This is a genomic window from Paracoccus endophyticus (assembly GCF_003286075.1).
GTDB classification, from domain to species: domain Bacteria; phylum Pseudomonadota; class Alphaproteobacteria; order Rhodobacterales; family Rhodobacteraceae; genus Paracoccus; species Paracoccus endophyticus.
On record NZ_QLUV01000004.1, the window covers coordinates 1 to 55,798 of the forward strand.

At 70.6% G+C, this 55,798-nt stretch carries 52 protein-coding genes, 1 tRNA gene and 1 pseudogene (1 of these 54 cut by a window edge); 27 read left to right on the forward strand and 27 right to left on the reverse strand.

Annotated elements, in window-relative coordinates:
* Positions 1-276 precede the first annotated feature (276 nt).
* Positions 277-747 (forward strand): transcription elongation factor GreA, encoded by a 471-nt coding sequence (gene greA / locus DPQ23_RS06315; protein WP_112873863.1) that lies wholly within the window; start codon positions 277-279, stop codon positions 745-747.
* Positions 740-1,645, forward strand: a complete 906-nt coding sequence (locus tag DPQ23_RS06320; protein ID WP_112873864.1) for a hypothetical protein — start codon at positions 740-742, stop codon at positions 1,643-1,645. The genes greA and DPQ23_RS06320 overlap by 8 nt, the downstream gene beginning before the upstream one ends.
* A 6-nt stretch (positions 1,646-1,651) precedes the next feature.
* Here the strand turns inward: DPQ23_RS06320 and DPQ23_RS16055 are convergent, their stop codons facing one another.
* The 8 genes from DPQ23_RS16055 to DPQ23_RS06360 form a co-directional block, all read right to left on the reverse strand.
* Complete coding sequence (locus tag DPQ23_RS16055; RefSeq protein ID WP_112873865.1) at positions 1,652-2,221, reverse strand: GNAT family N-acetyltransferase; 570 nt, start codon at positions 2,219-2,221, stop codon at positions 1,652-1,654.
* 158 nt (positions 2,222-2,379) lie between these two features.
* Positions 2,380-4,101, reverse strand: coding sequence for a DNA recombination protein RmuC (locus tag DPQ23_RS06330; protein WP_240602531.1), 1,722 nt, complete (start codon positions 4,099-4,101; stop codon positions 2,380-2,382).
* A gap of 137 nt (positions 4,102-4,238) precedes the next feature.
* Entirely contained in the window at positions 4,239-5,213 is a 975-nt protein-coding gene (locus tag DPQ23_RS06335) for a prenyltransferase/squalene oxidase repeat-containing protein (RefSeq protein ID WP_112873866.1), read from the reverse strand.
* Positions 5,192-6,331 (reverse strand): hypothetical protein, encoded by a 1,140-nt coding sequence (locus DPQ23_RS06340; RefSeq protein WP_112873867.1) that lies wholly within the window; start codon positions 6,329-6,331, stop codon positions 5,192-5,194. Before DPQ23_RS06340 ends, DPQ23_RS06335 begins: the two co-directional genes overlap by 22 nt.
* Entirely contained in the window at positions 6,328-7,023 is a 696-nt protein-coding gene (locus DPQ23_RS06345) for a hypothetical protein (RefSeq protein ID WP_112873868.1), read from the reverse strand. The genes DPQ23_RS06340 and DPQ23_RS06345 overlap by 4 nt, the downstream gene beginning before the upstream one ends.
* A gap of 2 nt (positions 7,024-7,025) precedes the next feature.
* The gene (locus DPQ23_RS06350) at positions 7,026-7,931 is read right to left on the reverse strand and encodes a hypothetical protein (RefSeq protein WP_112873869.1); all 906 of its coding nucleotides are present in this window, start codon (positions 7,929-7,931) and stop codon (positions 7,026-7,028) included.
* Between the two features lie 10 nt (positions 7,932-7,941).
* The gene (locus DPQ23_RS06355) at positions 7,942-8,769 is read right to left on the reverse strand and encodes a hypothetical protein (RefSeq protein WP_112873870.1); all 828 of its coding nucleotides are present in this window, start codon (positions 8,767-8,769) and stop codon (positions 7,942-7,944) included.
* An 88-nt stretch (positions 8,770-8,857) separates the two neighbouring features.
* Positions 8,858-11,098 (reverse strand): hypothetical protein, encoded by a 2,241-nt coding sequence (locus tag DPQ23_RS06360; protein ID WP_112873871.1) that lies wholly within the window; start codon positions 11,096-11,098, stop codon positions 8,858-8,860.
* A gap of 577 nt (positions 11,099-11,675) precedes the next feature.
* Here DPQ23_RS06360 and DPQ23_RS06365 point away from each other — a divergent pair.
* The 10 genes from DPQ23_RS06365 to DPQ23_RS06410 all read left to right on the forward strand — a co-directional run bounded on the left by DPQ23_RS06365 (position 11,676) and on the right by DPQ23_RS06410 (position 21,313).
* The gene (locus DPQ23_RS06365; protein WP_240602533.1) at positions 11,676-12,521 is read left to right on the forward strand and encodes a PaaX family transcriptional regulator C-terminal domain-containing protein; all 846 of its coding nucleotides are present in this window, start codon (positions 11,676-11,678) and stop codon (positions 12,519-12,521) included.
* 155 nt (positions 12,522-12,676) lie between these two features.
* Positions 12,677-13,882: a 3-oxoadipyl-CoA thiolase gene (gene pcaF, locus DPQ23_RS06370; RefSeq protein ID WP_112873873.1), complete on the forward strand. Its 1,206-nt coding sequence runs from the start codon at positions 12,677-12,679 to the stop codon at positions 13,880-13,882.
* A gap of 14 nt (positions 13,883-13,896) precedes the next feature.
* Positions 13,897-14,895, forward strand: coding sequence for a 1,2-phenylacetyl-CoA epoxidase subunit PaaA (gene paaA / locus DPQ23_RS06375; protein ID WP_112873874.1), 999 nt, complete (start codon positions 13,897-13,899; stop codon positions 14,893-14,895).
* Between the two features lie 100 nt (positions 14,896-14,995).
* Entirely contained in the window at positions 14,996-15,280 is a 285-nt protein-coding gene (paaB, locus tag DPQ23_RS06380; protein WP_112873875.1) for a 1,2-phenylacetyl-CoA epoxidase subunit PaaB, read from the forward strand.
* Between the two features lie 149 nt (positions 15,281-15,429).
* Positions 15,430-16,143 (forward strand): 1,2-phenylacetyl-CoA epoxidase subunit PaaC, encoded by a 714-nt coding sequence (paaC, locus tag DPQ23_RS06385; RefSeq protein ID WP_420818571.1) that lies wholly within the window; start codon positions 15,430-15,432, stop codon positions 16,141-16,143.
* Between the two features lie 5 nt (positions 16,144-16,148).
* Positions 16,149-16,673 carry a 1,2-phenylacetyl-CoA epoxidase subunit PaaD gene (gene paaD / locus DPQ23_RS06390; protein WP_112873877.1) on the forward strand — a complete coding sequence of 175 codons (525 nt, stop codon included), beginning with the start codon at positions 16,149-16,151 and terminating at the stop codon, positions 16,671-16,673.
* Positions 16,674-16,704: 31 nt separating this feature from the next.
* Entirely contained in the window at positions 16,705-17,781 is a 1,077-nt protein-coding gene (gene paaE / locus DPQ23_RS06395; RefSeq protein WP_112873878.1) for a 1,2-phenylacetyl-CoA epoxidase subunit PaaE, read from the forward strand.
* A gap of 23 nt (positions 17,782-17,804) precedes the next feature.
* Positions 17,805-18,557 (forward strand): Phenylacetic acid catabolic protein, encoded by a 753-nt coding sequence (locus tag DPQ23_RS06400; protein ID WP_112873879.1) that lies wholly within the window; start codon positions 17,805-17,807, stop codon positions 18,555-18,557.
* Positions 18,558-18,617: 60 nt separating this feature from the next.
* On the forward strand, positions 18,618-20,687 hold the full coding sequence (gene paaZ, locus DPQ23_RS06405; protein ID WP_112873880.1) for a phenylacetic acid degradation bifunctional protein PaaZ: 2,070 nt from the start codon (positions 18,618-18,620) through the stop codon (positions 20,685-20,687).
* A gap of 5 nt (positions 20,688-20,692) precedes the next feature.
* The gene (locus DPQ23_RS06410; protein ID WP_112873881.1) at positions 20,693-21,313 is read left to right on the forward strand and encodes an acyltransferase; all 621 of its coding nucleotides are present in this window, start codon (positions 20,693-20,695) and stop codon (positions 21,311-21,313) included.
* Here DPQ23_RS06410 and DPQ23_RS06415 read toward each other — a convergent pair.
* The 4 genes from DPQ23_RS06415 to paaG form a co-directional block, all read right to left on the reverse strand.
* The gene (locus DPQ23_RS06415; RefSeq protein WP_112874105.1) at positions 21,297-21,896 is read right to left on the reverse strand and encodes a TetR/AcrR family transcriptional regulator; all 600 of its coding nucleotides are present in this window, start codon (positions 21,894-21,896) and stop codon (positions 21,297-21,299) included. The two genes, DPQ23_RS06410 and DPQ23_RS06415, sit on opposite strands and share 17 nt — an antisense overlap.
* A 100-nt stretch (positions 21,897-21,996) precedes the next feature.
* Entirely contained in the window at positions 21,997-23,307 is a 1,311-nt protein-coding gene (paaK, locus tag DPQ23_RS06420) for a phenylacetate--CoA ligase PaaK (protein WP_112873882.1), read from the reverse strand.
* Positions 23,308-23,333: 26 nt separating this feature from the next.
* A complete protein-coding gene (gene paaI, locus DPQ23_RS06425) occupies positions 23,334-23,765 on the reverse strand; it encodes a hydroxyphenylacetyl-CoA thioesterase PaaI (protein ID WP_205961421.1) in 432 nt (143 codons plus the stop codon).
* Positions 23,766-23,779: 14 nt separating this feature from the next.
* Positions 23,780-24,574 (reverse strand): 2-(1,2-epoxy-1,2-dihydrophenyl)acetyl-CoA isomerase PaaG, encoded by a 795-nt coding sequence (gene paaG / locus DPQ23_RS06430; RefSeq protein ID WP_112873884.1) that lies wholly within the window; start codon positions 24,572-24,574, stop codon positions 23,780-23,782.
* A 119-nt stretch (positions 24,575-24,693) separates the two neighbouring features.
* Here paaG and paaN point away from each other — a divergent pair, with 119 nt between their 5' ends.
* The 7 genes from paaN to DPQ23_RS06465 all read left to right on the forward strand — a co-directional run bounded on the left by paaN (position 24,694) and on the right by DPQ23_RS06465 (position 32,884).
* Positions 24,694-26,343, forward strand: a complete 1,650-nt coding sequence (gene paaN / locus DPQ23_RS06435; RefSeq protein WP_112873885.1) for a phenylacetic acid degradation protein PaaN — start codon at positions 24,694-24,696, stop codon at positions 26,341-26,343.
* A 32-nt stretch (positions 26,344-26,375) separates the two neighbouring features.
* A complete protein-coding gene (locus DPQ23_RS06440; RefSeq protein ID WP_112874106.1) occupies positions 26,376-27,521 on the forward strand; it encodes an ABC transporter substrate-binding protein in 1,146 nt (381 codons plus the stop codon).
* A gap of 76 nt (positions 27,522-27,597) precedes the next feature.
* On the forward strand, positions 27,598-28,470 hold the full coding sequence (locus DPQ23_RS06445) for a branched-chain amino acid ABC transporter permease (RefSeq protein WP_112873886.1): 873 nt from the start codon (positions 27,598-27,600) through the stop codon (positions 28,468-28,470).
* 2 nt (positions 28,471-28,472) lie between these two features.
* On the forward strand, positions 28,473-29,429 hold the full coding sequence (locus DPQ23_RS06450; RefSeq protein WP_112873887.1) for a branched-chain amino acid ABC transporter permease: 957 nt from the start codon (positions 28,473-28,475) through the stop codon (positions 29,427-29,429).
* Positions 29,426-30,199 carry an ABC transporter ATP-binding protein gene (locus tag DPQ23_RS06455; protein ID WP_112873888.1) on the forward strand — a complete coding sequence of 258 codons (774 nt, stop codon included), beginning with the start codon at positions 29,426-29,428 and terminating at the stop codon, positions 30,197-30,199. The genes DPQ23_RS06450 and DPQ23_RS06455 overlap by 4 nt, the downstream gene beginning before the upstream one ends.
* Positions 30,186-30,887 (forward strand): ABC transporter ATP-binding protein, encoded by a 702-nt coding sequence (locus tag DPQ23_RS06460; protein ID WP_112873889.1) that lies wholly within the window; start codon positions 30,186-30,188, stop codon positions 30,885-30,887. Before DPQ23_RS06455 ends, DPQ23_RS06460 begins: the two co-directional genes overlap by 14 nt.
* A 2-nt stretch (positions 30,888-30,889) precedes the next feature.
* Entirely contained in the window at positions 30,890-32,884 is a 1,995-nt protein-coding gene (locus tag DPQ23_RS06465) for a 3-hydroxyacyl-CoA dehydrogenase NAD-binding domain-containing protein (RefSeq protein WP_112873890.1), read from the forward strand.
* Between the two features lie 49 nt (positions 32,885-32,933).
* Here the strand turns inward: DPQ23_RS06465 and DPQ23_RS06470 are convergent, their stop codons facing one another.
* Positions 32,934-33,989 (reverse strand): flagellar motor switch protein FliG, encoded by a 1,056-nt coding sequence (locus DPQ23_RS06470; protein ID WP_240602535.1) that lies wholly within the window; start codon positions 33,987-33,989, stop codon positions 32,934-32,936.
* Positions 33,990-34,046: 57 nt separating this feature from the next.
* Positions 34,047-35,354 (reverse strand): adenylosuccinate lyase, encoded by a 1,308-nt coding sequence (gene purB / locus DPQ23_RS06475; RefSeq protein WP_112873891.1) that lies wholly within the window; start codon positions 35,352-35,354, stop codon positions 34,047-34,049.
* A 129-nt stretch (positions 35,355-35,483) separates the two neighbouring features.
* On the opposite strand from purB, the gene DPQ23_RS06480 reads away from it, so the two are divergent.
* Positions 35,484-36,275, forward strand: a complete 792-nt coding sequence (locus DPQ23_RS06480; RefSeq protein ID WP_112873892.1) for a heme-dependent oxidative N-demethylase family protein — start codon at positions 35,484-35,486, stop codon at positions 36,273-36,275.
* A 75-nt stretch (positions 36,276-36,350) separates the two neighbouring features.
* On the opposite strand, the gene glnA is transcribed toward DPQ23_RS06480, so the two are convergent.
* Complete coding sequence (gene glnA / locus DPQ23_RS06485; RefSeq protein WP_112873893.1) at positions 36,351-37,757, reverse strand: type I glutamate--ammonia ligase; 1,407 nt, start codon at positions 37,755-37,757, stop codon at positions 36,351-36,353.
* 45 nt (positions 37,758-37,802) lie between these two features.
* Positions 37,803-38,141 (reverse strand): P-II family nitrogen regulator, encoded by a 339-nt coding sequence (locus tag DPQ23_RS06490; protein ID WP_112873894.1) that lies wholly within the window; start codon positions 38,139-38,141, stop codon positions 37,803-37,805.
* Between the two features lie 156 nt (positions 38,142-38,297).
* Here DPQ23_RS06490 and DPQ23_RS06495 point away from each other — a divergent pair, with 156 nt between their 5' ends.
* From DPQ23_RS06495 to tig, 3 genes are all read left to right on the forward strand, one after another.
* A complete protein-coding gene (locus DPQ23_RS06495) occupies positions 38,298-40,019 on the forward strand; it encodes an NAD(P)H-hydrate epimerase (protein ID WP_112873895.1) in 1,722 nt (573 codons plus the stop codon).
* 83 nt (positions 40,020-40,102) lie between these two features.
* Positions 40,103-40,187, forward strand: a tRNA-Leu gene (locus DPQ23_RS06500).
* A 23-nt stretch (positions 40,188-40,210) separates the two neighbouring features.
* Positions 40,211-41,545: a trigger factor gene (gene tig, locus DPQ23_RS06505; protein ID WP_112873896.1), complete on the forward strand. Its 1,335-nt coding sequence runs from the start codon at positions 40,211-40,213 to the stop codon at positions 41,543-41,545.
* 51 nt (positions 41,546-41,596) lie between these two features.
* Here tig and DPQ23_RS06510 read toward each other — a convergent pair whose 3' ends face one another.
* The 6 genes and pseudogenes from DPQ23_RS06510 to rpsF form a co-directional block, all read right to left on the reverse strand.
* Complete coding sequence (locus DPQ23_RS06510) at positions 41,597-42,772, reverse strand: YihY/virulence factor BrkB family protein (protein WP_112873897.1); 1,176 nt, start codon at positions 42,770-42,772, stop codon at positions 41,597-41,599.
* A 76-nt stretch (positions 42,773-42,848) separates the two neighbouring features.
* Positions 42,849-43,646, reverse strand: coding sequence for a hypothetical protein (locus DPQ23_RS06515; protein ID WP_162630660.1), 798 nt, complete (start codon positions 43,644-43,646; stop codon positions 42,849-42,851).
* A 118-nt stretch (positions 43,647-43,764) separates the two neighbouring features.
* Complete coding sequence (locus DPQ23_RS06520; protein ID WP_112873899.1) at positions 43,765-43,959, reverse strand: hypothetical protein; 195 nt, start codon at positions 43,957-43,959, stop codon at positions 43,765-43,767.
* Between the two features lie 198 nt (positions 43,960-44,157).
* Positions 44,158-44,742, reverse strand: a complete 585-nt coding sequence (gene rplI / locus DPQ23_RS06525) for a 50S ribosomal protein L9 (protein WP_112873900.1) — start codon at positions 44,740-44,742, stop codon at positions 44,158-44,160.
* 11 nt (positions 44,743-44,753) lie between these two features.
* Positions 44,754-44,981 carry a 30S ribosomal protein S18 gene (gene rpsR, locus DPQ23_RS06530; RefSeq protein ID WP_025061827.1) on the reverse strand — a complete coding sequence of 76 codons (228 nt, stop codon included), beginning with the start codon at positions 44,979-44,981 and terminating at the stop codon, positions 44,754-44,756.
* A 141-nt stretch (positions 44,982-45,122) separates the two neighbouring features.
* Positions 45,123-45,506: pseudogene (gene rpsF / locus DPQ23_RS06535) on the reverse strand (30S ribosomal protein S6); the annotation flags it as partial.
* Positions 45,507-45,806: 300 nt separating this feature from the next.
* On the opposite strand from rpsF, the gene DPQ23_RS06545 reads away from it, so the two are divergent.
* The gene (locus DPQ23_RS06545; protein WP_162630661.1) at positions 45,807-46,520 is read left to right on the forward strand and encodes a YceI family protein; all 714 of its coding nucleotides are present in this window, start codon (positions 45,807-45,809) and stop codon (positions 46,518-46,520) included.
* A 106-nt stretch (positions 46,521-46,626) separates the two neighbouring features.
* On the opposite strand, the gene DPQ23_RS06550 is transcribed toward DPQ23_RS06545, so the two are convergent.
* Positions 46,627-47,928, reverse strand: a complete 1,302-nt coding sequence (locus DPQ23_RS06550) for a cytochrome-c peroxidase (protein ID WP_338067049.1) — start codon at positions 47,926-47,928, stop codon at positions 46,627-46,629.
* Between the two features lie 164 nt (positions 47,929-48,092).
* Here DPQ23_RS06550 and prfA point away from each other — a divergent pair, with 164 nt between their 5' ends.
* From prfA to DPQ23_RS06565, 3 genes are all read left to right on the forward strand, one after another.
* A complete protein-coding gene (gene prfA / locus DPQ23_RS06555; protein WP_112874109.1) occupies positions 48,093-49,148 on the forward strand; it encodes a peptide chain release factor 1 in 1,056 nt (351 codons plus the stop codon).
* A gap of 4 nt (positions 49,149-49,152) precedes the next feature.
* The gene (gene prmC / locus DPQ23_RS06560; protein WP_112873904.1) at positions 49,153-49,977 is read left to right on the forward strand and encodes a peptide chain release factor N(5)-glutamine methyltransferase; all 825 of its coding nucleotides are present in this window, start codon (positions 49,153-49,155) and stop codon (positions 49,975-49,977) included.
* A gap of 230 nt (positions 49,978-50,207) precedes the next feature.
* Complete coding sequence (locus tag DPQ23_RS06565; protein WP_112873905.1) at positions 50,208-51,215, forward strand: DUF4167 domain-containing protein; 1,008 nt, start codon at positions 50,208-50,210, stop codon at positions 51,213-51,215.
* Between the two features lie 58 nt (positions 51,216-51,273).
* Here the strand turns inward: DPQ23_RS06565 and rsmA are convergent, their stop codons facing one another.
* The 4 genes from rsmA to DPQ23_RS06585 form a co-directional block, all read right to left on the reverse strand.
* The gene (gene rsmA / locus DPQ23_RS06570; protein ID WP_112873906.1) at positions 51,274-52,122 is read right to left on the reverse strand and encodes a 16S rRNA (adenine(1518)-N(6)/adenine(1519)-N(6))-dimethyltransferase RsmA; all 849 of its coding nucleotides are present in this window, start codon (positions 52,120-52,122) and stop codon (positions 51,274-51,276) included.
* A gap of 127 nt (positions 52,123-52,249) precedes the next feature.
* A complete protein-coding gene (pdxA, locus tag DPQ23_RS06575) occupies positions 52,250-53,251 on the reverse strand; it encodes a 4-hydroxythreonine-4-phosphate dehydrogenase PdxA (protein WP_112873907.1) in 1,002 nt (333 codons plus the stop codon).
* A complete protein-coding gene (locus tag DPQ23_RS06580) occupies positions 53,248-54,588 on the reverse strand; it encodes a peptidylprolyl isomerase (RefSeq protein ID WP_112874110.1) in 1,341 nt (446 codons plus the stop codon). Before DPQ23_RS06580 ends, pdxA begins: the two co-directional genes overlap by 4 nt.
* A 31-nt stretch (positions 54,589-54,619) precedes the next feature.
* Positions 54,620-55,798 carry the final stretch of an LPS-assembly protein LptD gene (locus tag DPQ23_RS06585; protein WP_112873908.1) on the reverse strand. The gene runs 1,311 nt beyond the window's last position, so the window shows 1,179 of its 2,490 coding nt (coding positions 1,312-2,490); the start codon falls outside the window, past its right edge; its stop codon occupies positions 54,620-54,622.

Consider the following 55,798-nt stretch of genomic DNA (forward strand, 5'->3'; position numbering starts at 1 on the left):
ACGGGCCTCCTTGCGCTTGCAGCTTGATCCAGCGTCGGGACTAGCGCGGTTTGCCCCCGCCGACAACCGTGACGGGGCGGTAGAGTCGCACCGGCGTTCAATCCCTGTCGACCCCTGAGTGCATCGCCTCGTCCCGGTCGTCCCCGGACTGGCCCCCGGGCATGGGCGCTTGCACCCGGGCCGATCGCGGGGCACGATGCGGCCCGTCACAGACAGCGCCCCCGCCGTTCCGGTCGGGGGCGTTTCGACACCCGCCTGCAAGACCCTGGGGGACGCATGGAAAAGATACCGATGACCCGCGCCGGCTTTGACCAGCTGGACGAGGAACTGCGCGAACTGAAGGGCATCGAGCGTCCCGCCGTCATCCGCGCCATCGCCGAGGCGCGCGAGCATGGCGACCTGTCGGAGAACGCCGAATACCATGCCGCGCGCGAAAAGCAGTCCTTTGTCGAGGGCCGCATCAAGGAGCTGGAGATGGTGCTGTCGCGCGCCGAGGTGATCGATCCGTCCAAGCTGTCGGGCAGCGTCAAGTTCGGCGCGCGCGTGACGCTGGTGGACGAGGACACCGAGGAGGAGAAGACCTTTCAGCTGGTCGGCGAGCAGGAGGCCGACCTGGAGCGCGGCCTGCTGAACGTGCGCTCGCCCCTGGCCCGCGCGCTGATCGGCAAGGACGAGGGCGACACCGTCGAGGTGGTCACGCCGGGCGGAGAGAAATCCTATGAAATCATCGCGATCAAATATGCCTGACCTGCAGGGACGATTGCGCGGCCTGGTGTCGGGCCAGGAGGCGCGGGACCGCGCCACCATCATCGGGCTGGCGCTGACGGCGGGCTGGCTGCTGCTCGTGGCGGTCTTCTGGCTGGCCGGACCCGAGGGCGCCCCCCCCAGCGGGCTGGCGCGGCTGATGTCGGCGGTGGGGGTGATCCTGCCGGTGGCGCTGATCTGGATGGCCGTCGGGCTGGCGCGGGCCATCGCCGATCTGCGCGCCGAGGCGCAGGCGCTGCGGGCGCGTGTCGAAGCGATGCGGCCCACGGGCGGCGATGCCGGGCTGCCGCCCGCCCCGCAGTCGCCCGGCCTGGCGCGGCCGATGCCCCGGGCCGCCGCGCCGCAGCGTCCCGATCCGCGGGGCGAGACGCGGCAGAGCGCCCTGCCGCCCGAGGCGCCCGAATCACCGGCCGTCACGCCCGAGGAGCTGATCCTTGCGCTGAACTTTCCCGATGGGCCGGATGATCTGGCCGCCATCGACGCGCTGCGGGTCGCCCTGACCGACCCCGAGGCCGCGCGCGCGATCCGCGCCGCCCAGGATGTGATCACGCTTTTGGCCGACCACGGGCTTTACATGGACGATCTGGACCCGCGGCCCGCCGCGCCCGCGGTCTGGCGGCGCTTTGCCGCGGGCGCGCGGGGGCCCGAGGTCGCGGATCTGGCCGGCATCGGGGACGACGATCTGGTCGCCGCCGCGGATGCGCTGCTGAAGGGGGACGAGGTGTTCCGCGACGCGGCCCACCATTTCCTGCGCCAGTACGACCGGATGCTGACGCGGGTCGCGGACGAGCTGAACGACGACGGCGTCGCGGCGCTGGCCGACACGCGGTCGGGGCGGGCCTTTGTCCTGCTGGCGCAGGCGACGGGGGTGGCGCGCTAGGCCGACCTAGAGCGGCAGGCGCAGCACCAGCGCGCGCCGCAGCCAGCCCGTGCGGACCCGACCGGCGGGCTGGAAGCCCAGGCGCCGGTACAGGCGCAGCGCCTGGACATTGCGGGGGGCCACCTCGGCCCGCAGGCCGGGATAGCCCTGCCGGCGGGCCGAGGTGGCCGCCGCCCCCACCAGCGCCGCGGCGACGCCCTGCCGGCGCGCGGCGGGCATCACGACCAGTCCGTCCAGGACCGCGTCGCACGTCGCAGGCGGGGACGGGGCCAGCGCCGCCGCGCGATCCCGCCAGCGTGCCGCAGGCCCCAGGATCGCCCCGCGGGCCGCGGGCCGCGCGTCGATCAGCCCGCCCGCGGCGACCCGCAGGGCGACAACCCCCAGCAACTGCCTGTCGGGACCGACGGCCGCCAGAACGCGGTCGCGCGCCAGGCAGCGGCGCAGCAGCGCCACCCCCGCGCGCGGCGGCGCGCCCGGGGCCACGGCCGTCCCGAAGGCCGACCAGACCAGCGCCGCCGCCTCGACCCGCCGCGACAGCGGCAGCGCGGGCAGGATGGTCGGAGGGGGTGCGGGCACCGCAGGTCCGGGTGCCGGACGATCCCACGCCCGGACGTCCCTGGCGACCGCGCGCAGACCCGATGGCGGCGGGCCGTCGCGTCCGCCACCCCCGCCGGTGTCGCCGGGCACAGCGCCCGCACAAGGGCCGCGGCGATCAGGCACGCGTCCGGCCACGCCTATTCCGCGGCCTGCGTGATCAGCCCCTCTGCCTCGGCCGAAAGGGCGAGCGCCTCGGCCTTGCCCTCGAACTCGGCGGGGATCGTCTTGGTCGCCTTGCCGCCCAGCGCCTTCAGCATCTCGACCTGCGACAGCAGGTTGCCCTTGCCGCGCGACAGCTGGCCGAACGCGCTGTCATAGGCGATCTGCGCGGATTCGAGGCCCTTGCCGATCTTTTCCAGATTGCCCACGAAGCCCGCGACCTTGTCGTACAGCAGGCCCGCGCGCCGGGCGATGTCCTCGGCGTTGCGGTTGCGCCGCTCGACCGCCCAGACATGCGACACGGTGCGCAGCGCCATCATCAGCGTGGTGGGCGTGGCGATGGTGACGTGGCGTTCCAGGGCGTATTCGGTCAGCCGGCCGTCCTCGCGCAGCGCCTCGCACAAGGCGCCCTCGATGGGCACGAACATGATGACGTAATCGACCGAGACCCCTTCGGCCAGGTGATAGGACTTGGCCGACAGCCCGCTGATGTGGTTGCGCAGCGCGATCGCGTGGCGCTTGCGGGACAGGGCCGCCGCCGGCTCATCCTCGGCGTTCACCGCCGCGACGTAGTCGTTCAGCGAGACCTTGGAATCGATCACCAGGCTTTTGCCGCCGGGGACGTTGACCACCACGTCCGGCCGCAGGCGGTCGCCCTCGGCGCTGGTGCGGTGGGCCTGGGTCTCGTATTCCTCGCCCTCGCGCAGGCCCGACCGTTCGAGGATGCTTTCCAGGATCATCTCGCCCCAGGCCCCCTGCTGCTGGTGGTCGCCCCTGAGGGCGCGGGTCAGGGCCAGCGCCTCTTGCGAGATGGCCTCGGAGCGTTGGGTCAGCTGCGAGATCTCGGTCTTGAGGCGCTCGCGGTCCTTCACCGTCTCCTGGTGGACCTCGCGCAGTTCCTTTTCGAAATGGCCGACATGCTCCTTCAGCGGGGTCAGGGTCGCCTCCAGCCGCTCGACATTGGCCTTGCTGAACGCCTCGCCCTGGGTCTTCAGCGCCTCGTCGGCCATCTGCCGGAAGCGGTCCTGCATGTCGTCCCGGACAACCGACAGCAGGGCGATCTTGTCGTCGGCCGCCACCCGCTCGGTTTCGATCTGCGCCTCGAGCGCGGCGATCCGGGCTTGCAGGCCGCGCTGCGCCGTCTGCTCCTCCTCCAGCCGCAGGCGAAGGGCCGCGATGTCCTGGCCCGCCCGCTCCGCCTCGGCGCGCCTGTCGGCCAGTGCCTTGGCATCGGCCTGCGTCTGCCCCGTCAGGCGCGCGATCTGCTCGGCCTGCTGCCGCTGGGCGGCGGCGCCGTCCTCGATCCGGGATCGCAGCTGCGTGATCTCTGCGGTCATCCGGGCGATGGCCGCATTCCGTTCCGCGATCGTCGCCTGATCGGCACAGGCCCGGGCCTCGATCCCCGACATCTTGACGGCGACGTCAAGGTGATGCGCCTGCGCCGTCTCGATCTGCTGGCGCAGGGCGATCACCTTCTCCAGTAGCGTGTCGCGTTCGGCGATGCGCTCGCCGGCCAGCGTCTCGGCCCGTTCGGCCCGGCCGAGCGCGTCGCGCAGCGCCTTGTCCTGCTCGGCCAGCGCGGCGGCCGAGGGTCCGGCCGCCATGCCGGGTGCGCGGCCCGACCGCAAGACCAGCAGGGCCAGCAGGACGAGGACAACGACCCCGATGACGATCATGAACAGGTCGCTGGAGCTTTGCATCGGAAACCGGCCTTCTGGACATCAAGGATTCATAGGGTCCGGGCCCGCCCCTTCGCAAGAAACATATGGGTCGAATGACGTCCATCCGCAGGGCGCGCCCTGTCCACCCGCCCCGGACCCGGGCAGGGTGACGCGGATCAGCGTTCCCCAGGGGCGGCCTGCAACAGCGCGGCGCGGGCGGCCGACAGGGCAGCCAGTACGGTGGCGGTGGTGAAGGTCCGCCGCGGGTCGGCGAACAGCGGGCCGGGGTCCGGGCTGTCCCATGGGCTGTCGCACTCGCGCCGGGTGATACGCAGGGCGGGGGCGCCCTGCCAGGTGCCGTCCGCGGCCTGGTCGGAGATCAGCCGCCCCGCAAGCGCCCGTGCCTGCGGCGGCCATCCCGTCCGGGCAAGGCACGACAGCACCAGCGCCGATTGCAGGCTGTCGGCCGGCGTCAGCGATCGCAGCACCGGGGGAGCCGGCTGCGGACCGCCCAATGAGGCGAGCACCGCCAGGCCGAGGTCGGTGGCCCCCAGGCCCGTTGCCCACCAGAACGCGTTCCAGCAGCCGTCGCCGCGGCGCGCCCGGCGCAGCCAGGCGACGGCGCGCGCGATGGCGGGGTCGCCTGATGGGGCGGGGCGGGCCAGCAGGGCCAGCAGGGCAATGGCCGTGATCTCGGGATGGGACCGGCCCCACGATCCGGTCAGCCCGTCCGGTCGGAACGTCGCAAAGCCGCCGTCCGGCTGCTGGAACGACCGAAGGTGCCGATGGGCGTCCTTGGGCACCGGGCCGGCCGTCGCAGACAGGAACAGGATCGCCAGCGCCGTCGAGTCCGCGTCCGAGGGGACCGCCGGGTTGTAGCCCCACCCCCCGTCGGGGAAACGATGGCTTCGCAGCCATGCGGCGGCCTGCGCCAGCGCGCGCGCAAGATCCGGGCGAACCTGCGCCCCTTGCGCGGTCGCATGGCGCGCAAGGCAGTGGCCGACATGGGCGGTCGTCCACTCGGACGAGGGGCCGGGCGGCAGCGCCCAGTCGGTCCACGACCCGGCCGCGTCCTGCCGCGCCAGCAGGGCCTCCTCGGCCCGGCCGATCGCGCGGTCCAGCGCCGCCCTCAGGACCGGGGCGGGGGACATGGGGCCAGGTCCGGCTTCATGTACAGCGTGCAGGTGGGCGCCGCCGCCTTGGCGTCCACACCGACGAAGGCATGGACCCGCGGCGGCCCGGCGTCCTGCGCCCCGTCATCCAGGTGGCGCGCAAGGGTCAGGTAGGGGGTCGCGTCCAGACCCAGGGTCGAGAAAAGGCCCAGCAGGCGTTGCCGCGCCTGGGCGTCGTCGCGAAACAGGCAGTGCGCGCAGAACTCAAGATCGACGGTCAGCCCGGGACCGCCGCCGCAGCCGAACGACAGGACCGCGCTGGGCGTCGGCCGCGCGGCGTCGTCCCCCAGCAGCGCCGCGCCGAAGGCCCCGATCGCGTCGGCGCTGGCGGGTCCCGCGACCTGCCGCGCCAGCGCCGCGTAGGCGTCGAGCCCAAGGCCGAAGGCGCGCAGGTAAAGCGCCCCGCAGGCAGGCCGCCCGGGCGCGAGGGTCAGCGCCATTCCCAGGGGCGACAGGGCCGCGGGAAGACGCGCCTCGGCCGCCCGCCAGGCGTGCGCCTGTCCGAAATGCGCGGCGAAGGCCCGGGTCCGATCCGGCCGCTGGGCCGCGCTGCCCCAGCCGCCGTTCAGGTAAAGCCGCATCCGCCCGGGGATGCCCGGCGCAAACCCGACGCCGATCCACAGCGCCCCCGCGGGATCGTCGCGCAGCGCGCGGCTGTCCTCGGGCGCGAGCACCGCCAGCAGCGGACGCAGGGCGTCCAGTTCTGCCCCCAGTCCCAGCACGGCCGCCACGCGGTCCATGGCCGCGCACGCCCGCCGCAGCCCTTGCGCACCCCCGTCGCCCGGCAGGACGGGGTCCCCCACAAAGCGCAGCGAGGGCGTGGCCGGCCCCACCGCCGTTGCGAACTGGATGGGCGTTCCATCCTCGCTCAGCCGCGAGCGGCGGGGCGGCGGGACGCCCGACCCGGGGTCCAGCGCCCCGCCGAAGATCGCGCCGTAGCAGCCCAGGATCTGCGCCCGCTGCGCGTCCAGCGCGAAGGCGCCGATCAGCGCCGCAAGCCGGTCGCGCACGCAGGGGCGGCCGTCCGGGGCGGGGCGGGGGCCGCCACCGGGCGCAGGGCCGCGGCGGGCCGTGCGCGGGACGGCACCCGCGGTCACCGGGCCGTCTGGCCGCCGTGACCGGCCGCCCCCTCGTCGGCCCGCTCCAGTTCGATCACGATCCGCGACGGGGTGCGGCACTCGAAGATCAGGCCCTGCGCGGGGTGCAGGTCGATCCGCTCGGGCTCGAAGCCCCCTTCGGTCACGGTCACGCGCAGCGGCTCGGGCGGGCGATAGCCCGAGAAGGGCGCGGGCGGGCGGGCGACGGTTAGCGCGGCGCGCGCGCGCCCGTGCGTGTTGGCGACCCGGTACCGGCCGGGCCGCAGGATGCGCGCGCTGAAGATCTGCCCGTCGTCCAGCAGGGTGCTGTTGAAGACCGGCGTGTCCTCGCGCGGGTCGGCCCGGCGCAGGTTCACCGAATAGCCGCCCTTGCCGCCCGACACGCGAAACAGCGCATAGCCCCGCGGATTGACCGAAAAGCGCGTCTCGTCCGCCGTGGGGCAGCAGCAGCCGGCGTCCCCGCGCGCAGGCGGGTCGGCCAGGCGCGCCAGGTCGATGTCGGCCGCCGCCACGGGGCTGTCGGGATCGACGGAGAGATAGAAGACGCGCTCGATGTCCTTGCCGCGGCGGATCGTGCCGCGATACTCGCCGGGTTCCCCCGGGCGATGCACCACCGCGCCGAGGATGGTCAGGGCGCCGCTGTCCAGGCCGGACTGCGCGAACAGGTTTGGGTCGATGTCAAGCTTGCTCATGGCTAACCAATGTCTCCCGTTACGATCATTTCCTGAGAGGTCACATCGGCCTTCAGGTTGCGCAGGGGTATCTTGACCGGGATCAGCGGACCGTCGGTCAGGATGGGATAGGGGTCCTCGAACTCATAGATCGGGACCTTGCTGGCAAAATGATCGGCCACCGCCGTCTGGATGATCCCCAGCAGGTCCAGCTTGTCGCCCAGAAGGTCCTGGATGAAATCCTCGACCGAATCGAAGACGTCCAGAACGCCCTTGACGATCTCGACCACCGGCGTCAGCAGCGCCATCAGAAGGTCCTTGGCAAAGCCCGGCAGGCTGCCCGGCAGCAGGTCCTCGATCGCCTGCTCGACCAGGGTTTCGAACAGGTTGCCGACGGTCGCGGGAATGTCGATCGGATCGACGCTGACGAACTCGGGGTCGATGAAGATCTTCCACATGTTGGGCTTGCCGGCGAACTCGGCCTCGAGGTCGGTCCATGTCGGCAGGCGCCCGGGATCGACGACATAGCGCGCCTTCAGCCGGGCGCGCACCTCGGAGATTTCGCTGACCAGCCCGCTGAGGTTCAGCGGAATGCAGATCGGCCCCCCGATATGGATGTCGGGAATCCCGACGAGGCAGCCGTTCCACGGGTCCGGGATGATGCAGAACCCGGGGATGGTGAAGCCGGGAAAGTCGAAGCACACCTTCAGCAGCAGCGTGTCCCACACGACGTCCAGCGCCTTGATCTCGACGGTGCCGTCATTGTTGAGCTGGACGGTGCCCTTTTCCAGGTGCAGGGCCAGCGAATAGCTGGCCGAGAACGGGCCGAAGGTCGCGCTGTCGGATTTCGCGAACGTGAAGCCGTTGCGGACCAGCGTGAAGATCTGCCGAAAGGCATTTTCGGATGCGGCAATGGTCAAGTGGCTCATGGGTCCGGTCCTATGGCGTCATGGTCATCGTCACGAAGACCTTCAGCTGGTCCTCCTCGACGGCGGGGTTGTGGGGAACGGGCGGGTTCGGGGTCGGCGCAAGCGAGACCGTCCCCATGCCGAACAGCGGGAAATCGACGAAGAAGGTCCGCAGCGGGATCGCGAGCTTCTGGCGCAGATACAGGGTGATCGCGGTGCGGATGTAGCATTCCATCGCGGCCTCCAGGCCCTTGGGCTCGACATCGACGATCTCGACGCCGTCGATCTTGGCGACCACCCGCTCGACGCCGTTGATGGTTTCGCGCGCGACACGGGCGACGGCGAACACGTCCAGGCAAAAGCAGGTCATCCGCCCCGGCACGGGAACCTGGCGCGGCGGCTCGGGGCGCCGCTCGCGCCTGGGATCGCGCGGCGGCGTCACGGGAATCCGGTCGAGGGTTTCGGGATCGGGGCAGCGGATTCCGCCGCAGACGCGCAGCGCGATGGCAAGGCGCTGGTCGCGCAGCTTCGAGCCAAGCTCGTCGGGCAGGCCGAACAGGCTGCTGGGGTGAAGATCGACCTGGGCGCGGGCCATCTGCACGCAGAACCCCAGCCCGACGGGCGGCGCGTCCACGCCAATCACCGGCAGATAGGGCAGGAGGGTGAAGACCGGGTTCCCGAAGCGTTCCACGTCCGAGGTGAACGCGGGCACCTGGCACCACAGCTCTCGATTGGCGGCCACGTCGGGAGTGGCGAAATGAAACCACGACGGGCGTTGACGCATGATGTGGTCCGCGATCCGGTTCAGCCCGTCTTCGTGAACGGATGCGAACAGGTCGCAGCTGTCGGTGAATGCCATGGAAGCCCCCTTGCAAAGCGGTCTGGGCGGTTGCGGTGGACAGGGCCGCCCGGTGCGGCCCTGCCGTGATCGGACCCGGGCCTGGGGACTAGGGTGTCCCCGGCGGACGGGCGCAGGGCTGGGCCAGGGCAAAGGCCGCGTTGTCGGCGGCGTCGTATGCGGACAATCGCCCATAGCCGTTCGTGGCCAGCGCCCAGACGTGCAGCCGTTCGGCCAGCGCCGCGTTCGGGCAGGGGCCGAGCAGCGCCGAGACGGTCACGGTGCCGCCGCTGGAATAGGTGAAGCCCCCGGTCTGGCTGAACGGTGCGGCCCCCGCCTCGCCCGCCGTTCCGCCCGTCACGACCAGAAGGCCCGGATCGGCCCCGCGCGTGACGGCAAAGGAATAGGTGGCGAAGCGGTTGGGGTGGCGCGCCACGAAGGACAGCGTCGCCACGTCCGTGCCCAGCGCGTAGGAGTGAAACCCGCACACCGGGTCCGGCGTGACGCCGCCCCCCACGGGCAGGATGTCGGCCGAGCACCGGCTGTTGTCCACGCGGACCACCATGCGAAAGCCCATGGTGTCGCTGCCTGCCAGGATGCGGTTGTCGCCGGATGCGGCCGAGGTGGTGATCGCCCCGCTGCCGAAGGGCGCCACCTGATCGGTGATCCGCAGGTCGATCCCCGCGGCGGTCCAGTTCACCAGCGCCCCGGCGGTGTCGAACAGCTCCAGCTTCATCTCGTAGAGCCCCGCGGCCAGGTCGTCGGTGGACGGTCCGACCGGCGCGCCCGCCAGCGACGCCGTGTCGAAATACGCCGTCGCAAGGTCGATGCTTTCGTCCAGGACGACCCATTCGGTGCCGGCGGGCGGCAGCACGGGGCGGATGCGGAACAGGTTCGGGACGGGCGCGGCGTCCGGCCCCGCCGTCGGCATCGGTCCCATGGCGTCCGACGGAAACCCCGTGCCGACCCTGTAGTGCCGATAGACGTCGCGGATCAGCGGCGACCAGCCGCCGATGGGGACCGAGCCGGCCGGTGCCGTGCCCGAGACCCCGTCCGGCCCGCTGAGCCGGCGGACGGACCAGCGGTAATAGGGGATGCCGGCCGCGATCAGCGCGCTGCGGCTGAAATCGACCCGCGGCTCCAGCGTCTGGCCGAAGGGCTCGCCCGCCGTGGTCAACCCTCGGGCGCCGGCGGTCTGGATCTCGCGCACCGCGATGTCGCGCCCGATGGACAGGACGACCACCTGCCGGCCGGGCAGGTCGGGTTCCTCGCCGCAGCCGGGCACCCGCGGGTCCGTGACGCGGACGACGATCTCGGTCCCGCAGGCGTGGTTCCAGTGGGTATGGCAGGCCAGCGAGGGCTTGTGGACGGTCTCGAACCCGTTGCCGAAGTCGTATTCGACCCAGACATACACGTCCGGGCGGTCGCCGCCGCAGGCATACAGGATCGTCGCCTCGAACCGGCCCTGCGGGTCGGTGGTGACGACGCTCACCTCGTCGCAGGTGAACCACCACCACCGATGTTGCCACAGGCACAGCCAGGGCACCAGGCGCTGCCAGTTGTCCACGAGGGCGCGGCGCAGCACGACCGCCGAGCGGCTTTGCAGCATCATGTCCAGCGCGGGCAGGGTCGCGTCGTCCCAGCGGGGCGGCAGCGGCTGCGGGTTCAGCGCGGCGATGTCGGCCGAGGACGCGCCGGCAAGGCGGGTGCCCGCGCCCATGCCGGCCGCGGCGCCAAAGCGCAGCGCGCCGCGCGGCAGGGGCGGGGGAAAGGGGCCCGGCCCCGGCGGCATGCGGACCGGCGGCACGCGGAACGGCGGGGGGTCCGGGATCGGCGGTTTGCGATAGACCTCCAGCAGGTCGTCGCGCAGCCGGACGATGTCGGGGTCGGGCAGCCGGGCGATCAGCCAGGGCAGGCGATCCACCTCGCAGATATGGACGCGTGCGTTGCAGACCGGGCGGTTGTCGGCGCTGCGCAGGACGCGCCCGCGCACCCAGCAGAAGCAGAACGGCCAGCGGTCGAGGATCGCGCCGGGAATGTCGATGTGCCGGATCATCTCGTTTCCGATCCGCAGGACCGGCTCGTACGCGCCATGCCGCAGCAGCGCGTCCGGGGTGGGCGGTTCCCTGTCCCAGGCGGGCAGGTGCGGCGCAATCAGAACGCGAATGGTGTGGCGGGCGCCCTTCGGCACGGCCAGGTCCAGCGTGCCGTCCCGGATGTCCGCCGTGGCGACCAGCGTATTCTGCTGATCGAATGCATAGCCCGTCAGGGGATGGTCGAATTCAGGGCGCTGCTGCACGCTGACCTTGAATGAAAGATGGTCCTTTTCACGATCCGATTTGTCGGCCATTGCAATTGCCTCCTGGCGATCGGCGCATGAGTGCACGCCGCGCGATGTCATGCGGTTGGCTTGGGGCGCAGGCAGAAAGGCCAGCGCATGGGGGATGTCCGAAGGGTCAGCGGAATGGCCGTGGATTGCAGGCGTTTCCGCGTGCAGCCGGCCTCGTGCGCATTTCCGGGGTCGGCGGTGGTTCGAGAGATCGGTTTTGCGTTTCGATTGACTGAATCAATAAACCCCATTGCCGATTCGCGCAACATCCCTGTTATGACTTTGGATCCAATTACAGCATGTCTGAAAATGCGGGAAATGGTCGTGAAGATGATCCCAGGTTGTATTTCGACGCAATTCGGGGGAATTGCGCCATCCTGTCGATGCGCTCTTGCGCGGCCGGCCCGGCGCCGGCGGCCCGCATCGTTCGGTCTGGCTGCCCGTGGGCGGGTTCATGTATGGACGGGCCTGTCCCGGGCGGGGTCCGGGACGGGCGCGAGGAACCGCGCGGATGACAGGACCGGCTGCGGGGCCTGCGGGGCGAGGGGGTATCGCCGCGCAGGTCAGGTTCGGCCAGGCCGCAACGAGGGCGACCGACGTGACGCATGCCGAGACGGAACCGCGGGTCGCGGCTGTGATGGACGGAATGGAGTTGCGCGCCGCGGCGTTCATCGTCACCGTCTATGGGGACGTGGTGCTGCCGCGTGGCGGGGTGTTGTGGACAGGCACGCTGATCGACATCTGCGGCCGGGTCGGGATCAGCGAATCGCTGGTGCGCACGGCCGTGTCCCGTCTTGTCGCGGCCCAGCGGCTGCGCGGGGAACGGGCCGGACGGCGCAGCTATTACCGCCTGGACGTCTCGGCCCGGATCGAATTCGAGCAGGCGGCGACGCTGCTGTTTGCCGCGGACGCGCCCGCGCGCGGCTGGCAGATCCTGCACGTCCCCGACCTGACGCCCGAGGCCGCGCGGCGGATGCGGATGGGCCACATGGGCGGGCAGGTGTGCATCCGGCCCGACCGCGGCCAGCCGCCGCCCCCGGGCGCGCTGGTCTTTCACGCGTCCGACACCGACGGCCCCCACCAGGTCGCGCGCTATTGGGACCTGACCGCGATCGACGCGGCCTATGGCGACATGCTGGCCCGCTTTGGCCCGCTGGAGGCCGCGACGCGCGACGAGGCGCTGCCCGAGGCCGCCTCGCTGGTCGCGCGGCTCCTGCTGGTGCACGCCTATCGCCATGTCCTGCTGCGCGACCCGCGCCTGCCGCCCGCCGCCCTGCCTGCGGACTGGAAGGGACGGGCCGCGCGCGCGCTGTTCCGGGCGCTGTATCTGCGCCTGTCCCCTGCGGCCGAACGCCATGTCGGCGACACGTTCCTGGGCGAGAAGGGGCGGCTGCCCGCACGGACGGCGGACAGCGACGCGCGGCTGCTGAGCCTGTCGGGTTGAACCGTGACGGGTTGAAGACGGCGCGGCGGATGCAAATATCACACGAAGGGCGGAAATTTCACTTTTCACGTGATGTTTGGTGATCTATACACTGACCAATCGGTCGGCGAATTGGGAGAATCGCTGGCTGTCCACGGACATGAGCGGGGATACCCATGCCTGAGGCATTCATCTGCGATGCGGTCAGAACACCGATCGGGCGTTACGGCGGCGCCCTGGCCATGGTGCGCGCCGACGACCTGGCGGCGATCCCGCTGGCCGCGCTGATGCAGCGCAACCCGGGCGTGGACTGGTCGGCCGTCGATGACCTGATCTATGGCTGCGCCAATCAGGCGGGCGAGGACAACCGCAACGTGGGCCGCATGGCGGTCCTGCTGGCGGGAATGCCGGTCGTCGTTCCCGGCACCACCGTGAACCGGCTGTGCGGGTCCGGCATGGACGCCATCGGCATGGCGGCGCGGGCGATCAAGGCCGGCGACTGCGATTTCGTCATTGCGGGCGGCGTCGAGAGCATGAGCCGCGCGCCCTTCGTGATGCCCAAGGCCGACAGCGCGTTTTCGCGCCAGAACGCCGTTTACGACACCACCATCGGCTGGCGCTTCGTCAATCCGAAAATGAAGGCGCAGTTCGGCGTCGATTCCATGCCGCAGACCGCCGACAACGTGGCCGCCGACTTTGGCGTCAGCCGCGCGGATCAGGACGCCTTTGCCGCCCGCAGCCAGGAACGCTGGGCCGCGGCGCAGGCGGCGGGCCTGTTCCGCGACGAGATCGTGCCGGTCACGATCCCGCAGAAAAAGGGCGATCCGATCGTCTTCGACACCGACGAGCATCCGCGTCCCGGCACCACGGTCGAGATGCTGGCCAGGCTGAAGGGCGTGAACGGCCCGGACCTGTCGGTCACTGCCGGCAACGCCTCGGGCGTGAACGACGGCGCTGCGGCGCTGGCGGTCCTGTCGGCCGAAGCCGCGGCCGCGCAGGGCCTGACGCCCAGGGCGCGCGTCGTCGCTATGGCGGCGGCCGGCGTCGAGCCGCGGATCATGGGCATCGGCCCGGCGCCCGCGGCGAAAAAGGTTCTGGCCCGCGCGGGCATGACCATCGACCAGATGGACCTGATCGAACTGAACGAGGCGTTCGCCAGCCAGTCGCTGGCGACGCTGCGCGACCTGGGCCTGCCTGACGACGCGCCGCACGTGAACCCGACCGGCGGCGCGATCGCCATGGGCCATCCGCTGGGCATGTCGGGGGCCCGCCTCGTGACCAGCGCGATGTATCACCTGCATCGCACCGGGGACCGCTATGCGCTGTGCACCATGTGCATCGGCGTGGGGCAGGGCATCGCCATCATCATCGAACGCGTCTGAGGGAGGAGAGCCTGATGTATGCTCAGCTTGTGAAGTCCGAAGGGGCGAAGTCCCGCGAGGAGATGACCCCCGAGGAGATCGCGTTCCAGGAACGCATCGACCGGGGCGAGAAGATCGAGCCCAAGGAGTGGATGCCGGAGGGCTATCGCAAGACCCTGATCCGCCAGATCGGCCAGCACGCCCACAGCGAGATCGTGGGCCAGCTGCCCGAGGGCAACTGGATCACCCGCGCCCCCACGCTGGAGCGCAAGCAGATCCTGCTGGCCAAGGTGCAGGACGAGGCCGGGCACGGGCTGTATCTATATTCGGCCGCCGAGACGCTGGGCGTCTCGCGCGATGAGCTGCTGGCGGCGCTGCATTCGGGCAAGATGAAGTATTCGTCGATCTTCAACTATCCGACGCTGAACTGGGCCGACATCGGCGCGGTGGGCTGGCTGGTGGACGGCGCCGCGATCATGAACCAGGTGCCGCTGCAGCGCACCTCGTTCGGGCCCTACAGCCGCGCGATGATCCGCATCTGCAAGGAGGAATCCTTCCACCAGCGGCAGGGCTACGACATCATGATGAAGATGTGCGCCGGCACGCCCGAGCAGAAGGCGATGGCGCAGGACGCGCTGAACCGCTTCTGGTATCCCGCGCTGATGATGTTCGGCCCGTCCGACAAGGACAGTGTCCATTCCGCCCAGTCGATGGCCTGGAAGATCAAGATCAACACCAACGACGAGCTGCGCCAGAAATTCGTGGACCAGACCGTCCCCCAGGCCCGGTATCTGGGCCTGACGGTGCCCGACGAGAACCTGACGTGGAACGAGGACAAGGGCGGTCACGACTTTTCCGAGCCGGACTGGTCCGAGTTCTTCGAGGTGATCGCCGGGAACGGCCCGTGCAACGCCGAGCGTCTGAACGCGCGCGTCAAGGCGTGGGACGACGGCGCCTGGTTCCGCGAGGGCCTGATGGCCCATGCGGGCAAGGCCGAGGCGCGCCGCCGCGCGGCCCAGGTCGCCGCCGAATGACGAAAGGCGGCCCTGTGGCCGCCGCCCCGTCCAGCAGATCCCGCGCGGACGACGCCCCGCCGTCCGCGCCGCCAGATAACCCGCTTCGGGAGGAAGCATCATGTCCAGCGAATGGCCCCTTTGGGAAGTCTTCATCCGCGGCCAGCATGGCCTGAACCACCGCCATGTCGGCAGCCTGCACGCACCGGACGCCGAGATGGCGATCCGCAATGCCCGTGACGTGTACACCCGCCGCAACGAGGGCGTCTCGATCTGGGTGGTGAAGTCGAACGAGATCACCGCCTCGTCGCCGTCGGAGAAGGGCCCGCTGTTCGATCCCTCGAACAGCAAGGTCTATCGCCATCCGACCTTCTACGACATCCCCGAAGAAGTGGGGCATATGTGATGCCCTCGCTTCCCGATGTCATGACCCCCGATGTCGAGCGGCTGGCCGCGCAGGCCCCCCGGGGCGCGCCGACCGCAAGCCACATCGACCCGCATCTGGCCGGCCCCCTGGTCGAGTTCCTGATGCGCACCGGCGACAATGCCCTGATCCTGGGGCACCGCGTGTCGCAGTGGTGCGGCCATTCCCCCGCGCTCGAGGAGGACATCGCGCTGGCCAACCAGGCGCTGGACCTGGTGGGTCAGTGCCAGCTGTGGCTGGGCCTGGCCGGCGAGGTCGAGGGCCGCGGCCGCAGCGCCGACCATCTGGCCTATCGCCGCGACGCGGCCGCCTTCCGCAACGTGCTGCTGGTCGAGCTGCCGAATGGCGACTTCGGCCAGACGCTGATGCGCCAGTTCCTGTTCGATGCCTTCCACATCGAACTGCTGCGTGCGCTGACCCGGTCGGCCGACCCCCGCGTGGCCGAGATCGCCGCCAAGGCGCAAAAGGAGGTGGCCTATCACCTGGAGCGGTCCGCCGACCTGGTGATCCGCCTGGGCGACGGGACCGACGAAAGCCGCGCCCGGATGCAGGCGGCGCTGACCTATCTGTTCCCCTATACGGGCGAGATGATGCACGACGACGCCGTCGATCGTGCACTGGCCGACGCCGGGATCGCGCCGCTGCCCAGCAGCCTCAGGGCCGACTGGGACCGCACCGTGCGCGAAGTCCTGGCCGAGGCGACGCTGACCCATCCGGGCCAGACCTATCAGCACGGGATCGCGGGGCAGGGCGGCGGCAAGCGCGGGGTTCATACCGAGCATCTGGGCTTTATCCTGGCCGAGATGCAGTTCCTGCAGCGCGCCTACCCGGACGCGACCTGGTAAGCGCGATGGACCACGCGCCCCGTCCCGACCCGGCCGAAATCTGGGGCTGGCTGTCCGAGGTGCCCGACCCCGAGATCCCGGTGATCTCTCTGACCGACCTGGGGATCATCCGCGGCGTCGAATGGCAGGACGACACGCTGGTCGTCACCGTCACGCCCACCTATTCGGGCTGCCCGGCCACCAGCATCATCAACCTGGACATCGAACGCGCCCTGCGCGAGCGCGGGATCGACAGGCTGCGGCTGGAACGCCGCCTGTCGCCGCCCTGGACGACCGACTGGCTGACCGAATCCGGGCGCGAGAAGCTGCGCGCCTATGGCATCGCGCCGCCCATCGACGGCACCGCCGCCGACGGGCGGCTGGCGGGGCGCGTCTCGCGCCTGGCGGGGACATCGAACCTGGTGATCGCCTGCCCGCGCTGCGGATCGACAAAGACCGAAAAGGTCAGCCAGTTCGGTTCGACCCCCTGCAAGGCCAGCTATCGCTGCACGGACTGCCTAGAACCCTTCGACTATTTCAAGTGCATCTGAGGATGCGCCCCGCCCACAGGAGCCTAACCCGATGGCACGCTTCCATCCGCTGAAAGTCACCGACGTGCGCCGCGACACCCGCGATGCCGTGATCGTCACGCTGGCCCCCCGCGACGACGACCGGACGCTTTTCGACTTTACCCAGGGGCAGTACCTGACCTTCCGGCGCGAGTTCGATGGCGAGGAGCTGCGCCGCAGCTATTCCATCTGCGCCGGCCTGGACGAAGGCGTTCTGCGCGTGGGCATCAAGCGGGTCGAGGGCGGCGCCTTTTCGACCTGGGCCAACGAGAACCTCGCCCCTGGCGACGAGATCGAGGCCATGCCCCCGATGGGCAAGTTCTTCACCGCGATCGACCCGCAGGCCGAACGCCAGTATGTGGGCTTTGCCGGCGGGTCGGGCATCACGCCGCTGCTGTCGATCATCAAGACCGTGCTGGCGCGCGAGCCGGCGTCGCAGTTCACGCTGGTCTATGCCAACCGCCAGATCAGCACGATCATGTTCCGCGAAGAGCTGGAGGACCTGAAGAACACCTATCTCGGCCGGTTCTCGGTGATCCACGTGCTGGAACAGGAGGGGCAGGAGATCGACCTGTTCACGGGCCGGATCGACGCCGACAAGATGACCGGGCTGTTCACGCACTGGCTGGACGCCAGCGCCATCGACACGGCCTTCATCTGCGGACCCGAGCCGATGATGCTGGCGGTGGCGGCATCCCTGCGCGACCACGGGCTGCGCGACGACCAGATCAAGTTCGAACTGTTCGCCAGCGGCCAGCCCGGCCGGGCCAAGGCCCCGGCGGTGTCCGCCCGCGAGGTGGTGCCGGGCACCGGCACGCAGGCCACGGTGACGCTGGACGGCGCCACCCGCAGCTTCGAGATGCCGCGCAGCGGCCAGTCGATCCTGGACGCCGCCCTGGCCGCGCAGATGGACGCGCCCTATTCCTGCAAGGCGGGTGTCTGCTCGACCTGCCGCTGCAAGGTGCTGGAAGGCGAGGTCGAGATGGCCGTCAACCACGCGCTCGAGGATTACGAGGTGCGCGCGGGCTATGTGCTGTCCTGCCAGGCCACGCCGCTGAGCGCGCGCGTCGTCGTCACCTACGACGAATGAACGGGATCGAGGGAGGAACACCGATGTCCGACACGATGAATATCGACGACTACCTCGCCCAGGGCGGCGTGCTGACCGTGCCGGGCAACGTGCCCGCGCGCTATCGGGGCGAGTTGATGCGGCTGATGTCGTCCTTCGTGGACAGCGAGCTGGCGGCCTCGGCCGGGTTCGCCGACAGCATCAACTATGCCCCGGCGATCAAGGAACGCATCGCGGCCAGCCGGATCACCATGGAAAAGGCCGACCATGCCGAACGGGTGCTGGCGGTGATGGAAACCTTCGGCACCGACGCCGGGCGCTATCAGTCCCAGCACGACTGGGCGGCGCGGCTGGACCGCGACGCCGACATCGGCGCGGCCCGGCGCTCTGGGGACATGCGGCTGTCGGTGTTCAACTATCCGATCGACGGCTGGACCGATGCGGTGGTGATGAACGTCCTGCAGGGCCTGGCGACGGGCGTGCAGATGACCGAATTGACGCGCGTGTCCTATGCGCCCCTGGCCGAGGTCTTCCGCGAGATCGCGCCGCGCGAGGCGCGTCACGCAGCCCTGGGCCTTGAAGGGCTGGAACGCATCGCCGCAACCCCCGCGGGCAAGGCCGAAGGGCAGCGCGCGCTGGCCTATTGGCGCCCCCGCGTGGCCGCGACCTTCGGCGTGGCCGGGTCGGCGCGCTATGACACGCTGCGCAAGTTCGGCCTGCGCCACACGCCCAACGAAACCCTGCTGGCCCGGTGGGACACGCTGGTCACGGACCATCTGGCCGCGCTTGGCCTCTGACACGTGCGGCGCGGGGCCGATGCGCGCCCCGCCGCCTTGTGAACCTGGAAGGATACGCCGATGAACGCCCCGCTTCGCGCCCCGCGCCGTCTTGAAAGCTATGTCTGCGGCGCCTGGACGCCCGGCCGCAACGAGGGCCAGACGCTGCTGGACGCGGCAACCGGCGAGCCCGTCGCGCTGGTCGATTCCACGGGGCTGGATTTCGCCGCCGTGCTGGACCACGGCCGCACCGTCGCCGGTCCGACGCTGCGGGCGATGTCCTTCCACGACCGCGCCGGGATGCTGAAGGCGCTGGGCCTTGCGCTGATGGAGCGCAAGGAGGAGTTCTACGCCGAAAGCCTGCGCACCGGCGCCACCCGCCCCGACGGCTGGGTGGACATCGAGGGCGGCATCGGCACGATGCTGGCCTTCGCCTCCAAGGGCCGGCGCGAGCTGCCCAACACGCGCGTGCTGACCGACGGCGACATCGAGCCGCTGTCCAGGGACGGCAGCTTCAGCGCCCAGCACATCCTGTCGCCGCTGCAAGGCGTGGCGGTGCATATCAACGCCTTCAACTTTCCCGTCTGGGGGATGCTGGAGAAGATTGCGCCCACGCTGCTGGCGGGCGTGCCCTGCATCGTCAAGCCGGCCAGCCAGACCGCCTATCTGACGGAACTGGTGGTGCGCCGCATCGTCGAGACGGGCATCCTGCCCGAAGGCGCGCTGCAACTGATCTGCGGCTCGGTCGGCGACCTGCTGGACCATGTGACAGGGCAGGACGCCGTGACTTTCACCGGCTCGGCCCATACCGGACGCAAGCTCAAGGCGCACAAGGCGGTCATCGACAACTCGGTGCGCTTCACGATGGAGGCCGACAGCCTCAACGCCTCGATCCTCGGCCCCGACGCGGTGCCGGGCACGCCCGAGTTCGACCTGTTCGTGCGTGAGGTCGCGCGCGAGATGACCTCGAAGGCCGGGCAGAAATGCACCGCCATCCGCCGCGTCATCGCGCCCCGCGCGCAGGTCGATGCCCTGGTCGAGGCGCTGCGCGAGCGGCTGGACAAGACCGCGCTGGGCCTGCCCGGCGACGAGGGCACGCGCATGGGGCCGCTGGCCAGCCTCGACCAGCGCGAGGAGGTGCGGGCGCGCATCCGCGAGTTGCAGGCCGTGGCCGAGATCGTGGCGGGCAACCCGGACGATGTGCGCCTGGCCTCGGGCGACGCGGACAAGGGCGCGTTCCTGAACCCGGTCCTGCTTTATGCCGACCGCCCCTTTGCGGCCGATGCCGTCCACGACTGCGAGGCCTTCGGCCCGGTGTCCACCGTGCTGCCCTATGACGATCTGGGCGAGGCGGTGGAACTGGCCAGGCTCGGCAAGGGCTCGCTGGTGTCCTCGGTCTTCACCGACGACAAGGCCGTGGCCGAGGAGGTGGTGCTGGGCGCCGCGCCCTTCCACGGCCGCGTGCTGATCGGCAACCGGCTGTCGGCCAAGTCCTCGACCGGCCACGGCTCGCCGCTGGCGCCGCTGGTCCACGGCGGCCCCGGCCGCGCGGGCGGCGGCGAGGAGCTGGGCGGCATCCGCGGGGTCAAGCATTACATGCAGCGCACCGCCGTCCAGGGCACGCCCCGCCTGCTGTCGGCCGTCACCGGCCGCTGGATCGAGGGCGCCGACGTGCAGCACGGCGTCCACCCGTTCCGCAAGTCGCTGGCCGACCTGCGGATCGGCGACCAGCTTGTCACCGAAAGCCGGATCGTCACCCTCGAGGACGTCGAGCATTTCGCCGCGTTCACCGGCGACACGTTCTATGCCCACATGGACGAGGAGGCCGCGCGCGCGAACCCCTTCTTCGACGGCCGCGTCGCGCATGGCTATCTGATCGCGTCCTTTGCGGCGGGCCTGTTCGTCGAGCCGAACCCCGGCCCGGTTCTGGCGAACTATGGCGTCGATCACCTGCGTTTCCTGACGCCGGTCTATTTCGGCGACAGCCTGCAGGTGCGGCTGACCTGCAAGGAGATCAACCCCCGCGCCACCGCCGACCACGGCGAGGTGCGCTGGGATTGCCAGGTCACGAACCAGAACGGCGCAGTGGTCGCCCAGTACGACGTGCTGACGATGGTGGCCAAGACCTGGCCGCCGGCGGCGCAGGCCTGATCCGGGTGGCCCGCGTCTATTCCTGGGACGGGATCGTGCCGGTGATCGATCCCGCTGCCTTCGTCCACCCCGAGGCGGTGGTGATCGGCGACGTGATCGTGGGGGCGGGCGTCTATGTCGGCCCCTGCGCGGTGCTGCGCGGCGATTTCGGGCGCATCGTGCTGCATCCCGGCTGCAACGTGCAGGAAACCTGCGTCGTCCATTCCTTTCCCGGCAAGGACGTGGTGGTCGAGGAAGCGGGCCACATCGGCCACGGCGCGGTGCTGCACGGCTGCCATGTGGGCCGCAACGTCCTGATCGGCATGAATGCGGTGGTCATGGACGAGGCGGTGATCGGCGAGAACACGATCGTCGCCGCCATGGCCTTCGTCAAGGCGGGGATGCAGGTGCCGGCGAATGCGCTGCTGGTCGGCTCGCCCGCGCGTGTGATGCGCGAACTGTCGGCCGACGAGATCGAGTGGAAGCGGCGCGGCACCGGCATCTATCAGCAGCTTGCGGTCGAGGCGCAGCGCAAGGTGGCGCCCGCAACGGCCCTGACCGCGCCCGAGCCCGGCCGCCGCCGGGCCGAGGCCCCGGCCTATGATCCCCTGGTCCTGGAACGCGCGCGGTTCAGCGAACGGCCTTGATCCCTTCCAGGATCAGGGTCGTCGCCACGTCGGCGTAATCCTCGCGGCTGATCCGGCCGCCGTCCCGGAACCACATGTACATCCAGTTCATCATGCCGAACAGCGACATGGTGACGGGGGTCAGCAGCGGACGCTGCTTGTCGTTCAGGTCGGGGTTGATCTCGTCCAGCACCGCGGCAAAGCGGCGCACGATGCGCCGTTCCAGCATCAGGATCTCGGCCCGCTGCTCGTCCGGCAGGGTGGCGGTGCCGTTCAGCTGCACCTTGTGCTGGTTGTCCGCGCCCCGATACGCCTCGAGCACGGCGCCGATCAGGCGTCGCAGGCGCTGGCGCGGGGGCAGGGCGGGGTCGTCGGCCTGCTCGACGGCGGCGTCCACCTCCTCCAGATGGGTCAGGATGATGGCCGAGATCAGCGCCGTCTTGCTGGGATAGTAATGATACAGCAGCGCCTTGGACACCTGTGCCTGGCTTGCGATCTGCGCCATCGACGCCTTGTCCATGCCCTGTTCGGCAAAGACCTGGGCGGCGCTTTCCACGATGGCGCGCTGCTTGTCCTCGAAATCCTGCGCCCGTGTCCGAGCCATCGCGATCACTTTCCTGAAACGGTCTTTCGCCGAACCGGACACGGCCGGATCGGCGGCCGTTGCCGCGGGCATTCGCCCCGCAGCGGCGCCGGGGTACTGATCATGCCTTGGGGCGGTTGTCCACAACCCTGCGGGCCTTGCCCTCGGACCGCACCACGCCCAGCGGGTCGTGGACCTCGATCCGGGTCGAGACGCCGATCACCGACTTGATGTGGTGGGCCAGTTCCCTGGCCGATGCCGCGCGGGCCTCTGCGGCGCCATGGGCCGGGTCGCATTCCACATGCACGGTCATGTTGTCCATCCGCCCCGTCCGGGTCAGCTCGATCTGGAAATGCGGGGCCAGGCCCGTGCACTTCAGGATCTGCTCCTCGATCTGGGTCGGGAAGACGTTGACGCCGCGCAGGATGATCATGTCGTCGCTGCGGGCCGCGATCTTCTCGATCCGGCGCATCGAGCGCGCCGTTCCCGGCAGCAGGCGCGTCAGGTCGCGGGTGCGATAGCGCACCATCGGCAGCCCTTCCTTGGTCAGCGTCGTGAAGACCAGCTCACCGAACTGCCCGTCGGGCAGGACCTCGCCCGTCATCGGGTCGATGATCTCGGGATAGAAATGGTCTTCCCAGATGTGCAGCCCGTCCTTGGTCTCGACGCATTCCTGCGCGACGCCCGGGCCCATCACCTCGGACAGGCCATAGATGTCCACGGCGTGCATGTCGAAGGCGTCCTCGATCTCGAGGCGCATGGCGTTCGTCCACGGCTCGGCGCCGAAGATGCCGATCTCCAGCGAGCTTTCGCGCGGGTCATAGCCCTGTCGGCGGAACTCGTCGAGGATCGACAGCATGTAGCTGGGCGTCACCATGATGATGCGCGGCTTGAAGTCGTGGATCAGCGTGACCTGGCGTTCCGTCATCCCCCCCGAGATCGGCACCACGGTGCAGCCCAGCCGTTCCGCGCCGTAATGGGCGCCGATGCCGCCGGTGAACAGGCCATAGCCATAGGCGTTGTGCAGAATGTCGCCCTGGCGGCCGCCCGCGGCGCGGATCGACCGCGCGATCAGGTTGGCCCAGTTGTCGATGTCCGAGGCGGTGTAGCCCACCACCGTCGGCTTGCCGGTGGTCCCCGACGAGCCGTGGATGCGCACCAGCTTGGTCTGCGGCACCGCGAACATGCCGAACGGATAGGTGTCGCGCAGATGCTGCTTTTCGGTGAACGGGAACTTGGCGATGTCGGCCAGCGACTTCAGCTCCTCGGGGTGGACGTCATGCTCGATGAACCGCTTGCGGTAGAAGGGCGAGTTCTCATAGGCGTGCTTGAGCGAGCGTTTCATGCGGTGGAACTGAAGCGCCTCGATCTCGTCGCGCGAGGCGATCTCGATCGGGTCCAGCTCCTTGCGGTCGGGGGTCAGATCTTTCATGGCTTCCTCCCTCGGAATTGCGGCGGTCAGTCGTGGACGGGCAGGTGGGTGCCCTTGACGGTGCGCGAATGGCCGCGGAACTCGGCCACGGTGTCGCCGTGCTGGTTGGTGACGCGGATGTCGTAGAGGCCCGAGCGTCCCCGGCGCGACACCTCGGTCGCGGTGGCCGTCATCCGGTCGCCGATGCGGCCGGGAATCAGGTAGGTGATCGAGCAGTGCTGCGCGACGGTCATGGTGTTGTAGCTGTTGCAGGCAAAGGCAAAGGCGCTGTCGGCCAGCGTGAACAGATAGCCGCCGTGGCAGTTGCCGTGACCGTTCGACATCGCCGCCGTGATGGTCATCGACAGCGTGGCCCGGCCCGGTGCGATGTGGTCCAGCGTCATGCCCAGCTGCTGGCTGGCGCTGTCGTCGTTCCACATCGCGCAGGCCGAGGCCTCGGCCAGCTCCTGCGGGGTCATGTCGGCAACCCGTGTCATCGGCCGGTGAACCGTGCGGGACGCTTTTCCAGGAACGCGGTGACGCCTTCGGCATAATCGGCGCTGCGGCCCGCGTCGCGCTGGGCGTCGCGTTCCAGGTCAAGCTGCTGGTCCAGGCTGCCGGTCGCCGCCGCCTGGATCAGCCGCTTGGTCAGCCCCAGGCCGAGGGTCGGCCCGGCGGCCAGCGCCGCCGCCAGCGCGCCCGCCTCGGCCATCAGCTCGGCATCGTCGACGGCCTTCCAGATCAGCCCCCACTCGGCGGCCGTTTCGGCCGGCAGCGGCTCGGCGGTCAGGGCCAGCGCCTTGGCGCGCGGCTCGCCCAGGATGCGCGCAAGGCTCCAGGTGCCGCCCGCATCCGGGACAAGGCCGATCCTGGCGAAGGCCTGGATGAACCTGGCCGATTTCGCCGCCAGGACGATGTCGCAGGCGAACGCGATGTTGGCCCCGGCGCCCGCCGCGACCCCGTTCACCGCGCAGACGATCGGCTTGTCCAAGCCCCGCATCAGCCGCAGCGTGGGATTGTAGAAGGTGTCCAGCGTGTGGCCCAGATCCGGGACCGGTCCGCCCTTGCGGGGGTCGCGGTCGCCCAGGTCCTGGCCGGCGCAGAATCCCCGGCCTGCGCCCGTCAGCAGCACCGCGCGCACCGCGTCGTCGTCATGCGCCCGCTGGATGCCCGCGCGCAGCGCCAGATGCATGTCCTCGTTGAAGGAATTCAGCTTGTCGGGACGGTTCAGGGTCAGCGTCAGCACACCGTCGGCCTGCGCCGACAGCACCGAGTCCGAAGCGGTCATGTCATTCTCCCTCGCCACCCGTTTTTCCTCGTGGCCTCACAGATTCTTGTTGCATAGTCTGACCGGCCGGTCAATGATAAAGGGGAAGCGGGTCGGAGGCCCCGCCTTGGGGGAAGTGCATGAGCGAGTTCTTTGACCGTCACGGCCCGATGCTGCAGGCTGCCGTCTCGGCCCTGCATGGGCGCGGGTTCTGGACCCCGTTCCCCGAGGTGCCCAGCGGCAAGATCTATGGCGAAACCGCCCGGGCCGACGGCGAGGCCGCGTTCCGCGCCGCCCTGGACCGCCCCTTCGACCTGCCCGGTCATCCCGAATCGCACCGGCTTGGGGCCGAGCAGTCGCCCTTCGGTCCCGCGCTGGGGATCACCTATCCGGCGGCGGACGCCGCGGCGCTGATCGGCGCGGCCAGGGCCGCAGCCCCCGCGCTGGCCGCCGCATCGCCCGAATCGCGGGTCGGCGTCTGCCTGGAAATCCTGGCGCGCCTGAACCGCGACAGCTTTCTGCTGGGCAACGCCACGATGCACACGACCGGGCAGGCCTTCGCCATGGCGTTCCAGGCGGGCGGGCCGCACGCGCAGGACCGCGCGCTGGAGGCGGTGGCAATGGCCTGGGACGAGATGACCCGGTTTGCGGCACAGGCCCGCTGGGAAAAGCCGCAGGGCAAGGCCGCGCCCATCGTGCTGGACAAGCACTGGACGCTGGTCCCCGCGGGCGTGGCGCTGACCATCGGCTGCAACACCTTCCCGACCTGGAACAGCTATCCGGGGATCTTCGCCAGCCTGGCCACCGGCAACCCGGTGATCGTCAAGCCGCACCCGTCCGCGATCCTGCCGCTGGCGCTGACCGTCCGCGTCGCCCGCGAGGTGCTGGCCGAAGCCGGGCTGCCCGCCGACGCGATGCTGCTGGCGGTGGACCAGCCGGGGGCCGAGATCACCAAGCCGCTGGCGACCGATCCGGCCGTGCGGCTGATCGACTATACCGGATCGAACGCCTTCGGGGACTGGCTGCGCGACAACGCGCGGCAGGCCCAGCTGTTCACCGAGGAGGCCGGGGTGAACAGCGTCGTCATCGCGGCGACCGATGATGCGGCGGGGATGTTCGCGAACCTCGCGTTCTCGCTGTCGCTGTATTCCAGCCAGATGTGCACCACGCCGCAGAACCTTTATGTGCCCGAGGGCGGGATCGAGACGGACCGCGGCCCCCTGAGCTTCGATCAGGTGGCGCAGGGCCTTGCCGATGCGGTCGATGCGCTTCTGGCCGATCCCGACCGGGCTGCCGGCATCTGCGGCGCCATCGCCAATCCCGCGACGGTGCAGCGCATCGAGGCCGCGCGCGGCGTGGGGCGGGTGATCCGCCCGTCGGGGCCGGTGGGCGAGGGGCGCACCGCCTCGCCCCTGATCGTCGCCGTGACGGCCGACGACCCGGCGGCGCAGGCAGAATGCTTTGGCCCCGTCGCCTTTGTCGTGGCCGTGCGCGACGGCGACGACGGGATCGCGCGCGCGGCGGACCTTGCCGCCCGCAAGGGGGCGATCACCGCCGCGCTGTACGACACCGACGAGGATCGCATCGCCCGCGCCGTCGCGGCCTTTGCCGCCGCCGGCGTCAACCTGTCGGTTAACCTGACCGGCAACATCTACGTCAACCAGTCGGCCGCGTTCAGCGATTTCCACGTGACCGGGGCCAACCCGGCGGGGAACGCGTCCCTGACCGACACCGCCTTTGTGGCCGCCCGATTCCGCCGCGCGATGTGGCGCCGGCCGGCCGCCGCCTGATCAACCACCACCTTCTCGGGGAGGAGAAGACCATGCAGAAGACCCTGACCACCACCGCCCTTGGCCTGCTGGCCGTGCTGGGCCTGTCGGGCGCGGCCACAGCCGACATCGTGCTGGGCGCCAGCGTGTCGGCCACCGGCCCGGCCGCGTTCCTGGGCGATCCCGAGGCCAAGACGCTGGAGATGATGGTCGAGGCCCTGAACGCCAAGGGCGGCATCAACGGCGAGCAGGTCAAGCTGGTCCTGTACGACGACGGCGGCGACCCCAACAAGGCGCGCACCTTCGCCACGCGGCTGGTCGAGGACGACGAGGCCGTCGCGATCATCGGCGGCTCGACCACGGGCACGTCGATGTCGATCCTGGACGTGACCGAGGACGCCGAGGTGCCGTTCATCTCGCTGGCCGGCGCCATCGACATCATCGACCCGGTCAAGCCCTACACCTTCAAGACGCCCCACACCGACCGCATGGCCTGCCAGAAGATCTTCGAGGACATGCAGAAGCGCGGCTTTACCAAGATCGGCATGATCTCGGGCACCGACGGATTCGGCGCGTCCATGCAGGCCCAGTGCAAGGCCGTCGCGGGCGATCACGGCATCGAGATCGTGGCCGACGAGACCTATGACCCCAAGGACGCCGACATGACGGCGCAACTGACCAAGATCAAGAACGCCGAGGGCGTGCAGGCGGTGCTGAACCCCGGCTTCGGCCAGGGCCCCTCGATCGTGACGCGCAACTTCAGGCAGCTGGCCATCGACCTGCCGCTGTATCAGTCCCACGGCGTCGCCTCGGACGGGTTCATCGAGCTGGCGGGGGCGGATGCCGCCGAAGGCGTGCGCCTGCCGGGCACGGCGCTGCTGGTGGCCGATCTTCTGCCCGAGGGCGACCCGCAAAAGCCTGTCGTCACCGCCTACAAGACCGAGTTCGAGGCCAAGACCGGCACGTCGGTCGGCACCTTCGGCGGCTATGCCCATGACGCGTTCCTGATCCTGACCGACGCCATCACCCGCGCCGGGTCCGCCGAGCCTGCGGCCATCCGCGACGCCATCGAGCAGACCAAGGGCCTGGCCGGCACCACCGGCATCTACACCTTCTCGCCCGAGGATCACCTTGGCCTCGACCTCTCGGCATTCCGCATGCTCGAGATCAAGGGCGGGACATGGACGCTCGTCGAGTGACGGACTGAACGCGCGCCTCCGTCCCGCGGGGGGCGGGGGCGCGCATCCTTTCCCCACGTCACACGCCGGAGCGACCATGTCGGAACTTCTCCAATTCCTTTTCTCGGGGCTGACGGTCGGTGCGGTCTATGCGCTGGTCGCCCTGGGCTTCACGATCATCTACAACGCCTCGGACGTGGTGAACTTTGCCCAGGGCGAGTTCGTCATGCTGGGGGGCATGATCACCTGGTTCGCCCATGCCCAGGGGCTGCCGCTGCCGCTGGCGGCGCTGATCGCGATCGCGGTGACGGCGCTGCTGGGCGTCGCCATGAACAAGCTGATGATCGAGCCGGCCCGCGGCGCGCCCGTCGTGTCGCTGATCATCATCACCATCGGCGCGTCGATCTTCATCCAGGGCGGCACGCAGCTGATCTTCGGCAAGGAGATCCACAGCTTCCCCGCCTTTTCGGGCGACGAGCCGCTGCGGATCGGAGGCGCGACGATCCTGCCGCAAAGCCTGTGGGTGATCGCCGGGGCCCTGGTGGTCTATGTGGCGCTGTGGCTGTTCTTCACCCGCACGCTGCTGGGGCGCGCGGTGCTGGCCACCGCCAACAACCGCCTTGCGGCGCAGCTGGTGGGCATCAACACCAGCTTCGTGATGACGCTGTCCTTTGCGCTGTCGGCCGCCATCGGCGCGCTGGGGGGCATGCTGGCCGCGCCGATCACGCTGACGGCCTACAACGTCGGCATCGGCTTTGCGCTCAAGGGGTTTGCCGGGGCGATGCTGGGCGGCATGGGCAGTCCCAAGGGGGCGCTGACCGGCGGGTTCCTGATCGGGCTGATCGAGGCGCTGACCGCGGGCTATGTGTCGTCGCAGTACAAGGACGCCGCCGCCTTCGTGGTGATCCTGCTGGTGCTGTTCTTCATGCCGCAGGGCCTGTTCGGCCGCAAATCCACGGATCGGGTGTGACCATGCGACTGACGCCCAAAGCCGCAACCCTGCTGGTGCTGGCCCTTCTGGTGGCCCTCACCCCGTTCTTCTTCCCCTCGGGCTATTACTACCGGGTGGGCGCGCTGCTCTTTGTCAACGGCATCGCAGTGACCGGGATCGTGATCCTGACCGGCTATGCCGGGCAGATCAGCCTGGGCCACGCGGGCTTTTCCGGGATCGGCGCCTATGCCTGCGCGCTGGCGCCGACGCACCTGGGCCTGCATCCGGCGCTGGCCATCGTGCTGGGCGCGGCGCTGTCGGCGGTGCTGGCCTATCTGGTGGGCCGGCCGATCCTGCGCCTCAAGGGCTATTACCTGGGGGTCGCCACGCTGGGCTTCGGCATCCTGGTGTCGATGGTGCTCAACAACGAACGCGACCTGACCAACGGGCCCGACGGCATCGACGTGCCCGACCTGGGGCTGCGGGCGCTGCTGGAAACCTGGGGGCTGGACCTGACCAACGGGCAGTTCTGGTATTTCTTCTGCGGCCTGTCCCTGATCCTGGGCGCGTGGCTGGCGCTGAACCTGTACGACAGCCCCACCGGGCGCGCCCTGCGGGCGCTGCACGGGTCCGAGGTCGCCGCCCGCACCGTCGGCGTCGATGTCGCGCGGCTCAAGCTGCAGGCCTTCGTGATCTCGGCGGTCTATGCGTCGGTCGCGGGATCGCTGCTGGCCCTGCAGAACAAGTTCATCACGCCGGACGTCGCGGGCTTCATGCACTCGATCGAGATGGTGACGATGGCGGTGCTGGGCGGCGTGGGCTCGGTGCTGGGCGCAATCCTGGGCGCGGGCATCCTGACGCTGCTGCCGCAGGTGCTGACCGTGTTCGCCGAATACGAGCAGATGGTGCTGGGTCTGGTGATGGTGCTGGTCATGATCTTCCTGCGCGAGGGGCTGCTGCCCTCGATCTTCAAGGCGATCCGGGGGAAGGGCGAATGAGCGATCTTCTGTCCGTCGAGGGGCTGGGCATCGCCTTCGGCGGCATCAAGGCCGTCAACGATGTCAGCTTCCGCGTCCGCGCGGGCGAGATCGTGTCGGTCATCGGTCCCAACGGGGCGGGCAAGACCACGCTGTTCAACATGATCTCGGGCGTCTATCTGCCCGGATCGGGCCGCGTTGTCCTGAACGGCGAGGACGTGACCGGCATGGCGCCGCATCTTCTGGCGCGCCGCGGCCTCAGCCGGACGTTCCAGAACCTGCAGATCTTCCAGTCGATGACGGTGCTGGAAAACGCCGTCACCGGCTATCACCTGCAGGAACGCGGCCCGGTGCTGGCCGACCTGCTGGGCCTGCCGTCGTCGCGCAGGCGCGCGCGGACCGCCGATGCCGGCGCCCGCAGGCTGCTGGCGCGCGTGGGGCTGGACCGCGCGGCCGAGCGCGAGGCCGGGAACCTGTCCTATGGCTCGCTCAAGCGGCTGGAGATCGCGCGCGCGCTGGCGCTGAACCCCAAGGTCCTGCTGCTGGACGAACCGGCCGCGGGCTGCAACGCCGTCGAGACCGAGGAGATCGACCACCTGATCGCCGAGGTCGCCGCCGCGGGCGTCGCGATCCTGCTGGTCGAGCATGACATGAAGATGGTCATGCGCATTTCCAACCACATCGTCGTGCTGGACCACGGCGAGAAGATCGCCGAGGGCAATCCCGCCGCAGTCAGTCAGAACCCGGCGGTGATCGCCGCCTATCTGGGGGCCGAAAATGCTGACGGTTGAGGGGCTGCGCTCGCGCTATGGGCGCATCGAGGTGCTGCACGGCATCGACCTGCAGGTCCAGTCCGGCGAGATCGTCACCGTGGTGGGGGCGAACGGCGCGGGCAAGACCACGCTGTTGCGGTGCCTCTCGGGCGTGCAGCCGGTCACCGGGGGCACGATCACCTTCCGGGGCGAGCCGCTGGTGTCGGTGCCGGCCTACAAGCGGCTGCGGCTGGGCCTTGCCCAGTCGCCCGAGGGGCGGCAGATCTTCACCAGCCTGACGGTCGAGGAGAACCTGCGCCTCGGCGCGTTCCTGTTCAGCGACGAGCGGGTGGACCGGGACATGGAGGATGCCTTCCAGATGTTCCCCATCCTCAAGCAAAAGCGCAACCTGGCGGCCGGCGGCCTGTCGGGCGGGCAGCAGCAGATGCTGGCCATGGCGCGCGCGCTGATGGGACGGCCGACCTGCCTGCTGCTGGACGAGCCGTCGATGGGGCTGGCCCCGATCATCGTCAGCCAGATCTTCGACGTGGTGAAGAACCTCAAGGCGCTGAGCGTGACCGTGCTGCTGGTCGAGCAGAACGCCTTCGGCGCGCTGAAGATCGCCGACCGCGGCTATGTCATGGAAACCGGCCGCATCATCATGGCGGGGGCCGCGGACGAGCTGATCGCCGACCCGCGCATCCGCGAAGCCTATCTGGGGATCTGATCATGACCGGCACCACGGCCGATACCGCGCCCGCGGCTGCGCGCCCCGTCGTCGCCATCGACCGCCACGGCGACATCGCGGTCGTCACGGTGGACAACCCGCCCGTGAACGCGCTGGGCCAGGCGCTGCGGCAGGGGCTGTGGGACGCGGTGGGAACCCTCGACGCCGACCCGCGGGTGCGCGCCGTGGTTCTGGTCTGCGCCGGGCGCACCTTCATCGCCGGGGCCGACGTGACCGAGTTCGGCAAGCCCCCGGTTCCGCCGCATCTGCCCGACGTGGTCGCCCGGATCGAAGGCGCGGCCAAGCCCTGGATCGCGGCCATCCACGGCTCGGCCCTGGGCGGCGGGCTGGAGGTCGCGATGGGCTGCCGGTTCCGGGTGGCGGCCCCTGACGCCGCGCTGGGCCTGCCCGAAGTGACGCTGGGCATCGTTCCGGGCGCCGGCGGCACGGTGCGGACCCCGCGCCTGACCGGCGTCGAGGCTGCGGTCGATCTGGTCACCACGGGCAAGCCCGTGCGGGCCCCCAGGGCCGCCGCGATGGGCCTGATCGACGCGGTGGTCGAGGGCGATCTGGTCGAGGCCGCGATCGCCTTTGCGCGCGAGGCCCTGACCCGGCCGCTGCCGCCCCCGGTCTGCCAGCGCCCCGTCGCCGCCCCCGACGCGTCCTTCTGGACCGAGCAGGAGCGGCGCATCGCCAAGGCCGCCAAGGGCGCCGTCGCCCCGCTGCGGGCGCTGGCCTGCCTGCGCCGCGCTGCCGAGGCGTCGTTCGACGCGGCGCTGGCGTTCGAGCGCGAGACGTTCCTGGACCTGCGCGGGTCGGACCAGGCGGCCGCCCTGCGCGCGGTGTTCTTCGCCGAACGCGCGGCCCCGCGCCCGGCGCATCTGCGCGACGTGGCGCCGCTGCCTTTGCGCCGGGTGGGCGTCGTGGGCGGCGGCACCATGGGCGCGGGCATCGCCGCCGCGTTGCGCGATGCGGGCCTGCCGGTCGTCCTGATCGAGCGTGACGATGCGGCCGTGGCGCGCGGCCTCGCCAACCTGACCGCCCTCTTTGACGGCAGCGTCAGGCGCGGCCGGCTGACCCCGGCCCAGGCCGAGGCCCGCCTGGCCGGCGTGACCGCCACGACCGACTACGCCGCGCTGGCCGACGCCGACCTGGTGATCGAGGCGGTGTTCGAGGAGATCGGCGTCAAGCGCGCCGTCTTTGCCGACCTGGGCCGGGTCTGCCGGGCCGATGCGGTGCTGGCGACCAACACCTCGTACCTGGACCCGCGGCTTGTGGCCGAGGGGCTGCCGCATCCCGGCCGCTTCATCGGGCTGCATTTCTTCAGCCCGGCCAACGTGATGACGCTGCTGGAGATCGTGCCCACCCCGGACACCGCGCCCGAGACGCTGGCCACCGGCTTTGCGCTGGCCCGCGCGCTGAACAAGATCCCCGTGCAGGCGGGCATCTGCGAGGGCTTCATCGGCAACCGGATCCTGAAGCGGTATCGCGCCGCGGCCGAGGCGCTGGTCCGCCGTGGCGTCCCCATCGCCGAGATCGACGCCGCCATGCGCGGCCATGGCATGGCGATGGGTCCGTTCGAGGCGCAGGACCTGGGCGGGCTGGACATCGCGTTCCTGCAGCGCGAGGGCGCGCGCCAAGCGGGGCAGGACGTGCCCGAGACGCTGGGCGACATCCTGGTGCGCGCGGGCCGCAAGGGGCAGAAGACCGGCGGCGGCTGGTACGACTATCAACCGGGCGACCGCCGGCCCCAGCCGTCACAGGCCGTGACGGACCTGCTGGCAGGTCAGATCGCGCCCGGCGCGGCGATGGACCGCGCCGCGATCGCCGATCATCTCGTCGCCGAAATGGCCGCCGAGGGCGAGGCGATCCTGTCCGAGGGCATTGCGCGCGCACCCTCGGACATCGACCTGGTCGAGATCCACGGCTACGGCTTTCCGCGCTGGCGGGGCGGGCCGATGTTTGCCGCCGCCCGGCGCGCGGCCGTCGCGGGCTGACCGCCGGACCACGCCCCCGCGCGCGGGGGCGAACGGGCGCGGCAGGCCGTCAGGCGGTTGCGGCGGATTCGTCCTCCTCGGCCTCGACGATCAGGAACAGCTCGCCCGCAGCCTCCATCCGGCGGATCGCGGCCACGACGTCGTTCATGGCGTCCTCGGCGTCCTTGGCGGACAGCTTGCCCAGTCCCGCCATCTCCTCTCGCAGGCTTTCGGCCAGGCGTGAGCTGAGCCCCGCCAGCAGGAAGTCCACCGTCGCGGCGTTGTCCCCGCGTGAGCCCGCCATCGCGCGCGCGACCGTCACGCCGTCCACCTCGCGCAGGATGCGGGGGATGTCGCGCGGGTCGATGCGGCGGGGGATGTTGGCCCAGGTGAAGATCGCCTTGCGGACAAGACCGGCGAACGCCGCGTCGTCCTGGTCGAGCCCGGCCAGCACCGTGTCGCGGGTCGCGGCCGGGGCAAAGTTCAGGATCGCGCCCACCTTTTCGACCGGCTGCGCGTCGATGGCCGGCTGCGGCAGGGCATCCAGCGCGCGCATCAGCGCCAGCCCGATGCGGCGCAGGGCCGGGGCCTCGATCCCGCCCGTCTGCGACATGGCGAACGCGATCCGCCGCGCCAGATCAGGGTCGAGCAGCGCGAACACCTCGGACGCGCGCGCGACCGGAAGGCGCGAGAACATCACCGCCGCGATCTCGACCGCCTCGGACCGGGCCAGCCCGGCCAGTTGCGGCGGCGGCAGCGCGGCGATGCGGTCCCAGGGGTCGCCCGAGCCGTTCAGCGCCGCCATCCGGCGCAGGCGGTTGGTCGTGTCGGGCGACAGATGCGCGCCCAGGAAATCCAGCGTCCCGTCGATGGACCGCGGGAACGTGACGCCCACGCGCTCCAGATGGTCGCAGAACTCGGTCAGCACCGCGTCGCAGGTCGCCCGATCAACGACCTGCATCAGCGCCATTTCCTGCGCGAGCAGGGCCTGCATCTCTGCGGGCAGGGACGACAGGTCCAGCTCGGCCCCTTCGGTCAACAGCAACCGCACCACCACTGCCGCCTTTTGCCGAGGGGTCAGCCCCGGACCCGCCATGAACATGACCGCCCCCGAATCGACCGCCATACGGTCGCCTTGGGGTGCAGTATCGCGCCGGCCCCCTAACGAACCGTGAACACCGGATCAGCTTTCGCCGAAGACCCGGCGGAAGATCGTGTCCACGTGCCGGGTGTGATAGGCCAGATCGAACTTCTCCTCGATCTCGGCGGGGGACAGGGCGGCCGTGACCTCGGGGTCGGCCAGCAGTTCCTCGCGGAAATCCTTGCCCTGTTCCCAGACCTTCATCGCGTTGCGCTGGACCAGCCGGTAAGCATCCTCGCGCGACACGCCCGCCTGCGTCAGCGCCAGCAGGACCCGCTGGGACATGACCAATCCCTTGAACTTGTTCATGTTCGCCAGCATCCTGTCGGGATAGACGACCAGCTTGTCGATGACCCCGGCCAGCCGGTTCAGCGCGAAATCCAGCGTGATCGTCGCATCCGGCCCGATCGCGCGCTCGACGCTGGAATGGCTGATGTCGCGCTCGTGCCACAGCGCGACGTTCTCCATCGCCGGGATCACGGCCATGCGGACCAGGCGCGCAAGGCCGGTCAGGTTCTCGGTCAGGACGGGGTTGCGCTTGTGGGGCATGGCTGACGACCCCTTCTGGCCGGGCGAGAAATACTCCTCGGCCTCCAGCACCTCGGTCCGCTGCATGTGGCGGATCTCGATGGCCACGTTCTCGATGGAACTGGCGATCACGCCCAGCGTGGCGAAGAACATCGCGTGGCGGTCGCGGGGGATGACCTGCGTGGAAATCGGCTCGGGCCGCAGGCCCAGCTTTGCGCAGACGTGTTCCTCGACGGCGGGGTCAATGTTGGCGAAGGTGCCGACGGCGCCCGAGATGGCGCCGGTCGCCACCTCCTCGCGCGCCCGCTCCAGCCGCTCGCGGCCGCGCGCCATCTCGGCGTAGAACCGCGCGAAGGTCAGGCCCATCGTGGTCGGCTCGGCGTGGATGCCGTGGCTGCGGCCGATCCGCACCGTGTCCTTGTGCTCGAACGCGCGCCGCTTCAGCGCGGCCAGAACCTTGTCCATGTCGGCCAGCAGGATGTCGGCGGCGCGGACAAGCTGGACGTTCAGCGTCGTGTCCAGCACGTCCGAACTGGTCATGCCCTGATGGACAAAGCGCGCCTGATCGGCGCCCACATGCTCGGCCAGATGGGTCAGAAAGGCGATCACGTCGTGCTTCGTCACCGCCTCGATCTCGTCGATGCGGGCCACGTCGAACTGCACGTCCCTGGCGCGCCACACGGCCTCGGCATTCTCGCGCGGGATCACGCCAAGGTCGGCCTGGGCGTCGCAGGCGTGGGCCTCGATCTCGTACCAGATGCGGAACTTGGTCTCGGCCGACCAGAGGGCGACCATTTCGGGACGGGAATAGCGGGGGATCATGGGGGCCTCGGGCTGCGCGGGGGTTGCCGGGGTCTTAATCCGCCGCCGCACCGCGGCGCAACCGCTGCCGGGCGGATCGGCGCGCGGCGGGGGCTTGCCCGGACGCGCGTTCCGGGGGTGAATGCCGCCATGAGCGACATCCTGCAAACCCGCCTGGCCTTTGCGCCCTGGACCGACCCCCGCACCCGGCGTCTGCCCGGAACCATCCCCCTGACCGAGGACGACTGGCTGGTCGTCGACGACGCCTATCCCGCGCAGATGGCCGAGCGCGAGCGGCTGATCGACGCCAACCCGCAGGCGGTCCATGCGCTGGACCCGCGCGCCCGCCCGGCGGCGGACGAGCTTTACCGATGGGTCCTGCGCCTGCTGCCCCGGCACGGTCATGCTGTCGAGAAGGGGGGCCGCGTCCGCCGGCCCGACGGGGTCACGGTGGCGCTGGACCCGGCCCGGCCCCTGTTGACGCTCGGCCGCCTGTGCGCCGAGGATTTCTGCCTGATGCTGCCCGACAGCACAGCAGAGCACGTCCTGGGCGCGGCGATCCTGTGCTTTCCCGCCGGCTGGACCCTGGCCGAAAAGATCGGCCGCCCCCTGTCCGGCGTTCACCGGCCGGTCGCGATCTATACCGAGGATGTCGGCCGGCGCGTCCAGCGCCTGCTGGACGGGCTGCGGCCCGGCGTGGGCCTGATGCGCGGCACGGCGCATCATTCCAACGCGCCGCTGCACAACCCCCGGACCGAGGCGCAGGGGCGTGTCCCGGACGCCCCGCTGCCGTTCATCCGGGTCGAGCGGCAGTGCCTGTTCCGCCTGCCCGAAAGCGGCGCGGTCGTGTTCTCGATCCACACCGCCGTGGTCCGCCCCGAAAGCCTGACGCCCGATCAGGCGGCGGCGCTGGACGCATTCCCGATCCGCCGCGCGGCCTGATCGCGCCCGGGCGGCCCGGCACGCGAAAGGGGCGCCCCGCGCGGGACGCCCCCCTTGATCGTCGGCGCGGCTGCGTCAGCAGCTGTAATACATCGCATACTCGATCGGGTGGGGCGTATGCTCGTAGGCATAGACCTCTTCCCACTTCAGGCGGATGTAGGATTCAAGCTGGTCGCGGGTGAAGACGTCGCCCGCCAGCAGGAAGTCCATGTCCTTGTCCAGTTCCTCCAACGCCTCGCGCAGGGACCCGCAGACGGTCGGGATCTCGGCCAGCTCCTCGGGGGGCAGGTCGTAGAGGTCCTTGTCGGACGCGGGGCCGGGGTCGATCTTGTTGCGAATGCCGTCCAGCCCCGCCATCAGCAGCGCGGCAAAGGCCAGATAGGGGTTCGCGGCGGGATCGGGGAAGCGGGCCTCGACGCGCTTGGCCTTGGGCGATTCGGTCCACGGGATGCGCACCGCGCCCGAGCGGTTGCGCGCGGAATAGGCCCGCAGCACCGGCGCCTCGAAGCCCGGGATCAGCCGCTTGTAGCTGTTGGTGGACGGGTTGGTGATCGCGTTCAGCGCCTTGGCGTGCTTGAGGATGCCGCCGATGAACCACAGCGCCTCCTGGCTCAGGTCGGCGTACTTGTCGCCTGCGAACAGCGGCTTGCCGTTCTTCCAGATGGACATGTTGACGTGCATGCCGGACCCGTTGTCGCCCTTCATCGGCTTGGGCATGAAGGTCGCCGACTTGCCGTAGGCGTGCGCCACGTTGTGGATCACGTACTTGTATTTCTGGATGTTGTCGGCCTGCTCGACCAGCCCGCCGAAGATCATGCCCAGCTCGTGCTGGCCGCTGGCGACCTCGTGGTGGTGCTTGTCCACCCTGATGCCCATCCGCTTCATCGTGGACAGCATCTCGCCGCGCAGGTCCTGGCCTGCGTCGATGGGGTTCACGGGGAAATACCCGCCCTTGTGGGGCGCGCGGTGGGCGGTGTTGCCCATCTCGTATTCGGTGTCGGTGTTCCAGGCGGCATCGACGCCGTCCACCTGGAAGCTGACCTTCTGCGGCGTGACGGAATAGCGCACGTCGTCGAAGATGAAGAATTCGGCCTCGGGGCCGCAATAGAACGCATCGCCGATGCCGGTCGATTTCAGATAGGCCTCGGCCTTGACCGCGGTGCCGCGCGGGTCGCGGGAATAGGGCTCGCCGGTGTCCGGTTCGGCCACGTTGCAATGCAGGCACAGCGTCTTTTCGGCATAGAACGGGTCGATATAGGCGCTGGCGGGGTCGGCCATCAGCTTCATGTCGGACTGGTCGATCGACTTCCAGCCCGCGATCGAGCTGCCGTCGAACATGAAGCCTTCCTCGAACCACTCCTCGTCCACCAGGTCCGAAACCAGCGTCACGTGCTGCAGCTTGCCCTTGGGATCGGTGAAGCGGACGTCGACATAGGCGACCTCTTCCGACTTTATCAGATCCAGAACGTCATTCACCGTCATGCGTTTTCCTTCCTTCACGGCCACCCGGCCGGATACCTTGATGTCTCAGACCGCGTCTTCGCCGGTTTCGCCGGTGCGGATGCGGATCGCCTGCTCGACCGAACTGACAAAGATCTTGCCGTCGCCGATCTTGTCGGTGCGCGCGGCGCCGATGATCGCCTCGATGGCGGCGTCCACCATGTCGTCGGGCAGCACCATCTCGACCTTCACCTTGGGCAGGAAATCGACCACGTATTCCGCGCCGCGATACAGCTCGGTGTGCCCCTTCTGGCGGCCGAAGCCCTTGACCTCGGTCACGGAAAGCCCTTGCACGCCGACGTCCTGCAGCGCCTCTTTCACGTCGTCCAGCTTGAACGGCTTGATGATGGCTTCGACCTTTTTCATGCCCAGCAACTCCTGTCCGGCTTGCGTCGAGGTGGTGGTGGCGGGTTTGGTGGGCAGGGTAAATGCAGGGCCGCGGCAATGGCGCGCCCCGATCCCCAAAGGCTGTGAGAGTGCCCCATGACAAGGCAGCGTGCCCGGAAATCAGGCAGACCGGAAATGGGACAGGCCGAGGTGCTGACCACGGCCGAGATGCGCGCCATCGAGGCCGCCGCCATGGCCAGCGGCTCCGTCACGGGGCTGGAGCTGATGGAGCGGGCGGGCGCGGCCGTGGCCGGCGCGATCCGGCTGCGCTGGCCCAAGGGGGGCCGGGCGACGGTCCTGTGCGGGCCGGGCAACAACGGCGGCGACGGCTATGTCGTGGCGCGTCTGCTGCACGGGGCCGGCTGGCGGGTGCGGGTGCTGGGGATGGACAACGCCCCCGGCCCGGACGCGGCCGAGATGAGGCGTCGGTGGTCGGGGATGGGGGCGATCGCGCCGCTGACCGAGGACGCGCTGCGCCGGGGCGAGTCGGGCGACGTGTATGTGGACGCGATCTTCGGCACCGGCCTGACCCGCGGGCCCGAGGGCGAGATCGCCGCCATCCTCGCCTGCCTGGGCGGAAGCGGCGGCGACTGGGGCTTCTTTCGGGAACGGCTCGTGGCCGTGGATTGCCCGAGCGGGCTGTGCCTCGACAGCGGGTCCTTTGTCGGTGCGCCGCGCGGGCCGGGCGCGTACGACCTGCACGCCCGCCTGACCGTCGCCTTTGACAGTCCCAAGCCGGGCCACCTGCTAGGGCGCGGCCCCGAGTGCTGCGGCGAACTGGTGATCGCCGACATCGGGCTGCGCCCCTGGCGCGAGCGGAACCCTGAGGGACCCGGCCTTCGCCCCGCGCGGCTGGTCGCCGTCTCGCCCGCCTTCGACATCCTCGACAGCCGGCGCGGGCTGTTCGGGGCTGCGGCGGCCCGTCTCGACAAGGCGCGCGCGGGCGGCGGCAACAAGTTCACCCACGGTCACGCGCTGGTCGTCGCGGGCGCGTTCGGCCGCGGCGGCGCGGCCCGGCTGGCCGCGCGGGCGGCGCTGCGGGCGGGCGCGGGGCTGGTGACGCTCGCGCCCCCCGACTCGGCGCTGATCGAACACGCAGGCCCCCCGGACGCCCTGATGCGGCGCGCGGTGGACGATGCCGATGCGCTGGCGGCCCTGCTGGAGGACACGCGCATCACCGCCGTCGCGCTGGGTCCGGGCTGCGGCGTCGATCGGGCGGCGGCGCTGCTCGACCTGCTGCTCGCGGCAAGGCGCGCCTGTGTGCTGGACGCCGATGCGCTGACGGCGCTGGCGGGACGGGGCCCGACGGGGCTGCATGCGGCCTGCGTGCTGACCCCGCATCAGGGAGAATTCGCGCGGGTGTTCCCCGATCTGGCCGAGCGACTGGCCGGGCCGCGCTCACCAGTGATAGGGCGCTATGCCGATTTTGGCCGTTGGGCTGCCGAAGGCACGTTGCAGGAAAGCCTGGGTGCGCATCAGCGCGCATCCGAGGATTACCGCCGCGCTCTGCTCGACCAGCGCGGCCCCCTCTATTCTAGGGTCGATGCCGTGCGCGAGGCTGCCGCCCGCTGCGGCGCCGTGGTGCTGCTGAAAGGCCCCGACACGGTGATTGCCGCACCCGACGGCCAGGCGCGCATCCATTCGGCCTTCGATGTGCCCTGGCTTGCCACTGCGGGCGCGGGCGACGTGCTGGCCGGGATCATCGCCGGGCTGCTTGCCCGGGGCCTGCCGCCGCTTGAGGCTGCCGCGACCGGCGCGTTCCTTCACGCCGCGGCGGCGCGCCGCTTTGGTCCCGGGCTGATCGCGGACGACCTGCCCGACGCGTTGCCCGGCGTTTTCCGGGATCTGGGGCAATGATTCCCCTCGCGCGCCCCCGCCCGCTTTGCTAAGAGGTGCCGGATTTGCTGGCGGGTCGGCGCGACCCGCCCGGCTCGGGCATTGCGGGTGTGGCGAAACTGGCAGACGCACCAGATTTAGGTTCTGGCGCCGCAAGGCGTGGGGGTTCAAGTCCCTTCACCCGCACCACGACGTTTGACAAAGGAAGAAACATGCAGGTCACGGAAACCCTGAACGAAGGTCTCAAGCGCGGCTATCGCCTTACCCTGCCGGCGGCGGACCTGGCGGCCGAGGTGGATCGCCAGCTGGCCGAGGCCCAGCCGAACGTCGAGATGAAGGGCTTTCGCAAGGGCAAGGTGCCGATGGCCCTGATGAAGAAGACCTATGGCCCCCGCGTCATGGGCGACGCCATGCAGAAGTCGATCGACGACGCGCTGCGCGCCCACATGGAGGAGCACAAGGTCCGGCCGGCCATGCAGCCCCGGATCGAGATGCAGAACGGCGAGGGCTGGAAGGACGGCGACGATGTCGTCGTGGACGTCAGCTACGAGCTGCTGCCCGAGATCCCCGACACCGACCTGTCCAGCGTCGAGCTGGAGCGCCTGTCCGTCAAGGCCGACGACTCGGCCGTGGCCGAGGCGCTGGAGAACCTGGCCAGGAACGCCCAGACCTTTGACGACCGGGACGAGGGCGCGGCCGCCGAGTCCGGCGATCAGGTCGTCATCGACTTCAAGGGCATGGTGGACGGCGAGGCGTTCGAGGGCGGCACCGCCGAGGATTATCCGCTGGTGCTGGGCTCGGGCTCGTTCATCCCCGGCTTCGAGGACCAGCTGGTCGGCGCCAAGGCGGGCGACTCGGTGAACGTCACCGTGCGCTTTCCCGATGACTACGGCGCGCCCCACCTGAAGGGCAAGGAGGCCGTCTTTGAAACCACCGTCAAGGCGGTCAAGGCGCCCCGCGCGGCCGAGATCGACGACGCGCTGGCCAAGCGCTTCGGGGCCGACGACCTGGACGCGCTGAAGGCCCAGATCAGCGAGCGGCTGGAGGCGGAATACAAGGACGCCACCCGCGCCCTGATGAAGCGGTCCCTGCTGGACCGGCTGGACGAGATGGTCAGCTTTGACCTGCCGCCCTCGCTGGTCGAGGCCGAGGCCGCGCAGATCGCCCACCAGCTGTGGCACGAGGAGCACCCCGAGGAGCACGGCCACAACCACGGCACGATCGAGACGACCGAGGAGCATCGCAAGCTGGCCGAGCGCCGCGTGCGTCTGGGCCTGCTGCTGGCCGACGTCGGCCAGAAAGCCGAGATCACCGTCAGCGACCAGGAAATGACGCAGGCCGTCATGCGCCAGGCGCGCAACTTCCCCGGCCAGGAGCGCGCGTTCTTCGAGTTCATCCAGCAGAACCAGGCCGCCCAGCAGCAACTTCGCGCCCCGATCTTCGAGGACAAGGTCGTCGATCACATCATCGCCGGCGCCAAAGTCACCGAGCGCAGCGTGACGAAGGACGAGCTGGAAAAGGCGCTGGAGTCGCTGGACGAGGCCTGAGGGGTTCTCGTCTGTTGGACTGGAACGGGCCGCCCCTCGGGGCGGCCCTTCTCACGTGCGGTCGGTCTTGTCGTCGGGATCGACGCCGTTCTCGATCTTGATCTGGCGCTCGACCTCGGAATTGATCTCGGCCCCCAGCATCACCACGATGCAGGCGATCCACAGCCACATCATCAGGCCGACCACCGCGCCCAGCGATCCGTAGGTCTTGTTGTAGTCGGCAAAGTTCGCCGCATACCAGGAAAACAGCATCGAGGCGACGATCAGCCCCACCGCCGCGATCAGCGCGCCCGGCGAGATCCAGTGCCATTCGGCGTCTTCCTTGCTGGGGCCGAAACGATAGACGACCGCCAGCGCGACCAGCAGCAGCCCCAGCACCAGGGGCCACCGCAGGATGGCGATCAGGTTTTCCACCACGCTGCCTGCCGCGACGGTCTGCAGGATCGCGGGCACCAGCGCGATGGCGCTGATCAGCACCATGATCATCAGGATCGCGCCCATGGTGAAGGCCAGCGACACCAGGTTCAGCTTGATGAAGCCGCGCTTCTCGGTCTCGAACCAGGCGACGTTCAGCGCCTCGATCAGGGCCTTCATCCCGCCGTTCGCCGACCAGATCGCCAGCAGGATCGAGATGAGGCCCGCCAGCGACAGCGAGGTCGCGGGCGACGACGTGATCGACGTGATCTGCGTGGCGATCAGGTCCACCGCGCTGGGCGGCAGGAACCGGCGCAGCATGTCGATGTTGTCGGTGATCGTCGCGGGGTCCGCGACCAGGCCATAGATCGACACCAGCGCCGTGATGGCAGGAAACAGCGCCAGCAGGCCAAAGAACGTGACGCCCCCCGCGACCGAGGTGACGCGGTCGCGGGTGAACTCGGCCACCGTCCGCTTGGCCACCGCCATCCAGCTTGCGCGGCCCAGCTCCCACGGGCTGTCGGGTCCGGGCATCGTCTCGGGCGGGGGTGGTGCGCGGTCCTGCGCGGCCTGCTCGGCCGCGGGGCCGCGGTCCCTTGCCGCAGACTGGCCGGCTGCCTTGTCCCCTGTGTCCGGTGCGGCCCGACCCGCCGCGGTGCCCGTCCCCCTGGGGGCGGCGTTCGCTGCGGCCTTGCCCGGGGCGGTTCCTTCGGGCGGCAGCCCCTTTCGCTCGCGCCACCCTTCGGGCAGGGGGCCGAACAGCGCATCATAGACATCGGGTTCGGGCAGCGGGGCTTTGGATCGGGGGGCCATCGGACGCTCGCGGAACTGGGGGGCGAAAAGGGCCGCGCCGGCAAGGCGCGGCCCCAGGGGTGCGGCGCGGGGCCTGTTACAGCCGGTGGGTCCGCGCGTCTGCGGCGGCGGGGCCGTCCTCGCGCAGGTCCACCACGTCCGATTTCTTCGGCCGCTGAAAGCCGCCCGGCTGCGCGCCGGCCCGGCGCTGGTCGGGCCTGTGTCCGGCGCCGGTGTTCAGGAACCCGCGGATCTGGTCGGCGGTGTTCGAGAAATCGCGCACGACCCCTTCGGCATTGTCGGCCACGGCGCGAAACGCGCTCATGGCGCCGCCCACGGCCGCGATGATGCTGTTGAGGTTGCGGGTCAGCCGCTGGGTCGTGTCCTCGATCTCGGCCATGAAGCTCATCGTGGACTTGCCGTGCCGGGACGGGCGGGGGCGATCCGTGCGCCGGGGGTCCGCCGTGTCGCCCCGCGGGCCAAAGCCGTGGCTGTCGTCCTGCTGCATCCGCATCCGGGCGCGGGCGCGCATCGCCTCGCGCTCGCGCTCGGTCGGGCCGTCGCGGCGGGCGGCGCCATAGACGCGGTCGCGGGCCTCCTCGGCGGCCCGGTCGGCGTCGCGGTCAAGTTCGTCGTTGCCGGTCACCATGTCGGCGACCTTGCGGACCGCCAGCACCGCGCCCGCCGTCACCGCCGCCGCGGCAATCGCCGCGCCGCCATAGACCAGCACGCGCGAGGTCAGCGACGGCTCGGGCCAGGTGCGGGTGCCGTCCGGCGACACATCGCCGTGGGGCAGGGTCTTCTGCGCGGGATAGGGCGAGGGGCGATAGGTTTCCTGGCTGCGGTCGATCGGCGCGCCAAAGGGATAGCGGTCGGACGGGGATCGGTCGGACATCGACATCGAGGTACCTTTCTAAGGGGGGCGGCGGCTGTCCCGTCGCGCGTTGGTCTGGGGCGAAAACCCGGCACCGCCGCAGAATGTTCCCGCCCTGCGCGCGATGTCCTCGCGCGCGTCAGCGATCCCGCGGGGCCGGGGCGGGTCGGGCCTCGGCCGGGGTGGATGCCGGCGCAGGGGTCCGGTCCGCGTCGGCCGGTGTTTCGGCGACCGGCAGCCCTAGGTCCTTTTCCACGTCCAGCGTCGTGCGGCTGGCCGGATCGTCGGCGGCGGCGGGTGTGATCACGTCCTTCAGCACGCGGGGGTCGATCATGGTCGGCGTCCTTTGCAGGCGGCAGGTCCGTTGCCGACCAACCCGCCGCCGCACGCTTCGTTCCCCGCCCCGTGCAGGCGCACGAATCCCCCCTCGTGCAGGCGCACGCACCCCGCCCCGCCTGGGCGCACGAACGGGAAAGGGCCGCGCCGGTGATCCCGGCACGGCCCGTCTTGGGGTCGGACAGTCTGGCGGGCGTCAGGCCGAGGACGAGTCGTCGTCGCGGCCGGCCGAGCCGATGTCCTCGAACAGTTCCGCGATCTCGAACTCGGCAGCGGCGTCTTCCTCGGCCGCGCGGTCCTGGATCGACCTGCCCGAGGCTTGCAGTTCGGCCTCCTCGGGGGACCGGGCGACGTTCACCGTCACTTCGGCGTCCACCTCGGGGTGCAGGTGCACCTTGACGCTGTGCAGGCCCAGGTCCTTGATCGGGCCGGTCAGCACGATCTGGCGGCGCTCGACCGCAAAGCCCCCGGCGACGGCGGCGTCCGCCACGTCGCGCGGCGTGACCGAGCCATAGAGCGCACCGGCGTCGGACGCCGAGCGGATGATGACGAAAGACGCACCGTCCAGCGCCGCCGCGATCTTTTCGGCGTCGGCGCGGGTTTCGTCGTTGCGGGCCGCCAGGTCGGCCTTGCGGGCCTCGAACGCCGCGATGTTGGCGTCATTGGCGCGCATCGCCTTGCCCTGCGGCAGCAGGAAGTTGCGGGCGAACCCGTCCTTGACGCGCACCACTTCGCCCATCTGGCCCAGCTTGGCGACGCGTTCCAGCAGAATGACTTGCATGGTTCAGCCCCTCACTTCACGGCGTACGGCAGCAGCGCCAGGAAGCGGGCGCGCTTGATCGCACGGGCCAGTTCGCGCTGCTTCTTCGCCGAGACGGCGGTGATGCGCGACGGCACGATCTTGCCGCGCTCGCTGATATAGCGCTGCAGCAGGCGCGTGTCCTTGTAGTCGATCGCCGGTGCATTGTCGCCCGAGAAGGGGCAGACCTTGCGGCGGCGGAAAAACGGCTTGGTCGCCATGTCTTGCTCTCCTTCCGATCAGAACCGGTCGCCGCGGGGGGCGCGGTCGGTGCGCTCGCCACGGTCGCCGCCACGCTCGCCGCGGTCGTCGCCGCTGCGCTCGCCACCCCGTTCGCCGCCACCGCTGCGCTCGCCGCCGAAGCGACGCTCGCCGCCGCGGTCGCCGTCGCGACGCTCGCCCCGGTCGCCGCGCTCGCGGTCGTCGCGGCGCTGCATCTGGACGGACGGGCCTTCGGTGTGCTCGTCCACGCGCACGGTCAGCACGCGCATGACGTCGTCATGCAGGCGGGCCAGGCGCTCCATCTCCTGCACGGCGGCCGAGGGCGCGTCGGTGCGCAGGAAGGCATAGTGCCCCTTGCGGTTCTTGTTGATCTTGTAGGCGAGGGTGCGGACACCCCAGTATTCGCTGTCCTTGACCGTTCCGCCGTTGTCGGACAGCACGGTCGAGAAATGTTCGATCAGCCCTTCGGCCTGCGTGTTCGACAGGTCCTGGCGGGCGATCAGCACATGCTCGTAAAGCGGCATGTCGATCCCTTTTCGTATCGGGTGCGCTTCATAGGCGGTCAAACCCTCCGCGCCCCGCCACGAGAGGCTGCACCGGTTTCGCACTGTGCGGAAGGATGCGGCCTTATACAGCCCGCGACCCGCGATGCAAGGCGATTCCCATGGCGGGGCATGGCGCCCGTCCCGGCAGGCGCGGCCGTTCACGCTGCCGCGAGTCTTCTGCCGTGCAAGGAACATTCCGGCGCGCCGGCCGTTGGCGGGCTGTTGAGGGGAAGTGTGCGCACTCTCCCCGTCCCGTGCCCACCATCAGGAGAGTTCTGCATGTCGAAGACCATGTCCGCCCTGGCGATCACCCTGGCGCTGGCCAGCCCCGCGTTGGCCCAGACCGCCGCCCCGGACGCGCCGGCGCCCGCTGCTGACGCCGCCGCTGCCCCCGCGCCGGCCGCCCCTGCCGCCGCCACGCCGGCCGCCGCCGATGCCGCGGCGCCCGGCGATGCCGCCGCCGCTGCTCATGGCGACCTCAGCGGGACCTATACGTTCGACCCGTCCCACAGCCAGGTCGTGTTCAACTATGACCACCTCGGCTTTTCGACCTCGCACGGGTTCATCAACGGGGTCAGCGGCGCGGTCACGCTGGACCAGGCCAATCCCGCCGGATCCTCGGTCGAGGCGCAGTTCCCGCTGTCGTCAATCGTGACCATCGCCCCGGCGCTGGACGAGCACCTGATGAAGCCCGAGTTCTTCAATGGCGCGGCCCCCGCCACGGCGGTCACGTTCAAGTCCACCAGCGTCGAGCCCAAGGGCACCACCGAGGCGGTCGTCGTCGGCGACCTGACGCTGAACGGCGTGACCAAGCCGGTGACGATGGAGGTCGAGATCACCCAGGCCGGCCCGCACCCGATGAGCGGCAAGCCGACCGTTGGCTTCGAGATCGAGGGCAAGCTGCTGCGCTCGGACTTCAACCTGGGCGCACTGGCACCGGCGGTCGGGGACGAGGTCGAGTTCGAGATCAGCGTCGAGGCCAGCAAGGGCTGACCGTCACGACGACGGGAATCGTCACGACATCGCGACACGGCAGCGGGCCGCCCCTCGGGGCGGCCCGTTCCGGTTCAGCGGCGTGATAGCTCCGCGCGGCGCCTGGTCAGTTCGACGTCTGGGGGGCGGGTTCGGCGGGCAGGTCGATCGGCGCCGGCAGCGGCGTGTCCACGGCGCGGGCGGGCAGGGTCGGGTGGACGACCTGCGGCTGCTCGCCGGTCAGCGTTTCCAGAAAGGCCACGATGTCGGCGGCCTGGTCGTCCGCCAGCTCGGTGCCCAGCTGGGCGTTCGACATGACCTTCACCGCCTCGGCCAGATCCCAGACCTTGCCGGAATGGAAATACGGCGGGGTGATCGCCACGTTGCGCAGCGGCGCGGCGCGGAACACGTATTCGTCGCCGGCCGTGTTGGTCACCGTGTACCGGCCTTCGTCGCCCGCGGGCCGGACGTCGTCACCCGGCGCCTCGACCAGCCCGAACGGGAAATAGTCCTGGCCGCCCAGATTGACGCCTGCGTGGCAGGTCACGCAGCCGGTGTCCATGAACGCCTGCAGACCGCGTTTTTCCTGATCGGTCATCGCCCCGTCGGCGCCGTTCAGCCACTGGTCGAACCGGGCGTTGGGGGTGACCAGCGTCGCCTCGAACGCCTCGATCGCGTGGGCGAAGTTGTCGAAGGTGATCGGTTCGGGCTGACCGGGAAAGGCCGCCTCGAACGCCTCGACATAGCCCGGCATGGATTTCAGCGTGGCGATCAGGTTGTCGGGGGTGTTGTTCATCTCGACCCCGGCCTGCACCGGACCCTTGGCCTGCGCCGCCAGATCCTCGGCCCGCCCGTCCCAGAACTGCGCGACGTTGAACACCGCGTTCAGCATGGTGGGCGAGTTGCGCGGCCCCGCCTGCCAGCCGTGCCCGATCGACGTTTCCAGCCCGTCCACCCCGCCCATGCCGATGTTGTGGCAGGACTGGCAGGAAAACACGCCCGAGCGCGACATCCGCGGGTCGAAGAACAGCATCGTGCCCAGTTCGATCTTGTCGCGGGTCATGGTGTTGCCGGGGATCGTCGGTCCGCTCATCGGGATCGGCTTGAACACCTCGGACGCCGCGCGGCGCAGATCGGCGTCGGGCGAGGCGGCCAGCGCGGCGGCCGCGGCCTCATGCGCCGGGTTGGCGGGCGAGACCTTTGTCTCTGCGGCGACGGCGGCGGCGTCCTTGCCGGCGGGCGCGGTGGTGCCCTGGGCCTTGGCGGCTTCGGCCGGATCGTTCATCGGCGCAGCATCGCCTGCACCTTTGACCTGTCCGGCCGCCCCAGCGGGCGCAGCGGCGGCGGCATCGGCCGCGGGGGCCTGCGCCAGCGCGGGCCATGCGATCAGGCAGGTGGTGGTCAGGAAAAGGGCGGATCGGAACGTCATGGCTACCTCGCTGGAAACTGTCCGGTTGGCGGCTTGAGTATAGTCAAGCCTGCGTGACATCGCTCTGACACAGATCAACATCGCACCGCCCCCCTGGGGTTCCCTGCGCGCTTGCCCACCTGCGACGGCTTGCCGCGGCCGTGCCCGGCGGCTATCCCCCCGCCATGCTGCCAGCCGACCGCCTGCACCAGATCGTCCAGCGCTTCGAGTATCTCGAGGCGCGGCTGAACGCGGGTGCGCCCCCCGACGAGATCGCGGCCATCAGCCGCGAATACGCCGAGCTGAAGCCGGTCGTGACCCAGATCGCCGCCTGGCAGGCCGCCCAGGCGGGCGTGGTCGAGGCCCAGGCGATGCTGGCCGATGCCGAGCTGCGCGAACTGGCCGAGGATGAGCTGCACCGCCTGCGCGCGACGCTTCCCGATCTGGAACAGGCGCTGCGCGTCGCGCTGCTGCCCCGCGACGCGGCCGACGCGCGCCCCGCCATCCTGGAGATCCGCCCCGGCACCGGCGGCGAGGAGGCGGCGCTGTTCGCCGCCGATCTGCTGCGGATGTATCAGCGCCACGCCGAGGCGCAGGGCTGGCGGTTCGAGCTGCTGGACCTGGCGCAGTCCGAACTGGGCGGCGTGCGCGAGGCGGTCGCCCGGATCGAGGGCGAGGGCGTGTTCGCGCGGCTGAAATACGAATCCGGCGTGCACCGCGTCCAGCGGGTTCCGGAAACCGAGTCGAGCGGCCGCATCCACACCAGCGCCGCCACCGTCGCGGTCCTGCCCGAGGCCGCCGACGTGGACATCGACATTCCCGCCGCCGACATCCGCATCGATACGATGCGTGCGTCGGGGGCGGGCGGCCAGCACGTCAACACCACCGATTCCGCGGTGCGGATCACGCATGTGCCGACCGGGCTGATCGTCACCTCGTCGGAAAAATCCCAGCACCAGAACCGCGCCAACGCGATGGCCGTGCTGCGCGCGCGGCTTTACGACATGGAACGGTCGCGCATCGACGCCGAGCGCGCCGCCGACCGGCGCGGCCAGGTCGGATCGGGCGACCGCAGCGAGCGCATCCGCACCTACAACTTTCCGCAGGGCCGGGTGACGGACCACCGGATCAACCTGACGCTTTATTCGCTGGACCGGGTGATCGCGGGCGATCTGTCCGAGATCATCGACGCGCTGACCGCGCACGACCAGGCCGCAAGGCTGGCCGAGGCCGAGGGATGAGGGGATGAGCCGCGCGGCGCTGCTGCGCGAGATCGCCGGCCGGCTGGCCGCCGCGGGCATCCCCGACCCGCAGGCCGACGCGCGCCGCCTGCTGGCGCATGCGCTGGGGGTGGAACCGGACCGGCTGTCGCTTGCCGACGACCCGCCCGATGCCGCGCAAGGCGCGGTTCTGGACGCCGCCGTGGCCGCCCGGCTGCTGCGCCAGCCCGTCAGCCAGATCACCGGCGGGCGCGCGTTCTGGCGCCACAGGTTCGCTGTCACCCGCGACACGCTGGACCCGCGGCCCGAGACCGAAACGCTGGTGGCCGCCGCGCTGGACCTGCCGTGGCGGTCGGTGCTGGACCTTGGGACCGGCACCGGCGCGATCCTGCTGTCGCTGCTTGCGGAACGGCCGGGCACCCGCGGCCTGGGCGTCGATCTGTCGCCCGCCGCGGTCGCGGTCGCGCGCGGCAACGCCGCCCGGCTGGGGATCGCGGCCGAGTTCGCCGTCTCGGACTGGTTTTCGGGCGTCGGGGGGCGGTTCGACCTGATCGTGTCCAATCCCCCCTATATCGCCGCCCACGAGATGGCCGCGCTGTCGCCCGAGGTCCGCGACTGGGAACCGCGCGCGGCCCTGACCGACGGGGGCGACGGGCTTGCCGCCTATCGCGCCATCGTGGCGGGGGCGCCGGCGCATCTGGCGCCGGGCGGATGGCTGGCGGTCGAGATCGGGCCCACGCAGGCGGCCGCCGTCTCGGCGCTGTTTGTGCAGGCGGGGCTGGCGGGTCCGGTGGTGCGGGCCGACCTGGACGGGCGCGACCGGGTCGTGCTGGCGCAGATCGGCGGCTGACTGCCGCACCGGCGACACATTGCTGCCCTGTCGCGTGTTTTCACTTGCCACGCCGCCGCGCGCGTGGTTAGCAGACGGCGTGACGGGGGCCTTTGCGCCCCTGCACGGGTCATCCCGCACAAGATGCCGGACAGCTTCCGCGAACCGCCCGAGTGCAATCGGGCTCCGTTGCCGAACACCGACCCTAACCCCATCCAGGCGTGCATGCGCCGGACTGAAACAATGGCCCGATGAGATCTTCGAAATCCCGTTCGCGCAACAAGTCCCGCAACCCGCGGTCCCTGGGCAATGTCGTCAACCGCGTCTTTGACAGCTCGGGCCCCGAGGGGAAGGTCCGCGGCACGCCCCAGCAGATCATCGAGAAATACCTGGCGCTGGCCCGCGACGCGCAGCTGTCCAACGACCGGGTGGCCGAGCAGAGCTTTCTGCAGCACGCCGAGCATTACACCCGCATGCTGGGCGAGGCGCAGCGCGAGCAGGCCGACCGCCAGGGCTCGTTCGGCGGCTATGCCGACGGCGAGCGCGACGACCGGCCGGTCCCGAACGGCAACGGCAACGGCAACGGGTATCATGCCCCCCCGTCGCAGGGCGGCCCGCAGAACGCCGAGCGCCGCGATGACCGCCGCGACGACAACCGCAGTGATCGCCGTGACGACAACCGCGGCGAGCGCCGTGACGACAACCGCGGCGAGGCCCGTGAGGGCCGGAGCGAGGGTCGCACCGACAACCGCGAGCGGCGGGACGACAGGCAGGACCGCAACCCGCCGCGCCAGCGCGAGGATCGCCGCGACGAGCGGTCCGAGGATCGCAGCCCCGACCGGGGCGATGGCCGGCGCGAGCGCGACGACCGCCGCGCCGAGGCCCCCGCGCGTCCGCCTGAGCAGCCCGCATCGCTGAGCGGCGATCAGGCGCCGCAGTTCCTGCTGCGCCCGGCGCAGGATCGCAGCCCCGAGCGCGGCGCCCCCGAGCGCGGCATCCCCGAGGCGATCGATCCGCAGGACGGCCCCGTCGAGACACCCGAGGACCGCGCCGCCGACGCCCCCCAGCATGACGCGCCCGCGCCTGTCACGCCGCCGGCGGCGGTTGCGGCCGAGCCTGCCGAAGCCCCCGCGCGGCCGCGCCGCACACCCCGCAAGCCCGCTGAGGGCGAGGCCGCGGCACCACCCCGCGCGCCCCGCACCCGCAAGCGCGCCGATCCTGAGGCCGAAGCCCCCGCGCCCGTGCCGACCGCGGACTGACGGCCCCCCATGCGGCTGCGGGCGGCCCCTTGCGGCCGCCCGCTGTCGTCTCACAGGGTCAGCCCCGCGCCGCGGCCACCCCGCGCGCCAGCGCGCAGAACCGATCGAGGCCGATTTCCTCGGCCCTTGCGGTCGGGGGGATGCCCGCGTCCCGCAGCAGCGTCTCGATGGCGGGATGAACGCCCTTCAGCGCCGCCCGCAGCATCTTGCGGCGCTGGTTGAAGGCCGCGAAGGTCAGTTCGGACAGGACCTTGGGATCGGCCGGAAAGCGCGGCTGGGGCAGGGCGGTCAGGTGCACCACCGCCGATTCGACCTTGGGCGCGGGCACGAAGGCCTGCGGCGGCAAAGTCAGCACGATCCGCGCGTCGCAGCGCCACTGGGCCAGAATCGCCAGCCGGCCATAGTCCTTGCCGCCCGGCCGGGCCACGATGCGGTTCGCGACCTCGCGCTGGAACATCAGGGTCAGGGATTGCCAGAACGGCGGCCAGTCGGGCGGCGTCAGCCAGCCGACCAGCAGTTCGGTCCCGATGTTGTAGGGGAGGTTCGCGGCGATGCGGACGGGCGGCGTCACATGCGCCAGAGGGTCGATCTGCAAGGCGTCGCCGTGGATCACCGTCAGCCGGCCGGGATAGGCGGCGGCGATCTCGTGCAGCGCGGGAATGGCGCGGGCGTCCTTTTCGATCGCCAGCACATGGCGCGCGCCCTCGGCCAGCAGCCCGCGGGTCAATCCGCCGGGGCCGGGGCCGACCTCGATCACGTCGCATTGCGTCAGGTCGCCCGCCGCCCGCGCGATCCGCGCCGTCAGGTTCAGGTCCAGCAGGAAGTTCTGGCCCAGCTGCTTTTTCGCGCGCAGGTCGTAGCGCGCGATCACCTCGCGCAGCGGGGGCAGGCCGTCGATGGCGGTCATGGGCCGCACGCCGGGGGCATTCTGCCCCCGCCTCGCCCCTGCCGTGGCCTTCCTCGCTGAAAATTGTCCACCGGACCATTCTCCGGGCGCTCGGAAGTCTGCCAGATATTCGGGCAAGAAAGACGGGTCACGCTGCCGCCCGTTTCTGCGCCATGTCCCAGGCCATCCGCAGCGCCGCGATGGTGCTGGACGGGTCGGCCTGCCCCTGTCCCGCGATGTCGAAGGCGGTGCCGTGGTCGGGCGAGGTCCGCACGAAGGGCAGGCCCAGCGTGACGTTGACGCCGCCCGCGAAGTCCAGCGTCTTGATCGGGATCAGCGCCTGGTCGTGATAGGCGCAGACCGCCGCGTCATGGCGCGCACGCGCGGGGGCGTGAAACATCGTGTCGGCCGGCAGCGGCCCGGCCAGGTCGAACCCTTCGCCCCGCAGATCGTCCAGCAGGGCGGCCATCCAGTCGGCCTCCTGCCGCCCCATCGTGCCGCCCTCGCCGGCATGGGGGTTCAGCCCCGCGACGGCGATGCGCGGCGCGGGGATGGCAAAATCGCGGATCAGGCCGGCGCGGGTGATGCGGATCGCACGGGCCAGCACCGCGGGCGTCAGGGCGGCGGGCACCTGCTGCAGGGGGATGTGGATCGTGGCGGGCACCACCCGGCAGGGCGGGGTCACGCCGGTCGAGGCGAGCATCATCACGACGTCCGCCCCCCCGGCCAGATGCGCGAGGTATTCCGTATGGCCGGGAAAGGCAAAGTCCGCGCCCTGCTTCAGCGCGTGCTTGCTGATCGGCAGGGTGACGATGCCGCCGGCGTGGCCTGCCAGGGCGAGGTCCACCGCCCGCGCGATGACATCGATCACGCCCTGCGCGTTGACCGGGTCGGGGCGTCCGGGGACGGCACGCGCGGCAAAGCCGTGGCGCAGCACCGCCAGGACGCCATCCGGCACCGGGTCGGCCGGCCGGTCCACCGCCTGCCAGGCGGTCCCGGGCGGCAGATGCGCGGGATCGCCCATCCAGACGAACGGCACGCCCGCCGCCAGCGACAGCGGCGCAAGCTCGGGCCCGATGCCCGCGGGTTCGCCGCAGGTCAGGATCAGCGGCGCGGGCCGGGGCGGCCGGGCGGGCGCGGCGACCGTCACGGCCTGCGGATCACGGCGTCGGCCCGCAGTTCGGCCAGATAGGCCTCGGCGGCGGCGTTGATCTTGCGGTTGAAGATCGTCTCGCGCGTGGCCTCGCGCGAGGTCAGCGGCGGCTCGGCGGGGCGGGCCACGCCGGCGGCCACGGCCGCGTCCGTGGCGGCGTTCTGCGCGTTCGGGGCCTCGGCCGCGCTGGGCGTGGGGGCGGGGCGGACCGCGCCCGGAACCAGCGGCTCGACCAGCGTTTCGGCCGCGATCAGCGAGGGCTGGCGGCGACACAGCATCACCAGCTGCGCCCCCGCGCCATAGTCGATGATCGTGCCCTCGTTGGGGTCCAGCGTGGCCAGGCGCTGGGCGATGTCGCCGGGCACCGCGCCCAGGGGCTGGACCTGGCGATCGATGGGATCGCCGGCAAAGCGGTTCGCCTCGACGAAGACCTGCTCGCAGCTGTCGGCGCGGGCCAGCACCTGCGCCCCGGTCGCCGCGTCCGGCAGCGCCAGCGTCACATAATCCACCGTCTGCTCGCCCGCCCCGGCGCGCAGCCGCCCGCGTGTGTCGCGCAGATAGAACAGCACCACCGCGCCGGGAACGGTCAGCGGCTGGCTGATCTGGCCGGGCTGCATCGCCAGGAGGATCTGGGCCAGGGCCGGCGGCAGGTTGTCGAGCGGCGTCCACTCCAGCCGCCCGCCCCGCGCGGCGCTGGGCGTGGCCGAGAACCGCCGGGCGGCGTCGGCGAACTGCGCCTCGGTGGTGACCGTCTCGGCCAGCGTGGCGCCGCGGGCGGCGACGGCCTCCTCGGACCCGGGGGGGGCGGGCATGACCAGCTCCGACAGCAGCACCTGGGTGATGATCGGGGTCTCGATCTCGGCGCGCATGGCCTGGTCGATCTCGGTGTCGCTGACCTTCACCGTGGGCACGATGCGCTGGCGCACCACCTCGCGCCAGGCCACGCCCGCCTTGACGAAATCGCGATAGGCCTGCGGCTCGACCCCGTTGCGGCCCAGTTCCTGGGTGAACTGCGCCACGTCCATGTTCGCCCGGCCGGCGAATTCGGCCAGCCCCTCGTCCAGGCCCTTGTCGCTGACCGCGATCCCCAGGGTCCGGGCGGCGGCAAGCTTGAGCCTGTCGTCCACCAGCGCCTGCAGCGCGGTGTCGCGGTCTGCGCCGGGGGCGCGCAGCATCGACAGGAAGCGCATGCGCTGGTCCAGCTCGTACTGGGTCACGGCCGAATTGTTGACGAACACCAGCGGCGTCAGCGGACCCGCGGCCCGCGCCGGACCGGACGCCGCCGCCCCCGCCAGCAGGACCGCCACCATCGTTGCCTGAACAATCCGCCGCATCGCCATCCCCATCGCTGTCTTGCGCGCGACCCTAGCGCACGCAGGCGCGCCGCGCCACAGTCCGCGCGCCCGCGCTGTCGTCCTCGGCCGCCCGCCCGAAGCCGCCCAGCCGCACCGACAGCCCGACGCCGGTGTCGGCGCGCACGTCCTGGGACGAGGTGAAGCGGCGCGAGACGGCGAAATCGACCGTGACGCATTCGTTGCGGTACTGCACGCCGAACTCGGCGGTCTGCGCGCGGTCGGCGGCAAAGTCATAGCGGCCCTCGGCGCTGGCCCACCACCCGGGCGCCATCTGCCAGCCGGTCGTCGCAGTCACCTCGGACACGTCGTCCTCGCGGTCCGCCTCGGTCTCGGCGTCCAGCCACAGATAGCCGGCCGAAACCTCCAGGCCGGGGCGCAGCCAGCCCAGCCGCAGCTCGTTGCGGTGGATGTCGAAGCTGTCGTCGAACAGCGCCCGGGTGGCGACGGCAAGGCCGTTGTTGCCGTTGTAGGTCGCCGCCAGCAGCCAGTCGGACCGCCGCCCGCCCAGCACGCTGCCGGTCTGCGACAGCACGGGGTCGATGCCGTCGCGCAGCACGCGGCCGGCGGTGATCCCCAGCGACCAGCCGGTCGGGTCGATGCGCGTCCAGGTCAGGCCAAGGTTCGCGCGCAGACCGGTTTCGCGGGCGTCCCATCCCGGCATCCGGTTGAGGGAAAACAGGTTGCCCTCGTCGAACTCGATCAGGCGGCTGTCCTCGTTCGGGATCTCGTCCGCGTCGTCGCGGTCGGGCGACCAGACCAGCTGCGCCACGGGTTCCAGGACATAGGCCGCGCCGCCTGCCTGTGCCATCAGCGGCCAGCGCAGCTCGGCCGCGACCGTCGGGTCCAGTCGCGCGGCGCTGCTGTCGAAGCGGCTGTCCTGCCGGATGCGGAACAGGTCGGCGTCCAGCCGGGTCTGCACCGTGCCCAGCACGCCCGCGCCCAGGACGGCGTTGCGCCGCCAATCCACGCGCGCCGACAGGCGGGCCATGTCGCGGCCCACGATGTCCTCGCCCGCGCTGCGCCGATGGGCGCCGGTCGAGACGGTCAGCCCGCCCTCGCCGCCGATCACCGGCGGGCGGAAGTGGCGTTGCCACAGGGCGTTGGCGACCAGCCCCGGCGAGGTCTCGTCGTCCTCCTCGTCGCGCAGGGTCTGATAGTTGCCGATCCGCGCCAACAGCAGCCGGTCGCG

Excerpts from the sequence above, each read along its gene's own strand:
- DPQ23_RS06450 (WP_112873887.1), top strand. The coding sequence starts at position 28,473 with ATGCGACTGACGCCCAAAGCCGCAACCCTGCTGGTGCTGGCCCTTCTG.
- rsmA (WP_112873906.1), bottom strand. The coding sequence starts at position 52,122 with ATGACCGCCATCGACGGCCTGCCCCCGCTGCGCGAGGTGATCGCGCGC.
- tig (WP_112873896.1), top strand. The coding sequence starts at position 40,211 with ATGCAGGTCACGGAAACCCTGAACGAAGGTCTCAAGCGCGGCTATCGC.
- paaI (WP_205961421.1), bottom strand. The coding sequence starts at position 23,765 with ATGACCCCGCAGGAGCTGGCCGAGGCCTCGGCCTGCGCGATGTGGAAC.
- greA (WP_112873863.1), top strand. The coding sequence starts at position 277 with ATGGAAAAGATACCGATGACCCGCGCCGGCTTTGACCAGCTGGACGAG.
- paaG (WP_112873884.1), bottom strand. The coding sequence starts at position 24,574 with ATGACCGCTTCGGACTCGGTGCTGTCGGCGCAGGCCGACGGTGTGCTG.
- paaB (WP_112873875.1), top strand. The coding sequence starts at position 14,996 with ATGTCCAGCGAATGGCCCCTTTGGGAAGTCTTCATCCGCGGCCAGCAT.
- DPQ23_RS06320 (WP_112873864.1), top strand. The coding sequence starts at position 740 with ATGCCTGACCTGCAGGGACGATTGCGCGGCCTGGTGTCGGGCCAGGAG.
- DPQ23_RS06545 (WP_162630661.1), top strand. The coding sequence starts at position 45,807 with ATGTCGAAGACCATGTCCGCCCTGGCGATCACCCTGGCGCTGGCCAGC.
- DPQ23_RS06490 (WP_112873894.1), bottom strand. The coding sequence starts at position 38,141 with ATGAAAAAGGTCGAAGCCATCATCAAGCCGTTCAAGCTGGACGACGTG.
- DPQ23_RS06510 (WP_112873897.1), bottom strand. The coding sequence starts at position 42,772 with ATGGCCCCCCGATCCAAAGCCCCGCTGCCCGAACCCGATGTCTATGAT.
- DPQ23_RS06415 (WP_112874105.1), bottom strand. The coding sequence starts at position 21,896 with ATGGCTCGGACACGGGCGCAGGATTTCGAGGACAAGCAGCGCGCCATC.
- pcaF (WP_112873873.1), top strand. The coding sequence starts at position 12,677 with ATGCCTGAGGCATTCATCTGCGATGCGGTCAGAACACCGATCGGGCGT.
- DPQ23_RS06565 (WP_112873905.1), top strand. The coding sequence starts at position 50,208 with ATGAGATCTTCGAAATCCCGTTCGCGCAACAAGTCCCGCAACCCGCGG.
- DPQ23_RS06400 (WP_112873879.1), top strand. The coding sequence starts at position 17,805 with ATGTCCGACACGATGAATATCGACGACTACCTCGCCCAGGGCGGCGTG.
- DPQ23_RS06355 (WP_112873870.1), bottom strand. The coding sequence starts at position 8,769 with ATGGCATTCACCGACAGCTGCGACCTGTTCGCATCCGTTCACGAAGAC.
- paaA (WP_112873874.1), top strand. The coding sequence starts at position 13,897 with ATGTATGCTCAGCTTGTGAAGTCCGAAGGGGCGAAGTCCCGCGAGGAG.
- prfA (WP_112874109.1), top strand. The coding sequence starts at position 48,093 with ATGCTGCCAGCCGACCGCCTGCACCAGATCGTCCAGCGCTTCGAGTAT.
- DPQ23_RS06470 (WP_240602535.1), bottom strand. The coding sequence starts at position 33,989 with ATGGCGGTCGATTCGGGGGCGGTCATGTTCATGGCGGGTCCGGGGCTG.
- DPQ23_RS06550 (WP_338067049.1), bottom strand. The coding sequence starts at position 47,928 with ATGACGTTCCGATCCGCCCTTTTCCTGACCACCACCTGCCTGATCGCA.
- DPQ23_RS06440 (WP_112874106.1), top strand. The coding sequence starts at position 26,376 with ATGCAGAAGACCCTGACCACCACCGCCCTTGGCCTGCTGGCCGTGCTG.
- DPQ23_RS06360 (WP_112873871.1), bottom strand. The coding sequence starts at position 11,098 with ATGGCCGACAAATCGGATCGTGAAAAGGACCATCTTTCATTCAAGGTC.
- rpsR (WP_025061827.1), bottom strand. The coding sequence starts at position 44,981 with ATGGCGACCAAGCCGTTTTTCCGCCGCCGCAAGGTCTGCCCCTTCTCG.
- DPQ23_RS06465 (WP_112873890.1), top strand. The coding sequence starts at position 30,890 with ATGACCGGCACCACGGCCGATACCGCGCCCGCGGCTGCGCGCCCCGTC.
- DPQ23_RS06520 (WP_112873899.1), bottom strand. The coding sequence starts at position 43,959 with ATGATCGACCCCCGCGTGCTGAAGGACGTGATCACACCCGCCGCCGCC.
- DPQ23_RS06495 (WP_112873895.1), top strand. The coding sequence starts at position 38,298 with ATGGGACAGGCCGAGGTGCTGACCACGGCCGAGATGCGCGCCATCGAG.
- paaE (WP_112873878.1), top strand. The coding sequence starts at position 16,705 with ATGGCACGCTTCCATCCGCTGAAAGTCACCGACGTGCGCCGCGACACC.
- purB (WP_112873891.1), bottom strand. The coding sequence starts at position 35,354 with ATGATCCCCCGCTATTCCCGTCCCGAAATGGTCGCCCTCTGGTCGGCC.
- paaK (WP_112873882.1), bottom strand. The coding sequence starts at position 23,307 with ATGAAAGATCTGACCCCCGACCGCAAGGAGCTGGACCCGATCGAGATC.
- DPQ23_RS06580 (WP_112874110.1), bottom strand. The coding sequence starts at position 54,588 with ATGCGGCGGATTGTTCAGGCAACGATGGTGGCGGTCCTGCTGGCGGGG.
- paaN (WP_112873885.1), top strand. The coding sequence starts at position 24,694 with ATGAGCGAGTTCTTTGACCGTCACGGCCCGATGCTGCAGGCTGCCGTC.
- prmC (WP_112873904.1), top strand. The coding sequence starts at position 49,153 with ATGAGCCGCGCGGCGCTGCTGCGCGAGATCGCCGGCCGGCTGGCCGCC.
- DPQ23_RS06455 (WP_112873888.1), top strand. The coding sequence starts at position 29,426 with ATGAGCGATCTTCTGTCCGTCGAGGGGCTGGGCATCGCCTTCGGCGGC.
- DPQ23_RS06335 (WP_112873866.1), bottom strand. The coding sequence starts at position 5,213 with ATGTCCCCCGCCCCGGTCCTGAGGGCGGCGCTGGACCGCGCGATCGGC.
- DPQ23_RS06515 (WP_162630660.1), bottom strand. The coding sequence starts at position 43,646 with ATGTCCGACCGATCCCCGTCCGACCGCTATCCCTTTGGCGCGCCGATC.
- DPQ23_RS06460 (WP_112873889.1), top strand. The coding sequence starts at position 30,186 with ATGCTGACGGTTGAGGGGCTGCGCTCGCGCTATGGGCGCATCGAGGTG.
- DPQ23_RS06350 (WP_112873869.1), bottom strand. The coding sequence starts at position 7,931 with ATGAGCCACTTGACCATTGCCGCATCCGAAAATGCCTTTCGGCAGATC.
- DPQ23_RS06445 (WP_112873886.1), top strand. The coding sequence starts at position 27,598 with ATGTCGGAACTTCTCCAATTCCTTTTCTCGGGGCTGACGGTCGGTGCG.
- glnA (WP_112873893.1), bottom strand. The coding sequence starts at position 37,757 with ATGACGGTGAATGACGTTCTGGATCTGATAAAGTCGGAAGAGGTCGCC.
- DPQ23_RS06345 (WP_112873868.1), bottom strand. The coding sequence starts at position 7,023 with ATGAGCAAGCTTGACATCGACCCAAACCTGTTCGCGCAGTCCGGCCTG.
- paaD (WP_112873877.1), top strand. The coding sequence starts at position 16,149 with ATGGACCACGCGCCCCGTCCCGACCCGGCCGAAATCTGGGGCTGGCTG.
- rplI (WP_112873900.1), bottom strand. The coding sequence starts at position 44,742 with ATGCAAGTCATTCTGCTGGAACGCGTCGCCAAGCTGGGCCAGATGGGC.
- DPQ23_RS06330 (WP_240602531.1), bottom strand. The coding sequence starts at position 4,101 with ATGCAAAGCTCCAGCGACCTGTTCATGATCGTCATCGGGGTCGTTGTC.
- DPQ23_RS06480 (WP_112873892.1), top strand. The coding sequence starts at position 35,484 with ATGAGCGACATCCTGCAAACCCGCCTGGCCTTTGCGCCCTGGACCGAC.
- paaZ (WP_112873880.1), top strand. The coding sequence starts at position 18,618 with ATGAACGCCCCGCTTCGCGCCCCGCGCCGTCTTGAAAGCTATGTCTGC.